The sequence below is a fragment of the bacterium genome, assembly GCA_040757115.1.
In the GTDB taxonomy this organism is placed as follows: domain Bacteria; phylum UBA9089; class CG2-30-40-21; order CG2-30-40-21; family SBAY01; genus JBFLXS01.
This window is the reverse complement of the sequence record JBFLYA010000002.1, coordinates 1-57,671: the sequence shown is the minus strand read 5'-3', so window position 1 is coordinate 57,671 and position 57,671 is coordinate 1. Positions and strand designations below refer to the sequence as shown.

The window sequence follows — 57,671 nt, the reverse complement described above, 5'->3', positions numbered from 1 at the left end:
TTTAATCTTACTAATTACATAATATATCGCATCTTCTTTAGTAAACGGGATTTCCTCTGGGGTGTCTATATCAATTTTAAGTAATATTGTTTTGCGGTCTTGGGTTGTATCAATTGCTACACTTGATGTCCCACCTGCAATCGCTTTAAAATGTAAAAAGCAGAGTATTCCTGAGCCAGTAGCAGAGCCAGAGAATAATCCAAAGGAGTAATCTATCTTACCAGCAGTAATTTTACTTACTGCATTACAATTGGGTGGAAATGTGCCGCTACCTACTCCTGTTACTTCAAGGATATTAGAGTCATAGCTAATATACAAATCACCTGCCACTAAATTACTTACATCCTCTATCTCGACCTGGCAGGTAAATGTTGAATTAACAGCAATATTCTGTATGGCAGGGGTAATCTTCAATATTGTTGGTGGCAAGATATAAAAAATTTCTATTGCAAAACATTCTGAGAGCATACCTTTTCCTATAATAGTTGTTGTGCCTAATGGTTGACTATTTACGGTAAATATAGTAGTAAAGTTTCCACTGTGGGTAGAGAAAGTAACTATAATAGTTTTGGTAGTGCCAAAATCAATACAAATAGATTCTGTTGCCCCAAATCCATTACCCCTTACCGTGATAAAGGTTCCTACTGTTCCTATCGTAGGACTAACCATAAATATTTTTGGCAGGATGCAAAATACCATTTCAGAGGACCTGTTCGAATCTACCCCAACCGCCCTTACTGTAGTAGTGCCGTAAGGTTGGGTATTAACCGTAAAAATAGTAGTGAATGTACCTAAAATATTAGTACTACCCGTGGTAATAGTGCCAGTTGTTCCAAATTCTATGCTAATTAATTCATTTTCTCCAAATCCTTGACCTGAGACGGTAACGATAGTCCCTACCGTCCCCGCTACAGGAGAAATCATAATTTGTGTAGTATAAGTACCCCTAAGCCATGGGTCATAATCGATATTACCCGAGAACTTAGATATCTCAGGTGGATCAGAACCCCACCAGTTATATTCGGCTATCTGGGGACCGGGAGATATGTCTGTTTGGAGGTTGTAAGTTTGGTTGTTATAAATATGATTGTAAATAAGTGGAGAGATTTGTGAAGATTTACAATAAATACCTACTCCATTCCCATCTGGATTACCGGCACCACCAATGTTATTAGTAATAGTATTGTTCTGGGCAATGGTATTACTGGAAGATGAATCTAAATAGATTCCTACACCACTTCCCCCTCTCCCTCTTGAACCAATTTCGTAGCCTGCTCCTCCTTCACCACCACTATTATTATAGATGGTATTACCTTTAATGGTATTATTAGTAGATAATAATAAATATATCCCAACGCCAATACCTCCTAACCCTCCTGAGCCATGAGGTCCAGCTGCTCCTCCCTGACCACCCCTGTTACCAGAGATGGTATTGCCTGTAATAGTATTATTAGTGGATGATGATAAGTATATTCCTGCACCAATACTTCCTGTACCTCCGGGGTAATCATATCCACCTCCTGTTTGACCATTTTCCCCTATTCCACCAGTAATATAATTGTTCCTAATAGTAAAATTTGAGCAATTAATTAACACAATCCTCCCCAGATTGGTTGAACCAGAACCTGTAAGTGTCAAAGTTCGATTTTCAACTGTAGTTGGTAGAGTAATTCCATAGTAATAATGGATAGGTTCACCATTGTAAGTATTATTAGAATCAATGATATTATTATAACTATTGGAATCAATATAGATACCATAACCATTCCCATGACTACCATTTGGCCCCCCTCCTTTACCACCACTATTATTGGAAATAGTGTTACTTGTAATAGTATTGTGAGTCGATGAGAATAAATGTATTCCTCCACCAGTACCTCCTGTTCCTCCTGGACTTTTAAAACCACCTGATCCTCCATCTCCTCCTCTATTATTAGAGACGGTATTACCTGTAATAGTATTATTAGTGGATGATGATAAATACATTCCTACACCTTTACCTCCACCACCTCCTAAATTCTCACTACCACTACCTCCTCCTTGTCCTCCTCTATTATCAGATATTGTATTATTTGTAATAGTATTATTAGTCGATTGTTGCCAATATATTCCTACACCAATACCGCCTGCACCACCTGCACCGTGGTCACCGCCTGGTCCTCCTTGACCACCTTGATTATAGGAAATAGTGTTAGTTGATATGGTAACATTTGTTGATGAGATTAAATATATTCCTACACCAATACCGCCTGCACCACCTGCACCCAAACCATTACCACTACCACCACCACCACCACTATTATTAGAGATGGTATTACCTGTAATAATATTAGTATTTGATGATAAATATATCCCTGCACCAATACCTCCTCCACCTGCTGAAGAGAATAGAAATCCCTCTCTCCCTCCTTGCCCACCATTATTATTAGAGATGGTGTTATCTGTAATAGTATTATTAGTGGATGATTCTAAGTAAATCCCTACACCACTACCTCCGTGGCCACCTGCCGCGCGATCAGCACCTTGACCGCCTTCTCCACCATTATTATTGGAGATGATATTATCTATGATAGTAGTATTGGTCGAAGATAATAAGTATATTCCTGCACCTATACCTCCTTCACCACCTGAGATTCCATAATCAGCTGGTCCACCTTGCCCCCCTTGATTATTTGAAATAATATTTCCGGCAAGAGTATTATTGGTGGATGAAAAGAGACAAATTCCTGCTCCTATTTCACCATCTGCACATATAGAACCGTCATCACCTTTATTATTTCTAATTGTATTATGAGTAACAGTAATTTTGGAAACATTTTCTAAATAAATCGCTTGTTTACCATATTCTATAAGAGAATAACTAATTGTTCCTTTACTCTGGACACCACTAAATTTAATACTATTCCAATTACCTGGAGTAGGTGTACCTGCATTAGATGTAAAAGTAATCGTTCCATCAAGTGTACCAATAGCTGATAATGTTCCACAAACCACCAACGAAGTATTAGTAGCAAATCTCACTTCTACCTTGGGCTCAATGACAAGTGTTTCCCCAGAAAGGACAGTAACAGTACCTGTCACTACATAAGGGCTATTACTTAAACTCCATATACCACTTTGATTACCATTTACTTCCACTGCTTCTCCTATTTCTATGTTAAAGAAACTTCCTATTATTAATAAATAAACTACCACTTTTATCTTTTTCCACATTTTTTATTTACCTTCTGTTTAAAATTTATTTGATATTATCTGTAACATTTTGTTAGCATCGGAATTATGCGGGTCAAGTTTTAAGACATTATTAAATAATTCCCTTGCTTTATGAGATAATCCTTTTTTATAATAAAGTAAACCTAAGTTGTTATAAACTTTGATATTTTTAGGATCAATCTTTATAATTTTTTGTGCTATAATGATAGTTTTATCGATCATTCCCTTATGATGATAAATTCTAGCTAACCTGTTATACATTTCTATATCCTCATATTTAGGATTTAATTCTACAATTAATTCAAATATACTCATACATTTCTCTAATTCTTTTTTCTCATAATGGAAATTTCCAAGTTCATGAAGATATTTGATAGTAAGATTTAGGTCAATTTCTGAGGAGGATTTAAACATTTCTTTTGCCTCACTCCATTTACCTAATAAAGAATAAACCACACCTATTACATAAAATCTTTCCCATCTTTTAGGTTTTTTTTCTAATGCTTTTTCATATCTTAAAAGGATATTTTCATTCCAATTCTCTTTTTTACAAAATAAATAAAATCCATCTCCATAAAATAGGAGTTGATAATTAACATCATTTAAAAGTGCTGATAAGTTATTTTTATAAGTTTCCCAAAAACTTCCTGTCCTTATAAAATTAGTTGAAACATCTAAAAAAAAGTATTCAATTTCTGGACTACAAGAAGGGTATTGATATACATTTTCTCGATTACATAACTCTGGAGCTAAACTATCCTGAACTGACAAACTGGCTTTATCCGAAATAATCTTTTTAATCTCAAAGTATAACCTGCGGTGAATAGAAGTAGAATAATCTTTGGGAGATAATGATAAAGAGAGAAATCTCTTATAATTATTAAATTCCCATCCTTCCCATGTTGTTAATTTTAAAAATGGAGGATGAGAAAAAAAATAACTTCCTATAACAGAAGTAGATAGGATAAAACTTGCACCTATAAAAGTAATTCTTTTTTCTCCTAATAGTGATATAATATTTTTTTTATTATCTTTTGCTTTAATTTGTCTTTTGGATGTTAAATAAGATGTTTTTTCCCCTATTCCAATAATTATATTCCTTAATCCATATATTCCAGCAATTATAAGGAAGGGAATAATAGAAGCAGAATATTGCCATTGAAGTGCCTGTTGTAATTCAAATGTAGATAGGAAATGAAGAAGTATTAAAGGAAAAGCTAAACATAAAACCTTTGGTGCAAATAAAGGTAAAAGCCCAAGAGGTACTAACAATAAGCATAAAGTTACTATTTGAATATTTCCAAAGGCATTTTTTAAAGTTAATAATGGATGCTTAAGATAATATTGAATTATTTGGAGAAATCCTCCACCACCTTCGGTAACATATCTTTGGATATGAGAATATTCTTCCCCTCCTCTAAAAAATGGTATAAGAACCTTTATTGCTAAAAGAGCCCAGATTATAGATATAACTATAGTAATTAACCCCAATTTTTTTTCTCTCATTACTAAAAATGCATATAACCCTATCATAAAAATAGCGATACTTATCTCTTCTTTTACAGATAATGATAATATCATAAAAAGATAATATAATTTATAATTTCTTCTTTGTAGAAAATAAAAACAAAATAAAAGAAATGGGATAACAAAACATACCTCATGAAATTCAAATAGATTAACCCTCCCAGTAAATGGATAAAATAGATAGGCAACTACAAAACATAAACCTGCAAATCTATCTTTTAATACACTTATAGCAATTAAGTATACAGGTATAGCACCAAATGAAATAAGCACTGTTTGGATAAACAACAATGTTTTCGGGTCTGGATAAACCCAGTAAAAAGGAACAAGTAATAATAAGATAGGAGACATGTGCTCTCCTAAAAAATTAATACCTTTACCAAAAACTTGGAAGTATAATATTTTGCCATTAATAGTATTCCACATCACATGAGTAAACATCCCTAAATCACATAATCCATATAAAAATTTATCTAATTTAGTAAAACTTATAAGTGTAAAAATGGCTATATAAGATATTATAAGAAAACTAATTACTATTAGTGAAAATCGAGAAGAAATAGATATTTTAAAATTAGGGAAAAGAAACAACTTAACAGGTAGAATACTTCCTCCTATAAGAACAAAAATAAAAGATTGGTAGAGAGTAAAGTTGGGTAATTGAGGGAAAAAAGTTTGTAAGAAGGCAGCTGGAATTAAAACTAAACATGGAAGGTAACTCAACCCATCTCTTATCAACACATCTTTTAAATTATCTTTAGTAACCTTATTAATAAAAAATGAGATGATAACCCAGATTATAATAAAATAAATTCCAGAGGTCATTAAAAATCTTAAAAGTGACTGAGTATGAATTTCTTTAAGAGAAAATATAAATATAGATAAAAAGGAAGATAGATTACCAGGATAACAAAGATTCCATATAAATAATCCTACTGAAAAAGATGATATAAGAACTATTAACAAACTAATAAATATTTTGATGTTATCTGATAGATAAAAAATTGATCTTTTCTTTTTTGACATTAATATATTTTCTCCTCAAATTTGAATTCATACTTTCAAATTATTTAGTAACTATTCACTACGAAGAGCACGAAGGGCAGGGAGATGTTACAGAACAAATCTCTTTATGCCTTCTTTCAATCTTTCCACATTGAAATTTATCAATAGACCAACCTTGATATTTGCCAATTTCATATATGGTAATGGGTCAGTGAAATGGGGGATTCTCCTGAAAGTAGGAAGTAGGAGAGTAGGAAAGGGGGAGACATTGCCCCCAAAAGAGGAATACCGTGCACATCCTTTATCCCTTTCCTACTTCCCTACTACCTACTTGCCTACTATTTTCATTTATGTTAATATTTGAGCTTCATGAATTCGATAATTCATCAAATTTCACTTCGTGCTCTCCGTGTCCTTCGTGGTGAATAGTTACCTTTTAACTTCATCAAAACCTTCATATAAACTATACCATAATTTATTTATTTTGTCAATCTAAAAAGTAGATAGTTTTATTTAGTATTGAAAAATTTCTTTACTGATTACTACTCTCCGATGTTAATTCAAAATTAACAAAGACACTTTCATCCGCAGGCACATTAACTTTTTTTATAGCAGAAAAAAATCCTTCTTTGTTGACTTTGAGTATATGATTCCCAGCCCTGACTGTCCATTCCCGCACGGGTGTCTTACCAATTAATTCATCGTCTAAATATACCATAGCCCCTGAAGGAAGAGATGTTATATAAATAAAACCTTTAGGTTTGGGTTTTAATGTTACTTCCATCTTTGCCTCTTCTCCTGGTTCAACAAATATATTAGCTGACCAATCATTATATTTAGATAACCTAAGTTGTAGTTGGTAAGGTTGCCAGGGAGTTAGGGGAGAAATCGTTAAAGGAGTTATCCCTTTTTTTTCATTATTGACAAAAACAGTTGCCCCTTGAGGAGTTGAGTTAATAAATACACTTGCCGAAGATAATTCTAATTTAGCATTTATGCAGGTTGTTAATCCTTGTTTTATTATTATTTCTGATTGATATGGTTGATAACCATTTTTAACTAATTTTATCTGATGTGCCCCTGTTTTAATTTTAGAAACCATTGGTGTAATTTTAGTTTGCAGGATAGTGTCAAGATATATCTTTGCTCCGGCTGGAGAGCTTAAGATACTAACGGTTCCAAATCTATTCGGTTTAGATGGTTGAGCAGGAATTGGTTTTTGGTAAACAGGTTTAATTTTAGTCGGAAGTGGTTGGAGTTGCTTTTCGAGTCTTATTTTTTCCTTAACCGTAACCTCTCTTTTTTTTACAGGGAACTGGGATAATCGAAGGAGGTTAAATATCCCGCCTATTACGCCGGCTAAAAGTAAGATAAAAAATATCCAGGTAATCTTATCGTTTTTCATATCTTTCCTTCCTTGACTAATTTAATGAACACCTCAACTATTTTAGGGTCATACAATTTTTCACTTCCTCTTTCTAATTCAAGGATGGCATCTTCTTTACTAAATGCCTTTCGATAAGGTCTATCAGATGTCATTGCCTCATAAGAATCTACGATACCAATAATGGAGGCGGCTAAAGGCAAAGAAGGTTCTCCATCTTTGGTTAAGGAGTTTGGGTAGCCATTTCCACTAATTCGTTCATGGTGGTACTTAACGGCATCGATAATATCTCCTGGGAGATTAATCGCTTCCAATATTTTCACGCCAATCTCCGGGTGTTTTTTAATTTGTTCGAATTCATCCCCTGTAAGTTGTCCTGGTTTAAGTAGAATTTTGTCATCAATACCAATTTTACCAATATCATGGAGATAGCCACCAATTTTAATATTTTCTACTTCTGTGGGAGAGAGTCCAAGTGCCTGTGCCACGATTGCCGCATATCGCCCTACATTTTCACAATGCCCTTTAGTATATTTATCTTTTGCCTCTATCGTGAATAATAAAGTCAAAATGGTATTTAAAAAATATTTCATCTTCTCTTCATACAAAAATGTATTTTCAAGGGCAACCGTAGTTTCGTCACAAAATGTATTCAGGAAGGCTATATCCTCATCATTATATCCCTGCAAATTTTCTTTCTCACCTAAACAAACTATCCCCCTTAACCCTTCTTTCCCAACCAGCGGTATGGCTAAGATACTCTCTACCTTTTCAAGATCATTTTCTATATCTTGAAAGACATTTTCAAATCTGGGGTCTAATCGTAGATTCTCTTTCAGAAGTGTTTTTTTATTCTCGCTAAACCATTTAATCATCCCCTTTGTTTTTGAGAATATCGCCTTACGCCTCTTTGTCTCACTTAATCCCATATCAAAATCTACTTTACATTCTTCCTCATCCGGGGAATAAAGTATTATCAAGGCTGTTTTAATCTCCATAATATTTACCAGGACATCAAGTATTGATGGAAGAAGCAAATTTTTATCAAATGTAGAGGTAATATTTTGAGAAAATCTTTTCAGGAACTCTTTTTTATCGAATGTTTCTTTAAAAAATCGCCTTTCTATAAATTGGCTAATTGTTCTACTGACTAAATGAAAACTTAAGCCGAAACCAATAGCCAGTATCATGCTTAATAGAAAAAAATTAGATGGAAATAATCTCTGTCCAACTAAAATAATAAAAGCAATTAGTCCGACTAAAATAGTTGATGTCAGGTAATGGAGATGTTCTCGCCTTATAAATATATTTAATTCTATTAATTTATACTTGATACAGACATAATTTATGAACAAGTTAAAAATAACAATGGTCAAATATTCTACTAAATATAGCATTTTAAAAAAATCAATGCCCATATTGGAAAGACTGCTTAATATTCCACAACAACTTCCTATGAGTAAATATTTTAACCTTTCCTTTTCTATAACACTTTTAGTCTTGTTATATCTTTGATATAACAACCAATTTCCATACAAGATAAAAAGGATAAAATATATTCCATAATAGTAATAGAACACCCCAATATCTGGATAATAAAAGCCGTCTTTAAAGATTACTCCTTGAATAAGTCCACCTAAGAGATTTAAAATACCAAATATTAGACTGAGGGAATATCCCGCTTGCTTTAATATAGTAGGGAATTTAGAATGGTTCATAGTTAACGATAGGACAAAATGGAAGAAGATGACAGGAAAGAATATAAGTCCTGTATAAGAACATCTTAGCCAGATAAGAACATTGGTTTCATCTAAAAAAAGTGATGATGTCCCAAAACCCAAAATCCAGAGGGTTAAGGTAGATAGAAGAGATGAGTAAGTTGTTCTGAGACTACTTCTTTTTTCTAAAAGTGTAAATGCTAATAAGAAAAGATTAGTTAGGATTATAAAAAATGATAAAAAGATAACAATCATTTTATTGATATTTCCCGGAAGATAAGTTTGAGACAAAATCGCCTACGAGATTGACCAGATTGAGGTCTTTTTCATGTTTAGCTATAAGATTAACGATTGCACTGCCGACAATAGCGGCATCTGCTATCGAGGTAACCTTATGCACATGCTCTTTTGTTGATATGCCAAATCCCACGGCAATAGGTTTATTCGTTATTAGTCGAATTTGCCTTAAAACATCTTCTAATGTTCCTTCTAATTTTTCACGCATACCTGTTATTCCTGTTAAGGAAACATAATAGATAAATCCGCTGGATGTTCGACTAATCAATTTTATTCTCTTTGATGTGCTTGTCGGTGCTAACAAAAATATAGTGGCTAAGTTTTTTGATTGAGCTTCATCTCTCAATTCTTCTGCCTCTTCTGGTGGTAAATCAGGGATAATCACACCATCTACACCAACAAAACTTGCATCTTTGACAAATTGAGATACCCCGTATTTATAAATAGGGTTATAATAACTAAGTAACACGATGGGAATCTGAGAAATGTTGCGAAGGACTTTGACTAAATCCAGTACCTTTGTCAGAGATGTTTTGTTCTTCAATGCCCGTTCTGATGAGGCTTGAATTACCGGTCCATCCGCTAATGGGTCGGAGAAAGGCACGCCAAGTTCAATTATATCTGCCCCACTTTTTTCTAATTTGAGCACTAATTCATAAGTAAGTTCAAAACTGGGGTCACCTGCCGTAATGAATGTAATTAATGCCTTCTGTTTTTTTGCCTTAAGTTCTTGAAATTTTAAGTCAATCCTATTGCTCAATCTTTTCTCTCCTTATATCTGGTAAATGGTAACTGGTGAATGGTAATTAGTTACCATTCACCAATCACCAGTTACCATTTAACCAATTACTTGCTTTTAATTTCCTGAAACCCTATAAAACCTTAACCTGACATATACTTTCAGGTGGCCATCTTTCTTTCCATCCTGTCCAAAATTCTTGTGTGTTCAAGAAGCATTTGAACTATATCTCTTTGTGTTTCTTCAATTTTCACCGCACCTTCTTCAATCTTCTCCGATGCTTGCATCATCTCTTTCTGGAGTTTACTATTAGCTCTCCAGATATAAGTAAAAATTAACCCTAACATTCCTAATATTAACCCTAATACCTCCATTTTAATCTACCTCTTCATTTAATATTTTTGATACTGTTTCTACATCTTTATCTCCCCGACCAGAGAGATTAATTACAATAATCTCATCCTTATTTAGTCTTTGGGCTAATTTTTTTGCATAGGCAATGGCGTGAGCAGATTCTAATGCTGGAATTATTCCTTCTGTTTGGGCTAAAATCTGGAATGACTCCAGTGCCTCATCATCTGTCACTCCAACATATTCTGCTCTACCAGTCTCTTTGTAGTAGCTATGTTCTGGTCCTACCCCTGGATAATCTAATCCTGCAGAGACAGAGTGAGTTGGAGTAATCTGACCATTTTTATCCTGAAGCACATAAGAGAGGCTACCATGTAAAACCCCAGGGCTACCTGCTTGCAATGATGCGGCATGAAATTCTGTATTAAGTCCTTTACCGGCGGCTTCAATGCCTATAAATTTCACCTTTTTATCTTTAAAAAATGGGTAAAATAGACCTATCGAATTACTTCCACCACCAACGCAGGCTAATAGATAATCTGGCAGACGACCTTCTAATTTAAGGATTTGTTCTCTGGTTTCCTGACCAATTATTGCTTGAAAATCCCGCACCATCATTGGGTATGGATGCGGTCCAACGACCGAGCCTATGACATAATGGGTTGTTCTAACATTTGTGACCCAATCACGGATAGCCTCATTGATGGCATCTTTTAAAGTTTTACTTCCTGATTCTACTGGATGAACTTTAGCCCCTAAGAGTTTCATCCGAAAGACATTTAACGCCTGGCGGTGGACATCCTCGGTCCCCATATAAACTTCACATTGTAATCCAAACATAGCGGCTGCCGTTGCTGTGGCTACACCATGTTGTCCTGCCCCAGTTTCCGCAATGACGCGTGGCTTCCCCATATATTTAGCCAGAAGCACCTGTCCTAAGGTATTATTTATCTTATGAGCGCCAGTGTGACATAAATCCTCTCGCTTTAAATAAATTTTTGCAGAGTTAAGTTTTTCTGTTAGCCTTTGAGCAAAATATAATGGTGTTGGTCTGCCTGCATAAACCTTCAGGTAGTAGTCAAGTTGAGTCTGGAATTCAGTGTCATTTTTAGTCTTAAGATAATTTGACTCTAATTCTTCTAATGCAGACATCAAGGTTTCAGGAACAAACTTTCCCCCGAAAAAATTATCCTTAGCTTTGAAATGTCCATATTTGTCTGGTAACATTACTTTATTCCTCTTTTACCCGAATAAGTTCGGACTTCCGTATCCTTGTTACTTTTTCTTCCAAAACAGAAATCCACCTTTTTTCTCTCTTACTTCTTCCCCTTCCCATTCAAATAGTTTTTTTGCCTTATCAGCGATAATAATATCACTATCAGCATTTTGAACCTGTCTAATGAATTCGGTTAATTTTATTTTATTTTTCTTCCCTGGTGTATCTTTTTCCTCTACGCCCGTGCTTACATCAACGGCATAAGGACGAACGATGGATATAGCCCGATTGACATTTTCAGGAGTAAGTCCACCTGCCAGGATAATCGGTCCAAATTTAGTTGCCTCCTGGGCTAAACTCCATTCAAATGTTCTACCAGTTCCACCAGCACGCTCTTCTTCATAGCTATCCAGTAAATATCCCGAAACCTTATACCCGGGGATAACAGTGAGGTCATCACTACTTCTAATTCTAAATGCCTTGATTATCTTACGATTAAAAGAAGCACAATATTGAGGAGATTCTTCCCCATGAAGTTGTAATCTATCTAATTTACATAACTCGGCAATTTTGACAACTTCATTTTCTGGTCTATTCACAAATATACCCACCGTGATAACAAAAGATGGTATGTCATTTATAATACGCTGAGCCTCTTCAGGTGCAATTTTTCTTGGAGACTCCCCTACAAAAACAAATCCTAAAATATCTACGCCCGCATCAATACACATAAAGGCATCTGTTTTACTTGTTATCCCACATACTTTAATCCTGGTCATTTTAAAAGCCCTCCTTCTTATTTTGGTAATTGGTAACTGGTAATTGGTAACTGGTAATTGGTAATTAGTTACCACTTACTACACCTCTAGTCACTGATTACTATCTATTGTTCACTGTCCACTATTTCATACTATCTTTCTCTGTTTCAATTCACAGACTAATTCTTTGACTATATCTTTAACCTCACCCTGGAGGATTTTTCTATCTTTTCGAGGTGGCGGGGTAAATGTGCGAATTACTCGAGTGGGAGAACCCGTCAGCCCAACATCATCCGGGTTAACATCAAGTTCTTGTGCACCCCACTTAATAATTTCTTTCTTTTTAGAGGTTAATTTGCCTCGTAATGAAGGGAGTCTTGGTTCATTAATCTCTTTGACGACTGTGAGTAAAGCAGATAGTTGAGTTTCCACGACTTCATAGCCATCTTCTAATACTCGTTCAACGATAAGTGTGTGGTTTTTTATTTCTACTATCTTACGAACAAAGCATATCTGGGGAATATTTAACATCTGGGCTAATTCAGGACCTACCTGGGCAGTATCGCCATCTATTGCCTGTTTGCCACAGATTATCAGGTCAAATTCGCCTATTTTTTTAATTCCCATAGATAATGTATAAGAAGTGGCTAATGTATCTGCGCCCGCAAATGCCTTATCACTCAATAACACCGCCTCATCTACTCCAAGTGATATAGCCTCGCGCAAGGCTTCTTCTGCCTGTGGTGGTCCCATAGAAATAGCTACTACCTCTCCGGAATACTTTTCCTTTAGTTGCAAAGCCGTTTCTATCGCATTCATATCAAAGGGATTGATGATAGATTTTACCCCTTCGCGAATTAAAGTATGCGTGTTTGGGTCTATCCTTACCGCAGAGGTTTCAGGCACCTGTTTTATACAAACTATTATCTTCATTTTTAAATATTATAGATTACATTGTTATTTTTGTCAAGTGGAGATTTTTGATTAATAAGTATTCTTTTTCAAGAACATTATTCCAATCAAATTGGGGACTATATTTTTTTGCATTTGAGGAGAGATAGTCGTATTTATCTTTATCCGTAAGTAATGAACAGATAGATTCCACAAATGCCTCTTTGGTGAATTCAATCGCCTGACCACATTTATACTCATTAATAATCTCCTCAGTTTCCGTGTCTTTTGTTCCTATAACTGGTAGTCCAGCGGACATATATTCTACAACTTTAAGTGGGAAGGCATATTGCCGCAAAGGCACTGGTTGAAAAAAGGCTAAACCTATGTCTGCCTCCTTTAAAAATACTGGTAATTCTGCATATCCCTTTACGCCAACAAAGACAACATTTTCCTCAAGATTAAGTCTGGGACTAATTTCTTTTAATCCTTCACCATAGGTAGCCGGAAAGGAAGCGCCCACAATGAGAAGCCTGATATTTTGGATTTCCTTCTTAATCTCGGCTAAACTATGAATAACCAAATCTAATCCACTCCAATGTGTTACATTACCTGTATAGATTAATGTCGGAGGATGTAGAATTTTGTTTTGTGCTGGTTTAAATAAGGTGTGGTTAACTCCATTAGGGACAATATATACCTCTTTTTTCGTCTGTAATTTCCGCAATTGGTATAATTTTTTACTGACACAAATAATTAAATCTGTCTTATTTAAAAGATATTTATCTACCCATTTAGTGTAAAATGTGCGAAATTTTGTCAACACAGGCAAATAATCTATATTATCATAAACTATAAATTTAACCCTGCCTAATCTTTTCAATAAAAGACTAATTGTCCCTTCCCAGGGATTTTGATAAATACAGACATCAAATTTATCTTTAATCTTAAAAGGAATACTCACAATCAGGGATAAAACAAGAAAAATATCTTTTATAAAAGAAAAAAAACAGAAAACTTTTATAAAAGCGGATTTAATAGAAGACCGATTTGTTAAATTATAACCAGTAAAACTACCCACAAGTCCCAGGCTATAATTTAATAAAGGGTCTATCTCGATAAATCTGATATTTTTTTCTTGAAATGTAGTTATTTGTAAAAGGAAAAGGGCTTTAAGGGAATTGGTCGCATTTCTTTTGCGATAAACTACGGTTACCTCTTCAAATTTATGCGAGAGATATTCAATCAGGTGTTGAACTCTATCATTAGGTGCTTTTTTATAATCTATTTCCGTGATTATCAATGCTTTTTTCATAATTTATCCATTAAATTCAAGTAATCTTTAACGGGTAGATATAAAAACGCCTCGCTATAACTCCTGCCTCGTAAATTGGTCACCGAGCGATATTTATTCAAGGCTAAAATCGTGCTAAGATAATCTACCTGTCTAATTTGAGTCTGGTAGGATTTTAGTGCCTCCTGTTTTTTGGGAATGACATCTCCAATATCGACTACAATATTGGGGATTAAAGGAGTCCAGCATTCATAAGCACAGATATTGAAGTCCAATTGAATCTCTTTAGATAGGTCTAAAAATATCCTGTTTAACTCAAAGTGGTCAATATGGTTATCCAGAAACCAGGGTAAATAGACTAAATTTGGTTTTATCTGGTTAAATATCTCAGATAATCTATTAATTAAGGGTTTGGTTGATTTTAATCTTGTTTCCGGCTCATCTAAAAATATCAAATTTTCAATCACTAAAGTCTTTGTGGCATTCATTGCCTCTTGTTTTCTTGTCTTTTCCAATAACTCTTTATCCTCAAAGGATGGGTCTCCTTCTCGACCATCAGTAAAATAGATAATCGCTACTTTATCCTGAGCAAGAATATGTTTATGCAAAGTTCCCCCACAGCCAATGACATCATCATCAAAGTGCGGAGATAAAACTATGATATTATTCCCTTCAGGTTTATCAACCACTTCGGGACAAAATATCAGATTTTTGGGTCTTAAAAATGTTTTCAGGTAATTTTTTATTTGCCGAGAAAGTATTCTATTTAACATCTTGTAACTGTTTACCGCATCTGCGGTGAATTATTACCACCTGAACGATTACCGTACTCCAGAGAAGACGGTTAACTATCCCTCTATAACTACCACTCAAAGCTTTGGATGACGATTATGCCTCTTCCTTCTGCCTCTTTTATAAACCCCGGGGTAGCAAAATGGGCAATTAACAACTTCTCTATCCTTTTCCCTTGATATTCCTTACTTACTACCTCTGCTTTTTCTTTTAAGTCCTTAAATATACCTTCTTTGTCTTTCTTCCGTGTCTCATCCAGTCTTAGTTGTGTCTCGCCTACGAGCACTACCTCCTCCCCATTTATTTCAGCTTTACCGAATATGTTTATCTCTTTCTTCCCAAGTTTTGTCCTGATAAGCTTTTCTTTTAGCTGAATGCCATATTTTTCCTTCAATACGCCAGGAATCATTCGAAATGCTTCATTTTCTAAGGCGTAGCTCATACTTTTACCTAATCCACTTAAGTTTATTCTGGTATCCTTAATATCATCCTTAAGTTCTTTTCTGGTAATCTTTACTTCTGATGCCAGTAATCTAAGTTCCTCCTCTGTCCTTTTCTGTGCCTCTGCAAGCTCTTCAACCCTTACTTCTGTCTTTTTCTGTGCAAGTGCAAGTTCCTTTACAATATCCTTAAGTTCAGAGAAGTCATCCCTTTTAATAAAGGTTTCTCCTAAGATGGTATAGAGAGAACCCTTGAATTGTTCATCCCTTTTTAACAAGGTAGGTAAGACTCTAAGAATATGTTCCTCTTCTGTTTTTAGTAATGAAACAGCCATACTTTTCCTCCTTTTATTAATTGTCCATTAGAGTTCTGCAAAATTAGGAAACTGTAGTTTTTAAGCAGGTATTTAAAACCTTTATTTTTATCAATTTCCTCCAAAGAGCAAAATGCAAAACTCGTTTATAGTTTATGGTTTATAGTTTATAGTCTATAGTCCTTCAACTATCAACTATCTACTATCTGATAAGTATCAACTATAAACTATAAACTATCTTTGCCAAAGTTCAGTAAAATTATCTCTTTCCTTTCAGCGTTAAAATACTTGAAGTCCTTTTTGAAATTTGATTTGTAATTTTGCATTTTAATATTTAATTTTTGATTTTGTATTACACAACCTGCTGTGTTTGAAGTGGTTTCGCACTAAGTCAGTACCATTCATTTGTACTCTCTGACCACGCTAAACAGGTACGGGATTGGTAAGCGTTCAGCCACAGAGGTATAGAGTTCACAGAGAATTAGGAAAATTAGCCACAAATATAGCACTTATTAATCGAAATTTGACATAGATATGGCTCTGAAATTCCAAATCACAAATTCCAAATTCCATTTAGTGAATTAGTGAATTAAGCGAATTAGCGAATTAGTAAAATCTAATCTCTAATTCACTAATCTCTAATTCGCTTTTTGGTATGTGGAATTTGGTGCTTATTTGGGATTTGGTGCTTGGGATTTGGGATTTTTTATTTATCCACCCTGAGTAAAATTTTGACTAATAACTGCTATAGACACGAATTAACCTGTGACATTCGATAAGTGTAGTGGGAACCTTTAGGTTCGCTTTCCTGCTTTTTATTATTCGTATTCATTCGTGGTTATATATTCTCTCTGTGTTCTCTGTGGCTCTGTGGCTATATCCCTAAACGGTTACCGGGATTGCAATCCCCCAGTTCCCCTTTATACTGTCTGTCATAGAAGCTTATTTGGTTATTCTACACTTCTACACTATTGATTGTTTCACTCCCCATTTCTCATCACTCTACTACTTATAGATATTTCTAACGGGGTTTGCCCATTATGGGAATATTTTACCAAAATCTTTCCCTATTGTCAACAAAGAATTTTAACTGATTACCAAAAAGATCAAAAGAGTTAGGCTCAAAAATAACTTTGATGGTAACTATAGCGGTTATTAACTGAAAGTTTACATAGGATAATACCCATAAATAAGGCATGAGAATAATCGTTCCGTTAGGAACATAATATCGGTAGCAATAGATAGACAAATCAATCAGTTCCGTAGGAACGATATATTGGTAGAAAATTTATGGAAAGCCATTTACCGATATAGCAGTTATTAGTCAAAATTTTACTCAGGGTGGATAAGTAAAAAATCCCAAATCCCAAGCACCAAATCCCAAATAAGCACCAAATTCCACATACCAAAAAGCGAATTAGAGATTAGTGAATTAGAGATTAGATTTTACTAATTCGCTAATTCGCTTAATTCACTAATTCACTAAATGGAATTTGGAATTTGTGATTTGGAATTTCATAGCCATATCTGGTCAAATTTCGATTAATAAGTGCTATATATTGTCCCTATGGGACATTAAATGAAGGATGAGGTAGAATTTTCACATTCTATTTTTCCCCATTTTATCATAAGAAATGGGGGAAGGCAAGCCAAATGGACATAATTGTCTAAAAATATAGAGAGTTATAGCACTAATTTGACATAGTGTAGCAATGGTTTACGCATAACTTGTTAATTCACTACGAGTAGTCACGAGTATTTAATTCTAAGTAAAGTTTTGAATAATAACTGCTATAACCACAAAGTACACAAAGAATACACAAAGAAATAAAGGGAAAAATTTATTCTCTCAAAAATCTTTGACTCTTTTGTGAAACTCTTTGTGATCTTTGTGGTTAAAAAAATTGTAATCGTTCAGGCAAGAGGAATAATATTGAATATCGAATGTAGAATACTGAATGTAGAATGATGAAGTTTCTGGATTTTTCTGTTTAGCCGTTTTTATACTTTGAACATTCTACATTCGATATTCTACATTCTACATTCAATATTTTGTAAGTGTTCCGAAATCTCAATCAATATTAGTAACTCAAAACCTGAACGGTTACAAAAAATTGTAGTTATTGTCAGACACTACCGAAAATTACAAGACATTAAATTCCATTTCGTGTTCTTCGTGCTCTTCGTGGTGAATAGTTACCCTCCTTTTTAATTTACGGTAGAGTAGTAATAGTAAGGTCACCTGACCCTACTACTACACCCAGGACGCCTCTACGAGGCTGAATGAGGAGGGGAAAATATAAAGGGCAACCCTTCACATTTTCCCCCTCCTCACCTGTTTTCTCCCTGAAAAGGGAAAAATTACTTGACTCCTGCGGATGTAAGGTCTCCTTTAGTTTCAGCCGGCATCCATGGTACGGGTGCTGTGAATGTCCAGGTTGAGCTACCTGCAGCGCTACTGTCAAACCAACGCCAATAACCTGTTCCACTAAGTGTATTTGGATTAAGAGTTGCCTGGTGCATTACAGCATAAGCATTGCCTGCCTGGAGTAATTCAACACTGACTGATATAGACGAACCATCTACAGGAAGAAGGGCTGTCCCTTCACAGGGACCGGCAGGCCCTTTTCCATGCAAAGACCATATCTGATTTCCTAAATAACTTCCCTCATAGTTAGCCGTCACCTTTATATACCAGCCGTTTATGTTCCAGCAGAGATCGTTAATTGCCCACGCAGACATAGGTGTAGCTATCACCGAAAGAACAAACGCTGTTACTAACAACTTTCTTATTTTTTTCATTTTTTTCACCCCCTTTCGTTTATAATTTTTCTTGTAGCCTTTCCTATTTATGCTTTTTTAAATCACAAACACAGATATCTCGACCTTCGCTACATATTTTTCAAAAAACCATAGTATGCGTCTCTGTGGCATCTTGCGGTGAACGGTTATGATTTTTCATTAACCAACTCATTAAATATTTTAAGATATTCTTGTAGGAATTTTTGTTGACCGAATTGTGATTCGACCTTTTTCCTGCCAGCCATACCCATTTTAGTTGCCTTATCTTTATCCGTCAAGGTTTGCAATATCTTTTCACTCAATTCTTGTGTATCACCAGGGGTAAATAAAAGCCCGGTTTCTTCTTCAATGATTAATTCTGGAATGCCACCGATTCTGCTTCCGATGATGGGTCTTGCCGCTGCCATCGCCTCATAGATAATCAATGGGCTATTTTCAAGGACAATAGAGGGTAACACAACAACATTAGTTTTAGAATAAAACTTTAGCGTCTCATCATCAGGCATACGACCATAAAAGGTAACATTATTCTGGAGATTTAGCCTTTGGCATTCATTTTTCAATTCTTCTTTTATCGGACCATCGCCGACTATATCTAATCTTGCCCTAGGGATAATCTTGCTGACCCGGCAAAATGCCTTTAATAGTATGTCCACTCCTTTACTGCGATATAGGTCGCCGATAAAAAGCACTCTGTATTGTTGGCCAGCCGGAGAAATCCCCTCGTATTTTGAATAATCTATGCCAAAAGGGATAAATAACGCCTCTAATCCATAATCCTTCAGGGCATTCTTCATAAACATAGAGGGAGCAATAAATAAAGTTACGACCTTCTTTAATAGATACTTATTAATTTTCTTCAGTATAAATTGGCGGATGAAATCTCTTAAAGAAATACATCCTTCAAGATAACACAAAATTCCAAACCCTTGATAATGAGAACAAATCTCTTTTTTTACCTTCTTCACGCCGGTGCCAATGGGGCAGATAAATCTATAATCGTGCACTGTCTGGATAATAGGGACCTTATTTCGACACGCCAGGAGGATGGTGTTGGTAAAAATGTAATTATGATGAATGTGGATAATATCCGGCTTTATCTTATTTATCCATTTTCTTAAACTGATAAATAGATTAAGGTATTTATGGATATATCGAATAAATTTTATTCCACCAGGGGGATGATAACAATAATAGGTCTCTTTATCCTCTTCTTGACTGGCATAAGTAAAGACAAATGTCTTCACCCCTTCTTTTTCTAACAACTCAGATAGTTTTTTTCGATATATATTGGCTCCACCACCAATACTACAATTATCATGTATGACCAGAACCTTCATCATAATTATTATAATTCACAATTCCAGCTATGTCAACAAAAAATAGTTGCATTTTCTTCTAAATTATGCTATCCTATAAAGGAAAAAGTTTATGAAGGTAATTATATGTTAACTACTCGCTTTGATAAAACTAAGATTTTTATAATAATTATTTTAATGATAGGATTTTTTTTACGAATTTACCACCTGGGAAGTCAAAGTCTATGGCTTGATGAAGTAGTCCAAATAAATATCTCAGAAAAACCTGCGGCTACAATAATTGAAAATATTAAAGCAAGTGCTGATAATCTTCCTCCTTTCTTTCATATTTTACTTCACTACTGGTTGTATTTTGGTAAAAGTGAATTTGCTATGAGATTACTACCATCTATATTGGGAACAGCAAGTATTTATCTGTTCTTTCTATTAGGAAGATTGCTATTTAATAAAGAAATTGGGTTAATTAGTGCCTTACTTATATCTATCTCTTCCTTTCATATTTGGTATTCCCAGGAAGTCAGGATGTATTCTTTAGTCATATTATTATCAATAACTTCAGTAATATTTTTCTTAAAATCTATTAGAGAAAATTATTATCTTGCCTGGTCAGGATATGTGTTAACAACTACCTTAGGGCTTTATACCCATCCATATATAATCTTTCTCATAATTTTTGAAAATTCATTTATGGTTTTAATGTGGAAAAAATATCAATGTGTCTTCAAGAAATTGGTACTATCTCAAGTCGTAATTGGTTTATTTTATTTACCGTGGATGTTTATCTATATAAACCTGATAAACAATTCGGCAGGGTTTGCCCAAAATATAGGTATTATGGTATTTCCATATACTTTTTTTGCTTTTAGTGTGGGATTTTCAGTAGGTCCATCGATAGCTGAATTACATCTGTATCATTCTATCTCTTTGTGTTTACCATATTTGTTTGAACTTATTCCTGTGACAATTATATTTGGAGTAATCTTTATCGTAGGTCTTCAAGCATTAGTAAAGGATAAAGAAAAAGCAATTTTTTTACTCCTACATCTGGGAATACCAATGTTAGGGTCGTTTTTAATCGTTCAACACACTAATATTACCTATAATGTAAGATATGTCTGTATGTCTTTACCTGCATATTATCTTATTTTAGCTAGTGGAATATCTCATGTTAAAAGGAAGGGATATCGGGCTTGCTTTATATTATTGCTCATTTTATGTAGTTCGTTCTCATTAAATAATTATTATTTTAATGAAAAATATGCGAAGGAAGATTATCGAGAGGTAACTAAATATATTGGGACAAATGCTATTTTAAATGATGTAATTTTAATCACTGCTCCTTCCCTGCTGGTGCCATTTAACTACTATTATTCAGGATGGTTACAGAGATATTCATTTATGGCCAATCAAATATTCATCAATTCTAAAATTTCTAACAAAGCTAAACAGGAACTTCAGAAATATAGGAGAGTATGGTTAATATTAGGGCGTTTATGGGAAAGTGACCCTGAAAATTTGACTAAAAGTTATTTTGACAAAAACTATCGGAGAATTGATAGTAAAAAGTTTTCAGGGCTTGAGGTAATTTGTTATGAAAAAAATATTGACCTGGAATGATTTATCATACTTTAAAGAGGTAAAGTTATGGTAGAAAAAGGGAAAGAAAAATTTGATGGAATCGAATGGCTAAAGAGAAAAGGAGTTTATGTAGGTTGGAAAGATTGGAAAGAGAGAAAAATAGACTTAACGGCAGTTAAAAATATGGTTGTCCTGAATGCTGGATGCGGTTCTGGAACAGAAAGCTATCATTTTCACCCATTTGTTAAAAAAATCTATACCATAGACATAAATGAAAAAGATATTAGAGAAGGAAAAGAAAAATACAAAGCTGAGAATCTCTTTTTTGAAGTAGGAGATATCGAACAGATGCCATTTAAAGATTCTACCTTTGATATCATATACACCCGTTGGGTTGTCGAACATCTCAAGTCCCCCCGTAGATTTATTGATGAATCTTATAGAATATTAAAAGAGGGAGGTATTTTGATGATATGTACTTCAAATATAAAGAGTAGTTTGGGATTCTCAATGATAATTCCTCATTCGCTGAAACTAAAAATTTTAAAGATATTACATAAATGTGATGATGTTGAACATTATAAATGTTATTATCGAGCAAATTCAATACACAAATTAGATAAGTTATGTAAAGATAAATTTAAAAGAATATATTTAGAGCGATTTGATGGGGAAATAACATATTGCAGAAATTTTAAAATTTTAACTTATTTGTGGTTTCTAAAACATAAACTGACAAACAATAAATTATTAAATTGGACCCATGCGCATTTTTTTGTGGAATATGAGAAAACATAGAGACTTTTTATCTTATTACTAAGTATCCAACTCGAAAATTTCTGATGGCGTAAAGTAATCTGTTATCAAAAAATAATTAATGAAAGGATTTTTATTCTCTGAGATTAAATGGGAGAGATAGTATAATGAGAGATAATTTCAATAAAAAGGGGTTAATACCAAAAATTCTTATGATATTGGGTATAATTTTATTAATTTTATCAACAGTCTTATTCTTTTTCAAAGAAGATATGTTTTTATATTTCAAAACAATAATTATCCACTTTGTAAAGGGATTTGACCCAAGTGCAGAAAGGGAAATATATCCTATCCTCATTTTTTTAATCTTTCAAATGATATCCTTAGGAGTTATATGCCTGTATCTTGGAGTTCTCTTAAGAAAATTTACCTTTAAAAATCTCTTTGAAATCCAACTTCCAGAGGATAAAAAGTTTTTAGAGATAGGTAGGGAAAGATTTTTTAAAAAGTACTTAAAGTGGTTTTATCCACTATTCTTATCAGTAGTTGTAATCATTATAGCTATTTTTTTACCAGTTGGATTAGAAAAAGATGACCCTTACATTATATTTCGGTATGTGAATAATATCCTTTCAGGACAAGGCTGGGTATATAATTTAGGTGAACATATTAATGGTACCACATCCACTTTAAATACTATTCTCTATGTGATAGGTAGTTTCTTTTATAAAGATATTCCACTTGCTGCCAGAGTAATAAATACCATTTCACTATTTTTTGCATCATATTTTTTATTTTTAATATTCTACAATAAAAAGAGAATTTTAGGAGGAATAATTAGCTCTGTTTTCATCACAATAAATCCATATCTAATTCAATCTTATGGATTAGAATCAATGCTTTATTTAATGTTAATGATACTTTCATTATATTTTTATGAGAAAAATAAATTAATGCCAATGGGTATCTGTTTGGCTTTACTTTACTTAACACGAGGAGATGGTATTATTTTAGCCATAGTTTTATATGGTATATATTCAATAAATTCAAAGAAGATTCCTTTCAAATCATTAGTCTTATTTGGATTAATATTATTACCATTTTTACTCTTCCTTTATCTATATTTTGGTTCAATTACACCCAATACCCTATATGCAAAAATTTGTCAAGGTAAAGCAGGCTATTGGAAACTAAACTTCTGTGGAGGGATTTTTTATGAGATAGATTATTATTTAAGAAAGGATATTCTTGTTCTTCTTCTAACCGTTCCATTCTTTTTTGGAATATTACATCTTTATCAAAAAAGACTTCTGGATATCTCAATTTTTATGTGGATGATTTTATATTATACCGCATATTCTTTATTAAATGTTCCTCCTTACCATCAATATTATATACCTTTGTTTTTACCCACGGGTTATTTCCTTGGGCTGGGTTGTGAATGGTTAATCTTCAATCCATATCTCAGAACTAAATTACTTAGAATAATAACATTTTTTCTCATATTATTGATAGTAATCTTTCCACTTATTAAAATAGACTATAAAGAGTATAAAAGTTTACCTTCGGAATATTATCTCCAATATCGAGAAGTTGGATTATGGTTGAAGAGAAATACTCCTCAAAATGTCTCAGTGGCAGCTGTTGAAATAGGTATTGTTGGATATTATAGTCAACGAAGAATGGTTGATATCTGTGGATTAGTTATGCCTAGAGAGATAGCTTATCACCTCATGAAGCAGGATATGACCTATTGGTTTTATAAATATAAGCCTAACTATATAATATTTCATGATAAGGAATCTGTTCTCTTTAAAAAATTCGAAAAACCAATAACTAATTTAAAAACATTTAAAGATTCTTATGTTAAAATAAAAGAATTTGATTCTCCAGGAGATGGAAAGATATTTATTTATCAGAAGACATCATAAGTATTGGAGAAAATTTGAGAAAATAGTTTATGAGAATTAATATTTCCCCAGTTATCTATATTTTCATTGGGATTGGTTTGGGAACCATATCAGTAATTAACATACCACCTTCTTATGCTATTGGTATTCCTATCATAACATTGTTTTTTTTAATATTTTTTATAAATCCACGATTTGCTATTTTATCTCTAATTTTTGTAATGCCTCCTCTAAACAGTACTATTGAAATAACGCGGATATCTCTTGAAGGTTTAACTACTATAAATCTTGTGGGGGGACTTAACTTATTTATTTTAATAGGTGGAGTTTTTTATATTATAACGAATAAAATTAAAGTATTTAAACTACCAATTGGAAAGTCTTCTCTCATATTTTTAATTATTTGTCTAATTAGTGTATTTATTAGTTATGATATAATGACAGGGATAAAAAGATGGTTTACCATAACATCTCCATTTATAATATATGTTTTGATAACGGATCTTTTTAAAAATAGAAAGTATGTTGGTCGCTTGATTAATATTACTATACTTTCTATGATTATCTCGTGTATAGTCGGATATTATCAGTTTTTGACAAACATAAATATGTTTGATATGACCGGTAATTACCGGATTGCAGGTACCTTTAAACATCCAAATCTTTTTGGGTTTTATCTGACATTAGTCTTACCTATAACTATGACTTTATCTTTTTATTATCCTAAATTTAGTTTAGAAAAACTTGGATTTGGAATTTTCTCCTTAATGATGATTCTGGCTTTATTTTTAACATTCTCGAGAGGAAGTTGGATAGGTTTTGGGATAGTTATGTTAGTTATATCTACTTTGAAATATAGGAAGATATTGATAATTACATCTATATTGTTAATAGCTTTATCTTCCGTAATACTTTTACGATTTCAAGATATGAGTGCCTTTATGATACGTATTTTACTTTGGGAAAAGGGATTAAATCAGTTTCTTCATCATCCAATTTTAGGTATAGGATTGGGAAGTTTTGAGGTTGAGGCTATACAGGTAGTAGGTATGATTTCACATCCTCATAATGAATATATTAGATTTGCTACGGAAACAGGGATACTCGGATTAAGTGGTTTTTTATGGATGTTGATTAATTTAATAAGGGATACAGTTAATACTTATAGAAAAACTTTAGAGCCTTATTTCAAAACTGTTCTTCTCGCTATTGTTGCTATTTTAATTAGCTATTTAATAATGATTATGAACGAAAGTTTATATCAGTATGTTGGATTTATGATAAATTTTTATGCACTGGCTGCTATTCCGTATGTCATATCAAATCTCGAAACAGAGGAAAAAAATCATAGACTTCTGCAAAATTAAGCCAGAGGTTCACTCCATCATTTCGAGCGCAACGACAAATCTTTTAATCGCAATAAGTTATAGTTCCCTCATTTCGCTCGGAATAATATTTTCGTTGATTTTGGAGAATTATAGAGAAAAATCAAGTAAAGGGAGTATAATTCGAATGTTTTCTTTAGGTTGGATGCTTTCTTTATTTTTTATTATATTAATTCCTTCCACAGGTAATTATAAATCAGAGGCTACAAACAAATTTTTAAATTCTAATGATTTTAAATTTCTATGGTTTGAGGCAGAGGATACTATTGACCATTCGTTTTATTATAGTCTATCAGAACATGGGGTAGAACCAGGATTATTAGCGTCACCAGAGTCCAAAAAGAGACTGAAAAGTATAGTCAGTAATGGGTTTTATTTCAATATAAATACAGATGAAAATCCATGGCATAAGGATGGGCATTATCTAAAATATGAGGTAAATATCCTTGAGGAAAGAGATTATGTGCTATATGTCCGTGAACGAATTGTTTCCCAAACTTCTCCTATCAAATGGAGATTTGATGAAGGTAAATGGCATTCAATAAAAGATTTCAAAGAATTACCTAATTCACAGAGTCATGAAGAGGAACGAAAACTTGGAATAAGGTGGGTGAAGTATGGAAATATATTTTTATCCAGAGGTAGGCACATACTCCAATTGGTAATTGAAAAAAATCATACTTCAACATATTTTAAACAAATAGATGCATTTGTCTTAGCTAAAAATAACTTTACTCCAAATGGAATCCAAAAACCCCAAGGAACGATTGAGCAAATTGAGTTACCATCAACTATTACTTTAGCTCAAGATAAGATAATTAATGAAAGATTCCATGATTTTCAGAAAGGTGTAGTTTTTATTGTATCTGCGTTTGTTTGGCTTGGAAAAAGATACAAAGGACTCTCCAAGGAAATATTTATCCTAATGAAGGACTTGGGACTTACCTTTACAAGATTTTCTTTAGATACTCATTTTATGTATTCAGTTCCCAACATATTTACTTCTATTCATAAAGATAAAATAAAGAATTGGTTCTGGAAAAATTACAAGGTAAATATCCAAAATCAAGAAGATTTGGAAGACTTCATTAATTCACTGAACCAAAAGGAGAAAGAAATTCTTATTAAGAAATTTTATAGATTTGTGAAAAAGGAGGATATTATTATTCGTGAGCCAATAGGTTATGATAAGGAATATATGCAGAGACTTGATGAAATCCTTGATTTTTATAATACTCATAACATCAAAGCAATACTTTGTTTAGCTAATGTTCCTCGTTGGTTATCATCTAATCCATTATCTCCTGAAGAGACAAAAAAAGAATATAATTACTCCAAACATTACTGGGAGTATGCTCCAAAGGATCTTGTATCTTATACCAATTTATGGAAAATAATCATAGAGTATTTTACTCATAAATTTCCTAATGTTGTTCAGTATTGGGAAGTTCTAAATGAACCAGAGATTCCTGTGGGATTCTTTATAGAGAGTAAACATTCCATACATTCTGATTCTTATCAACGAGAGAAACTTGAGATTTATCTTAAGATGTATAATTCTGCTGTAGAATCTGCTTTAAGGATTATGTCTCCTATAAAGATTGGTGGTCCGGCATCTATAAAAGTAGGCGAAGATAAATATAAAATGCTTAAATATGTCGAAATGTTAATCAAACACTGTGCCAAGAATAACAAAAAATTGGATTTTATCTCATGGCATAAGTATAGTTATGAACCTATCGCGTATAAAAATGATATTCAAATGGTAAGACAAATGTTATCTCATTATGGATTGGCAAATGTAGAACTAATTATTGACGAATGGGCTTTATCCTTAGTTCCATACATAAATATCACAGATGGAGTTACAAAAAACGAAGAGATGATACTTCAAATTGCAGATAATAATGTCAATGCCGCTTATGCGGCTGCTGTCTTACAGACAATGATTGATAATGAATTAGATCACTCAGTTTATCATTGTCTTATAGAATCAGGAACTCGTGAAATTGGGGATTTTTATCCTGTTTGGGGGTTGTTGGTAGAATCTCATGAGCCTAAAAATCCAACTCTCCCCCCTCGTTATATTAAGAAAGCTATCTATTACACCTTTAAAATGTTTAATATGTTGGATAACAACCGGATATCTGTGGATATAGATAACGCTCTAAATATGGGAGCAATTGCTACTAAATCAGATAATGGGAAACAGATAAGTCTTCTTATTTGGAACTATGATATAACGGAAAGAAAGATAAATAGAAAGGTAAAAATAAAACTATCCGGGGATAAAAAGATAAAATACGACCGCTATCTCATTGATAGTCAGCATACGCTATTTGGGGCAAAAGAATTAGCCCGGGTTGAAAATGATGTCCTCTGTAATGATATGATAGACCTTGACCTGGAAACAAATAGTGTTACCCTCATTAGAATCAATATAGGAGGCTAAGATGAAGATTGGTATAGATGCTCATACAATTGGTCATAAAGTAACCGGCAATGAGACATACATCTCAAATATTATCAAAGCATTGGCAAAGATTGATAAAGAAAATTCTTATAAACTCTATTATACTAATCCAGAGATAGTAAAAAATGGGTTTATTAATCAACCGAACTTTCAAGAGATATTAATTAAACCACATTCCCCTTTGATACGAATACCTTTTAGTTTTCCATTAGAAATTCTAAAAAGACCGATTGACCTCTTCCATGTGCAGTATATTGCCCCACCTTTGTGTCCGTGTCCGATAATTGTTACCATTCACGACTTATCATTTATACATTATCCTCAATATTTTACTAAACGGGAACAACTTCGGATGTCTATGTTAATTCCAATTACCGCTCGTCAGGCAACAAAGATATTAGCGGTATCTGAATATTCTAAAAAAGATATTATCAATTCTTACCGCATCCCGGAGGATAAAATAGTCGTTACCTATGATGGCGTTAATGAAAGTTTTCATCCTATTGATAATAAAGAATTATTAGATGAGATTATGGCAAAATATGGTATAATTAATAAATTTATCCTCTATGTGGGCAATATCCACCCCAGAAAGAATTTAGGTCGTCTGATTGAGGCTTACTGCTTACTAAAGAAAAACCATAATATCAAGCATAAATTAGTTATTGTTGGGAAGAAGGCGTGGTTATATGCGGATGTGTTTAAAAGAGTTAGAGAAATGGGATTGGAAAATGAGATTGTCTTTACCGAATATGTTCCTCAAGAAGATTTGCCTTTATTATATAATGCCGCGGAGGTTTTTGTTTATCCATCTATATTTGAAGGATTTGGAATTCCACCTTTAGAATCTATGGCTTGTGGAACTCCAGTCATAACCTCAAATACCTCATCTTTTCCTGAAGTAGTAGGAGATGCAGGCGTAACGGTATCTCCCCATAGTGTTGATGATATCGCCAAAGCAATTTATGATGTCCTGTCTAATCCCCAGATACAAAAAAGGTTGTCAGAGAAAGGGATTGAACGGGCAAAATTATTTACCTGGGAAAATACGGCAAAACGAACTCTCTCAGTTTATAAAGAATGTCTCTCAAAGGAATAGTTACCATTATTTTTTTGTATTAAAAAGTGTCAAAGTCATTAAAAATATCAGGATGATTAAAGTTAAAATGGAAAAAAAACATCCAATTCTAAAGGATAAAGGCGAATATCGAAATTCTACCAGATGTTTCCCTGCAGTAAGATATACTGCCCGAAGGATATAATTTGCACAAAATAGCCTTTCTTCCCTCCCATCTACAAATACCTGCCAGCCTGGATAATAGGCATCAGATAACACAAGAAAGCCACTTTTGTTAAGTGTTGCTTTGATAACTACTCTCTCCGGTTGATAATCGAGGATTTGGCATTTTGGACTTTGCCCTGAACTTGATTTAAGGTTGGATTTTGGATTTTGGATTTTTTTATATTCTTCTTCAAGAATAACCGTTTCCCTTGGGTCAAAGTCTGGATGGCGTAATTCTTTAAATATTTTCTCTTTTGTTTTGAGGAGTTTGGCTTCTGAAACTATCCATACCCTTGGTAAAGCAGACAGGTCTTCGTAGATTTTTATTTCTTTGTCAAAGATAAGTTTTAGATTATCTGCTTTTATTTTTTTAGAGGTAAGGAGATATTTAGTATTCAGCAGGCAGAGTAGATTACGGTTAGCCGAATAATCCAATTCTTTTGCATTTTCCCAGCCACAACCTTCTGGAGCAACTAAATTTATAAATTCATCGTATCTTTTAGTAAACATTCCATCATAGCCTTCAGCCGTCTCAAATCCATAGATTATATTTATACTTACCGGCAATATGTGCTCAAAGCCTAATATTCTACTTTTTTCCTCATCTGTTATCTTATCGGCTAAAAATCTTAATGATGGTGTCGTCGTATATAATACATTTCTGTGGACAAAGGGATTATACCTCATCCCAAATCCAAAAATATCAAAGATGATTATTCCAAAAATAAGTATTTTAATATATAAATTTCTCACTCTATTAATACTTAAAAGGATTACTCCACTAATTATTAATAATAAAATTGGGCAAAGAAAATCTATATTTGATAAGGTGAAATGTTGAAGTAATGTTGCATTAATATAAAATCTGGCGACAAATTTGCCCAGATAAAGACTGATTATAATTATTAAGCCAAATAATAAAATAATACTTATCGAATATACCTTTATGAGTGTATTAAAGATATAATTACTTCCTAACCCGGCTAATACAGCTACCCCAAATGTGTAGAGGAAGATAAACCGGCTAATAATCAATTTATCACATCCAGGGATACCCACATAAAGTAAATAATATAAGGGCGTTCCAAGAGTGAGGAGTAAGGAAATTAAAGTAAAGGAAGAAAAATAGAGTGTATTTTTATTTCTTTTTAGAAATATAGATAAAAGTGCCAATATTAAAGGTAAAATGCCCATATAAGCACAATGCTCGTTATAATTATCCTCCATTCTACCTCTTTTGGGATGGAGTGGGGGGAGATTTAGTCCATATTTTTTAAATATCTCACGGAAATGTGGTCTGATAATGTTATAGTTATAATCCACAGGATTACCATAATAATTTGGCACTAAAAGGGTAATTAAATTCTGCCAGGGCAAGGGAGATAACATTCGATAATCCTTGACCGGCTCCCGATGCGAATTTCTTATCAATTCATAAGAAGGAACTAACTGGATAGCCGATAGACTAAATCCAATGATAAAAACAAGTCCGACAAAGGGTATAAATTTAAAGGCTCGAAGGGAAAAGATTCTAAATAATGAGTAAGGTATTATTGCCAGTAAGACAAATAGACTTATTTGTAAAAATGTGGATAGAAATTGCATCCCTAATGCCGTCCCGGCTAACATAACATAGAATATACTTCTTTTAATAATGGCTTTATCAATTAAAAAAAGTATTAATGGCAATAAGAACCCACTTAATATGCCCATTTCTAACCAGACAATAGCAAAACCAGAAAATTCATAAATTATACCACCAATCAATGCCCCAAACCGGGCTAAGTTAAGTGAGCCCCGGAGAAATATATACATAAATATCCCCGATAGTAACATCTGGCAAATGAGGATTAAACTCCATCCGGTTAATGGCTCAAAGAATAAGAAGAAGATATTAAGAGGTGAAAAAGATACCGAGTTGGTGCTAAAATGTGGATTACCACAAAAAATATATGGATTCCAGAGGGTAATTTTACCCTCCTTTAATCTTTCTACAGCTAATTTTCGTAAAGGGTAATGAAGGAAAACAGGGTCTGATAAAAGAGGATTTTGACTTTTATCCTGTGCCTGATAACAATAATACCATGGTGGGTAAGTATAGGTAGTAATATCTCCTCCCATAGGCAATAAGCCTAAGAAGAAAAATTTCCAGAAATAGACTACGGTTAATATGGTCAATATTCCAATGGCTAAATAATCCTTTATCTTCATTTCTTATCCCAAAGTATAGCAAATCAAGTAATTAATGTCAAATTTTTTATTGACTTAAATCTCAAATTCTGATAATATCATAAAGGTATGAAAAGAGAGGATTTATTACCAATAGGCATATTCATCGGCTTAATTGCTATATTCTTCATAGATATAATTACTATGTCCAGGATTTTTCTTCAAGAGGACATAACATACATATTCTATCCGATGAAATCATTTTATGCAGAAAATCTAAAGAAATTTGATTTCCCCTTATGGTTGCCGTATATCCAGTGTGGATATCCTATTTTTGCCATTGGTAATCTTGGTTTTTTATATCCGATAAATCTTTTACTATTTTTTAATCTTCCTGTCCCTATTGCCCAAAATCTCCATTATATTATCCATTTTATTCTTGCCGGAATATTTACTTATTTTTATGCACAGGTAATTGGGTTGCCTCGGGTTTCTGCTTTAATCTCAGGGATAATCTTTATGTTTAGTGGATTTTTCGTCGCCCATCTTACCCATATAGATATATTAAGTTCCAGTATATGGTTACCTTTAATCTTAATCTTTATGGAAAAGATTCTCAAAAGGGAAAAAACTCATATTTATGTAGTCTTAGCCGGCATATTTATCGGCATTCAAATCCTTGCTGGACATCAACAGATAACATTTTATTCATTATTATGTGTCAGTTTATACTTTTTCTCTGGAGTTTTATTTGAAGGTCGATGCCGGATATTGAATTTTTTGGTCAGCTTTGGATTAGTGATGATAATAGCTATTGGTCTGGCCGCTATTCAAATAATCCCAACTTATGAAGTATTATCCCTTTCTAATCGAGGGGAAGGGATAAGTCTGAAATTTGCTAATATTGCTAATTTCCCACCTATAAATTTCATCACCTTCATTTTACCTTATTTTTTAGGAGATAATGCAAATTATTTTGGGAAATGGAATTTTAGTGAAGGATATGGTTATGTAGGTATTTTTCCGCTAATATTAGGATTATTTGGCATCTTAAGAGACAAAAATAGACATATTTATTTTTTCTTATCCTTATTAATCCTATCAGCCATATTGATGATGGGTAATGTGACACCTTTATATACTATGTTATGGCACCTACCTATATTTAATAGCATTAGGGCACCGGCACGATTTTGTTACCTTTTGACCTTTTCTATTTCTATCTTAGCCGGTTTTGGCTTTTCATATCTAATCACTCAAAAAATAAATAGAAAAGTTATCCTGCGAATATTATACTTATCCTTAATATTAATCTTAGGTGGGATTATTTTTACAATGGATATTGAAAAATTTTTACCCCGGGATTTTCCTTTAAATAAAATTAAATACATCAAACAAGATGCCTACATATTTCTAATCTTTTTATGTATGAGTTTTATCATCTTATATTTTTGGGTTAAACAAAAATTACAACTAATGATTTTTAAATTCCTTGTTGTCCTTTTTATTATAATTGACCTATTCTTATTTAATATGAGGGGGGGGCCAACTACGGTTAAAATATCACATTTACCGGAGATATTTACTCCAAATACCGGTAAGTTTCTGTTACAAGATGAAGACATATATAGATATATGTCAATCTACCCAGGTATTATACTGATAGAAAGTAATGAAGAAATAGAAGAGTTCTTGAATAGAGTATTATCACCCAATATGAATATTTGCACCCATCTCTCTGAGATGAATATGAAAACGGGTTTGATTTGTGTAAGGCATTGGTTAGAGGTTATAAAACTTTTCCGAAAAGACACGCCTATACATATTACCGAACAAGAAGTAATTCCCCTTATGATTAAAAATAGACAGTTACTTAATTTATTTAATGTTAAATATATTTTATTGACCCGGGATATTCCTGATGACAAATTTAGGATGGTATTTGAAGATAAGAGCGTTAAGATTATCGAAAATAAAGATGTTCTTCCACGGGCATTTATCGTGCATAACTCTAAATTAATTAAAGAAAAAGAGGCTGTTCTTCAGGAATTAAGCAGTAAAGAATTTAATCCAGAACAATATGTTATTCTGGAAGAAGAGGTTAGAAGTCAGAAGTCAGAGGTCAGAGGTCAGACGAAAGCAAAGGACACTCCAAAATCCAAAATTATAGACTATCAACCAGAGAAAGTAACGGTCAAAGTTGCTCTTAATAAAAGTGGTTTTCTTGTATTATCGGACACATATTATCCTGGCTGGCAGGCTTATGTAGATGGAAAAAAGGAAAAGATATATCGTGCTTATCATACCTTTAGAGCAGTTCCTCTTGAAAAAGGTAATCATCTTGTAGAATTTAGATATGAACCTTTATCAGTCAAAATAGGGATGTTTATTACTGGTTTGACCATTTTATGTCTAATATTTTTCGTAATTATATATCCCCGTGTCTGTGTGGTATAATCAGCTGATTGAACAGGTTGAAATACTTAGATACTCCTTCTGAAATTTGCCAATCCTAACAAACCAGGCAATAAAAGTAACATAGTTGAAGGTTCTGGAACAACAGGTGCCGGGGGTGGTGAATTTACTTCAGCATCATGAGAGAAAGGCGCCCTTCTATAGTATTTTTTCCCATATTTGTTCACAACAATACCCGCTAGATCAAAATGAATACGGCTATAACCACCCCAGTTTATCGAGAGATAATGAATATCCCCCAAATCTGTTCCACTCCCACCAGGATTATAATTATGGACAATCTCCCCGGCTGTACTAACCATTAAATTAGGTAGCCAATAAGCACGATAATAGGTTGGATAGATACCATGAGGAGGCATCAAGAATGGGTTGCCATAGTAGTTAAAATCTATTGGAGAACCGTTGATATTTACATAGGCTCCTGGCAATCCCTTTTCGTTCTCATTTATAGCAATATAAAGAGTGACATTCTTTATATAATCAGCATTATGTGGAGATGAGGCTCCCAGAACTTGCAGTTCAAAATCAGAAGCAGTAGTGGTCCAGGACTCAGTGATAGGGTCGTAAGTAGAGCCTGGAATATACAATTGAAGGCTGGGGATAGCATAAGCTGAAGAAACAATAAAGATTATCCCCCATAAAAAAAGAATTAGTTGATTAACCCCTTTAAAAAATATTTTTCTCATTGTTTTTTATCCTCCTTGATATTTTTTTATTTATTTTATCAACTTGGTTATATTATAACATATATTTTTTAATTTGTCAAGACTTTTTTTATTTATTGTTATGTATTTTTAGGAATGAGAATTGCTGCGTGCCTGTAATGGGTTAGTTATTTGGGGGAACGAACATTAACCTGTGGAGGACAAAGCAATGGAAATAGTAGGTAAGTAGGTAGTAGGTAAGTAGGAAAGGGATAAAGGATGTGCACGGTATTCCTCAGAAGTGTAAACAAGGAGAAATGGGGAAAAGGGAGAATTGGAGAAATGGCTCAAACTTTTTCTTACTCCACCCTTCGGACATCAATCCTGGTGTGGTGTTGAGTAAGTTTTGCACGGCGTATCATCAGATTTCATAACCTGCAAACGGATAATTGGTAACTGGTAACTGGTTAAATAGTTTCGTCCTGAGCTCAGCCAAACGGTATTTAATTACCAGTTACCAATCACCAGTTACCAGAATCGAATTCCGTGCGTTATTTGTTCAACACGACACTAACTTTTTATGGACATTAATACAGGCATTAATAATCCTATCAGTTAACTCTTCTTTTCTCCACTTCTCCATCTTCTCCCTTTCTCCTTATTTTTATCCTACCTAAACCCTTACAGAGATTTGTTCTGTAACATCGTCGTGTCCTTCGTGCTCTTCGTGGTGAATAGTTACGATGTGACAAGAAGATTTCCACCCCCTTAATCCCCCGCCAGCGGGGGAGATTTCAGATTCCATCAGCGGGGGGAACTCAAATTGGCAGTCTATAACCTAACCGCACAGGTTAAAAAATTGCTCGTCACAATCATATTCCCTCTTAATAACTTATCTTTACCCACATCATAATTAAAAAATAATCAAAAAAATTCTTGACAAAATAATATATTGTGATATATTAGAGTAAGGAGTAAAATGTCTCTAATTTTGGCTTGTAATTTATCAGCAACAAGCCGAAATACAAAATTAATAGATTTGCGATTTTTGATTGAAAACTGACTTTAAAACAGATCGGTTCAATCTAAAATCTAAAATAAAATTAAGGAGGTAGGTTAAAATGAAAAGGTTTGTAAGTTTAATGGTAGGGGTAGCAGTTTTGCTGGCAGGTAGTTATGTCCTGGCGGGTTCGCCTGGAAGTAAAGGAGCGGTGTTTTTAAAATTAGGCCAGGGGGCAAGGGCTAATGGTATGGGTGAATCATTTTGTGCGGTAGCAGATGATATTAACGCCCTCTATTGGAATCCAGCCGGGATTGCTCAGATTGAACAAAGACAATGTACCTTTATGTACTCAGATTGGCTGGCAGAGATAAAATACAATTACTTAGCCTATGTCCATCCTGCTCAAATAATGGGTGGAATTATGGGTGGAGCGATTACCCTATTAGATTCGGGAAGTATAGACAAATATGGTGCGGCTGCCAATCCAGAAGGTAACTATGATGGTAAAGATATGGCATTAGCAGTTTCCTATGCCAGAGAGATAAAGGGGAACTGCTCATTAGGGGCAACAGTAAAATACATCCAGATGAAGATCGATACCGAAAAATCTACCGGCTTTGGTTTAGATGTTGGTTGTTTATATAAACCTCAAGTTGAAAATCTCACTTTAGGAATGGTAGTGCAGAATTTTGGCCCTAAATTAAAGGCATTTGTGAGTGAAAAAGATGCATTACCATTAAATTTCAAGGTAGGTGGTGCCTATAAATTATTAGATAAGGCATTGACCTTAAGTCTGGATGTTAATTTCCCTTCAGATAATGATACGAATTTTAACCTTGGAGCAGAATACTGGTTCAAAGAAATAGTAGCACTTCGAGCTGGATACAAAACACTAACTAAAGATGAATTAAAATCCTCAGATTTAACCTTTGGAGCAGGATTTAGATTACCAGGCACAGGCATAGGACTTGATTATGCCTATTGTGATTATGGTGATCTGGATGATACGCACCGAGTGTCATTAGTGACAAAGTTTTAATTGGACGCAGATAAACGCAGATTTTTAAGATTTTTAGTAATTATTCAGCCACTGATGAACACGGATTTAGCACGGATAAATATCAGAGGACAGAAGTCAGAAAACAGAGGTCAGAGCACAGAAGGTGTTAGGGGCTATACCCTTATATTTTTAGGTTTTAAATTATAATCTGTGTCCTCTGCGAAATCTGTGGATATTATCCTGATAATCTGCGTCCATCTGTGTCCTAATATTTTGCTCTTTGATAATTTAAGATGGTTTTTTTGTGTTGACAGAGGAAAGAGAGTAGTGGTATAATGGATAAGTGATGAGGTGAGGAGATGAGAAAGAAAAGTGGAGGGCAGAAAAAGAGGAAATGGAAGGTTCATCTTAAAATTCCAAAGTTTCTTATCCCAAGGGATGAGCCAATCGTTCCAAAAGTATTTAATCTGATAGATTACGCAGGTGGGATAGTGGTATTTTTTATCTGCTGGGCAGTGTATCTACACACACTTACTCCTACGATTGGATTTCATGATTCAGGGGATATGGTCACAGCGGCTTATGTTTTGGGCATTCCACATCCAACAGGTTATCCGTTGTATTGTCTACTTGGCAAACTATGGATGACTATTCTACCGATAGGAAACATTGCCTATCGGATGAATTTAGCCTCTGCCTTATGTGCCTCTTTGGCATGTATGATGGTGTATTTTATCATCTTAAAGGTAGGAAGTATGAAGTGTGAAGTAAGAAGTGAGGAAAATAAACTCATCCTTCATCTTTCATTCCTCATCCCTGCGATAGTTGGAGCATTGATGCTTGCCTTTGCTACCACTTTCTGGGAACAAGCAGTAATTGCAGAGAAGTACACATTAAACGCTCTGTTTGCCACGCTCTTAATCTTCATCCTCCTAAAGTGGGCAGAAGTAGGAAGTACGGAGCAAAAAAATCAAAAATCAAAAATCAAAAATCAAAAATATCTTTACCTCTTCGCTTTCACCCTTGGCTTATCTTTTACCCATCACATGCAAACAATTTACTTAGTCCCAGCAAGCATATTCTTTGTCATAGTCGTGTCCTGGAAGAAATGGAGGCAAGAAAATCCAACTCGAAAACCTTACCTCTGGGTGCTCTCGATTGACTACTCACTACTTATCAAACTATTTTGCTTATTCATCTTGCCAGTGTTTCTATACCTATATCTACCAATTCGAGCATCTACCCACCCAGTGTATAATTGGGGTGATCCAAGTACTTTTGAAAGATTAATCGCTCATTTAACCGCAGAAGAATATAGAGAAAGATATTTTGCTTCTACTCAACTTCTTCAACGATTAGTAAAACATACAATTACATTTTTTCCACTTCAGTTTAGTAGTTATTTTGTAATAATTAGTTTGATGGGATTAACATTTTGTCTTTCAAGACAACGCTTATTCTTTATATTTTTATCCTTAATATGTAGTGCTAATGCTTTTTATTCCATTCATTATACCATTCTTAATATTAAAGATTATTATATTCCATCATATATGATTATGAGTATATGGATTGGTTATGGCTTTATAGAGATAAGTAAATTAGTTGTTAAACTTTTACCTAACTATATTTATTCATTATATGTTGTTATCATAATTTTATGTCCAGTTTTTCTATTTAAATCTCATTATTTCCAGAATGATAAACATAAGTATTATTTTGCTTATGATTGTGGAATGAATATTATGGCTCCATTAGAATCAAAGAGTATTATCTTTTTAAAGGGGGATGCTGTCCTTTTCCCATATTGTTACCTTCAATATATTGAGAGAAAAAGGCAAGACTTAATTTCTATCTTTAGTTATCTTGATAAAGATTGGTACATAGAAGAGATTAAAAGGAAATATCCTAAATTGAGCGTTTCTGAAATAAAATCACCTTCTACTAACGAACAATTATATCAGATAAAGGCTAGTGAAATCATTACTCAAAATATTGATACTTATCCAATTTATGCATTAATGGATGAATTTATACCCCAAGGATTCTCCAAGATTCCAGCGGGTATATTTTATCGAGTAATAAGAAGTAAAGATGAACAAACATTTATTTCGCATATTAATGAAGTAAGATTTAATCTTAGAGGTATTCACGATAAAGAAATATATCAACAAGATTGGAGTGCAAAGGATGATGTAATATTAAATTATGCCAATAGTTATAATAACTTGGGGCTATTATATCTTCAAAAGGGGGAATTTTTACTCGCAATCCGTGAATTTAAGAAAGCAATTAAGGTAAATCCAAACGATGCATTAATTCATACTAATTTAGCCAAAGCTTATCTTCAGATAAATAATATTGAAAGGGGTGTCATTGAATTTCAAAAAGCATCAAAATTGAATCCTAATAATATCACATTACATAATTATTTAGGAAGTCTTTATGCTCAAAAAGGAAGATACAAGGAAGCTATAAGAGAACTTAAACAAGTAATTAAGATGGATATAAATAACATTAAAGCACACCAAAATTTAGCCTGTGTGTATTACAGCCAAGGCAAATATTCTGAGGCAGAAAAAGAATGTAATTTAATTTTAAAAATTAATCCTGAAAATACATATATTAAACAAATGTTTCAGACAATATCAATTAAAATTGAAGGAGGAGATAAAAATGGATAAAAAGATGAAATGGGTGGTTTATTTATTATTAGTAATAGGAGTCTCGTTTAAATTAGAAACTGTGGAAGCTATGGAGGTGAGTGGCACTCAAAGTGGTATTTGGAATCTTGGAGGTAGTCCCTACATAATTACGGCTACTGTTACTGTGCCTTCTGGTGAAACACTTGTTATCGAGCCAAGAGTAGAAGTAAAGTTTGCAACTAATACAGCGTTGATAGTGTATGGTACCTTAAATGCTTCTGGGGCAGAGAGAGGAACTATTACCTTTACTAGTTTTTCCTCTCCTACACCTGGATATTGGCAAGGAGTTGAATTTAATGGAACAAATGCGAAAGGGACAATTAGTCATTGTGAAATTAGCTATGCTAAGCAAGCAGTGTATTTAAAAAATGTATGGGAAATTGTAATTACTTATAATTCTATTCATGGAAATAAAGGAAATGATGGAATTACTGGTTCGTCAGGTAGTATAGGTTGTGGAATATACCTTTTAGGATCAAAAAATAATCTCATTGGTACAAATACTATCTCCAACAACGTAGGTGGTCAAGGAGGTGCAGGCTTTGACTTTTACTCTGGAGGGGCAGGTGGTATAGGCTGCGGGATATACCTCTCATCATCAACAAATAACACCATCTTAGGAAATGTAATCTCACAAAATACAGGCGGCCAAGGAGGAGGAGGCGGTTTTAATGGTGATGGTGGTATAGGTGGTATAGGTGCGGGAACATATCTTTTATCTTCTACAGGAAATATCATCTCAGGTAATACTATATCAGATAATACAGGTGGTCAAGGGGGATCTGGAAATGGTTTAGGTATGGGTGGTATAGGTGGTGTAGGTACAGGAATATATCTTTCATCTTCTACAGGAAATACCATTTCAGGTAATACCACATCAGATAATATAGGGGGACAAGGAGGGTCAGGTGGTGCTAGTAGTTCTGGTGGTATAGGTGGTGTAGGTGCGGGAATATATCTTTTATCCTCTACAGGGAATACTATCTTAGATAATATCATATCAGATAATATAGGGGGGCAAGGAGGACCAGGAGGCGGATACTGGGGTAGTGGTGGTACAGGTGGTATAGGTGTGGGAATATATCTTTCATCTTCTACAGGAAATACCATTTCAGGTAATACCACATCAGATAATATAGGGGGACAAGGAGGACCAGGTGCTGAAGCTGGTTACGAAGGGATATCTGGTCAAGGATATGGTCTCTACATTGACTCAAATAGCTACAATAATACCATCTTTCCTTCCAATACCTATAATGGTGAACTAATTCATTATTATTATGGAATTACTACTTCAACTACTATTGAGTATCAAACTTTGACTCTTGCTGGTTCTGGTTCAACAAATCTCGGTCGAATTGTATTAATTAATTGTTCAAATTTTACTATCCGATATAATTATATCGTTGGAGGAATCGGAGAAAATGGAAAAGTAGGCCGCCCTGGTGTTCCAGGTGGAATAGGTGCTGCCATATATCTTTTATTCTCTACAGGAAATACTATATCAAATAATACTATATTACATAACATAGGTGGTCAAGGAGGAGCAGGTGCGCTGGGCTATCAAGGTTCTACTGGTGCAGGTGGTATAGGTACTGGTATATATCTTTTATTCTCTACAGGAAATACTATATCAAATAATACTATATCACATAATATAGGTGGTCAAGGAGGAAGAGCTGGAGGAGCGTATGGTAGTTCTGGTGGTATAGGTGGTGTAGGTACAGGAATATATCTTTCATCATCTACAGGAAATACCATTTCAGGTAATACCACATCAGATAATATAGGCGGGCAAGGAGGAGCAGCAGGAGTCCCATGTGGTGATGGTGGTACAGGAGAAGTAGGTAGTGGAATTTACTTAATTTCGTCGGATGATAATAACATTACCTATAATACTCTCAGATATAACCGAGGTGGCGATCCAGCTGGTAATGGAGTAGGTATTTATTGTAAATCTTCAGAAATTTCTCCACTTATCTATAATAATATCTATAATAACCAAACATATAATCTACAAACAGATGGGACTCAGACAGCAGAATATAATTGGTGGGGACAACATCCACCTGCTACTTCGACATTTTCTGGTAATATTGATTATGAGCCTTGGTTATCAGAAGGACCTCCAGCAAATATTACTTTGATTTTGCCTATTTCTGGCTCTGTAGGAACAATAGTAACGATAAGTGGAATAGATTATAAAGTGACTGAAGTGATAAGGATAGATTTTGGCACTACCCAAACCATTGTTTTGACTTCTACTGATAGTTTAGGGCAATTTAATACCACTTTTACCGTTGGCACCCAACCTTATGGCACTAAAACGGTGAAGGCGACAGGTTTGAGTTCAGGTAAGAGTGCTGAAACTATATTTTTTGTCATTCCACGAATATTTATGATTACGCCATCACTGGGAACAGTAGGAACTCTTATCACTGTAGAAGGTGCTGGATTTGACGCAACAGAGGGTATCTGTATTAACTTTGGCACTACGCCTACAATTGCCTACACCACTACTAATTTCTACGGAGCATTTTCTGCCGTATTTACTATAGATACCCAACCTTATGGCATTACGACTATTACAGGTAGAGGGATGGTAAGTGGTAATATGGATAGATGTCCCTTTATCATCCTGCCAAATATTGGCTTTATTAACCCTACTTCTGGGACTATCGGTTCTATTGTCACCGTAATGGGTAATGGCTTTGGGGCAACTGAATTAATCAGGATTGAGTTTGGGACTACTCCGACTATTACTTTAGCTACTACTAATGCCTTCGGTGGATTTGAGGTAATATTTACCGTCGATAGCCAGCCAATTGGAACGACAACTATTACGGCTTATGGTTTGATGACCGATATTTATGCTCAGACAACCTTTTATATCCTCCCAACCACTCTTTTGAAAATTACACCTGCCATACAGAATATTGCGGTTAATTCAACATTTACCGCTTATGTGGAAATAGAGGATGTAACAGAATTAAGAGTAGCAGAATTACATCTTAGTTTTAACCCCAATATCCTTCAGGTAATTGAAATAGGCACAGGAACATTTCCACCAGAGGGTTGGGTACTCCAGAATAAATATGATAATACTAAAGGTGAGATAGATTATAGCGTTGGGCTAATTTCTGGCTCTGCTACTGGTTCGGGAATACTTTGTCAGATAAAATTTAAAGCTATCCTGGGTGGAACCTCAAGTGTTATCTTTGATTTTGATTCGCAACACAATCGGATGACAAGATTAAGAAAGCCAGGAAGTATAGATATTCCATTTAATACTCACTCTGCCCTCTATTATGTTATTACCTCTATCTCTGTTTTCCCAAAGGATAAAGTGGTCAAGGCAGATGAGGTAATTAATTATAACTGCGTGGCATATTGTAGTGGTTTAGAACTTGATGTTACTGGCTCTACTACTTTTACTACATCGGGTGGTGGTTCATTTACCCTTAATACCTTTTCTGCCTATTACATCGGCACATATACCATCAAAGGGGAATATCTTGGGTTTATTGGCACTACCTCTATCATTATCACCCCTGGCACTCCAACTACCCTCCATTATATCTCTGGAAATAACCAGGTTAATACCTGCACCTTTACTTTAAAAGACCCATTTATAGTTAAGGTAGTGGATAAATATAATAATCCTTGCTCTGGGGTAGATGTAGAATGGAAAATTATCTCTTCGCCGCCCGGGTCAATAGATTATTCTATCTCTCCAACTAAAACGACTACCAACATTCAAGGCACAACATCTTCCTTTCTTACCTTAGGCACAGAACCACCAGGCACATATACCATCCAGGCTATTTCGGTAGGATTAACTGGCTCTCCCTGCACTTTTACTGCCTATTCATTGAGAAGATTTGGTAATATAGCAGGGTTTTGCTTGCTTAATTTAGGGACTTCGACATTGGGTACCTGCTCAGATATTCAAGTTAGGATTGTAGAAATTGGGACGACTACAATGACTAATAATAATTCTTACTTCTTTTTTGGGAAGATTCCTGTAGGAACCTACACCCTTACCTTTGATACCTGGGGGGCATCTCCTGCGAGTAAAACTAATATTTATATCAGTCCAACCCAATTTGAGGATACCAGTTACATCGGCACAATGACCTTATTGGCAGGGGATATAACTAATGATGGTAAGGTAAATATTGACGATTGGCCTGGGTTTGTTGATGCCTACGGAGATTATAAAGGTAACCCTGAAGGTAATTGGGAAAGAAATAAAGAGGGTGATTTTAATCATGATGAGCAGGTTAATTCATTAGATTTTGAAATCTTTGGAGATAATTTTGGGAAACAGCAAATAAAGGCTAAAATAGCAAAATTAACTCCGATGCCGGCTAAAACTAAAAAGACTGAAGGCAGAATAGAATTGTCATTTAATCTTGAGACACTTGAAGGAGTAGATATTGATGAACTGCGGGTGGGGAATATTATCTATCTGAAAATATATGTTCGCGATGCCAAAGACTATCTTGGTGGTGAGATTCACTTATCTTTTAATCCAAAGGTATTACAGGTAATAGATGCGGATAACAGCAAAGATGGTATCCAGATTCAACCGGGGGATTTCCCACGGGGTTCAGTGAAACATCAGGCTGATATTCTGAAGAATGAAGTAGATAATTCATCAGGTAAGATTGATTATGCGGTCGTAGTCTGGGAGCCAGAGATAGATGATGAAGGATTATTAGCTACCGTGCCATTCAGGGTCATTTCTTGTGATGTCTATTCTAAAGTTAATTTTGAGTTTGATGATGAAGAAAACCGGGAAACAAAGTTTATCGAAAGAATTGGTCAGGAACAATCTATTGACCAGCGACCTGCGGTATTAGATGATGAAATAACTATCAAAGTGCCAGCGGTATTTAATAATTTAGAGGGTGCTTTGGTCTATCCTAATCCTGCTTATAAAGGGCAAGAGGTAACCTTTACTCAGATTACCACGGATAAACAGGTGACCTTAAGAATATATAACATAGCCGGTGAATTAGTCATTGAGAAACAAAAAGATAACATCAATGATAGCCAGATTAAATGGAATTTAAAGAATAAAGATAACGAAGATGTTGCTTCGGGTATTTACATCTATTTCTTAAAGGATGAACTCGGCTCGGTTAAGAAAGGTAAGATTGGGGTGATAAAGTAAAGAGCACAGGCTACAGACTACAGACCGAAGACCAAAGACTAAAGGCACCAAAGACACAAAGTTAAAAAATTGCTCGTCACAATCATATTCCCTCTTAATAACTTATCTTTATACATATCATAATTAAAAAAATAATCAAAAAAAATTCTTGACAAAAATAATATATTGTGATATATTAGAGTAAGGAGTAAAATGTCTCTAATTTTGGCTTGTAATTTATCAGCAACAAGCCGAAATACAAAATTAATAGATTTGCGATTTTTGATTGAAAACTGACTTTAAAACAGATCGGTTCAATCTAAAATCTAAAATAAAATTAAGGAGGTAGGTTAAAATGAAAAGGTTTGTAAGTTTAATGGTAGGGGTAGCAGTTTTGCTGGCAGGTAGTTATGTCCTGGCGGGTTCGCCTGGAAGTAAAGGAGCGGTGTTTTTAAAATTAGGCCAGGGGGCAAGGGCTAATGGTATGGGTGAATCATTTTGTGCGGTAGCAGATGATATTAACGCCCTCTATTGGAATCCAGCCGGGATTGCTCAGATTGAACAAAGACAATGTACCTTTATGTACTCAGATTGGCTGGCAGAGATAAAATACAATTACTTAGCCTATGTCCATCCTGCTCAAATAATGGGTGGAATTATGGGTGGAGCGATTACCCTATTAGATTCGGGAAGCATAGACAAATATCTTGATGGTAATGATAATGTTCCGGATGGGACATACGAAGGTAAAGATATTGCCGTAGCGGTATCCTATGCCAGACAGCTGATGGAAAAGTGTTCTGTGGGGGCAACAGTAAAATACATCCAGATGAAGATCGATACCGAAAAATCTACCGGCTTTGGTTTAGATGTTGGTTGTTTATATAAACCTCAAGTTGAAAATCTCACTTTAGGGATGGTAGTGCAGAATTTTGGCCCTAAATTAAAGGCATTTGTGAGTGAAAAAGACGCATTACCATTAAATTTCAAGGTAGGTGGTGCCTATAAATTATTAGATAAGGCATTGACCTTAAGTCTGGATGTTAATTTCCCTTCAGACAATGATACAAACTTTAATCTTGGGACAGAATATTGGTTCAAGGAAATAATGGCCATTCGTGCCGGATATAAAACACTGACGAAAGATGCTTTAAAATCATCAGACCTGACTTTTGGTGCGGGATTTAAATTCCCAGGGACGGGTATTGGTTTAGATTATGCCTATTGTGATTATGATGATTTGGATGATACCCATCGAATTTCTTTGATGACAAAATTCTAAGAGTTACCGAATTGAGCAGATGGTAGGGTTAAAATAGGAAAAAAGAGGAAAGGTAACTATTCACCACGAAGGGTACGGAGAGCACGAAGTGAAATTTGATGAATTATCGAATAGAGTCATTGGATGCGCTATAGCGGTGCATCGAACTCTTGGGCCAGGTTTGCTTGACACCGTGAAGAGTGATAATTCACAATTCACAATTGACAATTCACCATTCACCATTATGAAGGAAATTTAGTAAAGAAATTGTGAATGGTGAATAGTTACGAGGAAAGAAACCACAGAGGATACAGAGAGAGGGAAGAGGTTAAGAAGATAAGAGGTGGAGAAGTTAAGATTTAAAAGTCTCTTTTTCTTAACTTCTTATTCTTTTAACTTCTTAACCTCTTTTATTCTCTGTGGTTAGTTTTTGAGATTACCGCAGTAATTAATATTGAAGAGGAAAAGATGGAAATAGCAGAGACAATAAAAAAACTTATACAAGAACTTATAGTGCCTGATTTGCAAGCCATTAAGTCAGAAAATGAACAGATTAAAACTGCTCTGGCAATGATGAATAAACGACTGGATGATATGAATACCCATCTGGTGGACCAGAGCAGAAGAATTGATGAAACGAACAAACGGATTGATGCTCTGAGAGTAGAATTGAAAGAAGAAATAGCTAAAAATACGATGCGGATTGATGAAACAAATAAACGGATTGATGAAACAAATAAACGGATTGATGAATTAAGAGTAGAATTGAAAGAGGAAATATTTAAAAATACGATACGAATAGATGACACAAATAAACGGATTGACCGACTATATGAGGTAATTGTCAGACGAGATGAGTATGAGAAGTTGGAAATAAAGATTCTAAGACTTGAAAATGAGGTAACAGGGATAAGGAGAGAATTGAAATTAGCCGCATAATTAAAAAGGAACTGAAGGAAATGATGTGTCCATAATCTAACCACGGAGAAGACGAATTAGAGATAAAGAGTTGTAATTGAAGGGAAGGAAATTCGTTTTTTGAAGAGTGCCGTGGTTTTATTTTTGTATGGTTACTGAACTTTTGCAACCTAACTTTTGCAGAAAAATAAATTTATCGTAATCTGTGGATTATTTTAGCATTTCGTATATCAACTTATTTTTACCGTTTCACTATAGATTTAGGAGGAATAAAGTATGTCTGAGGAGACAATTGAACAAAATAAACAACTCCAGAGATTATCCAGCCTCTATATAATTGGTAAAGCAATGGGTTCAACCATTATTCTGGATGAACTGCTTGATTTGATTATGGATGCCTGCATATCTCAGTTAGAAGCTGATACAGGCTCAATAATGTTACTTAATGAAGAAAAAGGAGAATTAACAATAAGTATCGCCAGAGGGCTTTCACCTGAGGTAATTTCAAATACCAGGATAAAATTAGGTGATGGGATTGCCGGGACAGTGGCAAAAGAAGGAGAACCTCTACTCCTTATTGGTAAAGTAACTGACCTGCGTTTTAGAAAGATACGGGAAGAAGAAAGAATAAAATCCGCTATGTGTGTTCCTCTTTCGGTTCGTGATAAAGTCATTGGTGTCATATCTGTTAATCGGCTAATTAAACCAATAGATTATACCAGTGAAGATTTAGGGCTTTTATCTTTATTCGCCAGTCAAGCCGCTTCCGCCATAGCCAATGCAGAACTTTATAGTAAAGCCGAATCAAGAATTAATGAACTGACTAAAATAAATGAGATTACTCAAACACTTAATTCTATCCGCAGTGAGGAGGAAATATTTAGATTAGTTGGAGATACCCTGCATGAGATAGTCAAATTTGATTTTTGTGCACTACTACTCTATGAAAATGACGAAAATAACTGGTTGTGGATAAAAACCAATACTCAACTCTCTCAAAAATATATTAGTGAGATTAAAGATAAATTAGTCTCTATGTTTAGTAACCTCTCAGATATTAAAATTACCCCGGAACACCTTATCACCACGATAGATAAAATAGGAGAATCAATGGATAAATCTATCATTGGGAAAAAGTTTGAATCATTCCTTGCATTTCCATTAGTCGTTCGAGGGAATGTAATTGGTATCTTTAATATCTGCCGTGTTGAAGAGCAAGCATTTAATCAAGATAATTTAAGGGTGTTATCTACTTTAGCCAATACAGTGGCTATTTCCTTAGAAAATGCTCGATTATACCGCGGAATGAAACAAAAGGTAAGTGAATTATCCACATTATTTGAGGTAGGTAAGACGATTTCTTCTACTTTAGATTTAGAGAAGGTTTTAACCTTAATTTTAGAGGTAGCCGCAAGACTTATGGAAGCATCCATTTGCTCTTTAAGACTGATTGGAGAAGAAAGGGAAATAGTATTAAATGCCTCTTATGGTTTAATGCAAGAGTATTTTAATGAAAAAGGAACAACCATTGGTCAACGCAAAACCATAAGTGAGGAGGCACTTCAAGAACGAAAACCAGTGATTATCACTGATGTCCCTAATGATAAAAAATACTACCATCCTGAATATGTGGCTAAAGAAGGTGTAAATTCATTATTATGTATTCCATTAGTGGTGAAGGAAGAATCAATTGGAGTCCTGACGGTATATTCTACACGGCGCCAAAGATATACACAAGACCAGGTAAATTTACTTTCGGCTATTGCCGACCAGGCGGCTATAGCGGTTTCAAATGCCAAATTACATGAAGAAATACATAATAGTTTCCTGCGCACCGTTAAGGCATTGGCCGCGGCCGTAGATGCTAAAGACCCCTATACTAAAGGACATTCTGAATCAGTAGTTAAATATACATTAGATATAGCCAGAGAATTAGAACTCACGGAAGAAGATATAGAATCGCTTGAAATTGCCGCACTTCTCCATGACATAGGTAAAATTGGGATAAAAGAAGATGTGCTTCTCAAACCTGGTAAATTAGATGAAGATGAATGGCGTGTCATCAAGGAACATCCAATGATTAGTGCTAAAATTCTGGGACCTGTAGAATTTCCGGAAATAATAATGTTAGCCGTCAGACTTCACCATGAACAAATAGATGGCAAGGGTTACCCTGATGGATTAAGCCATGACAAAATACCTTTACATGCAAGTATTATTAAGGTTGCGGATGCCTTTGATGCGATGACATCAGATAGACCTTACCGTAAAGCATTGCCGCTGGATGTGGCTATAAATGAATTAAAGAAAGGCTCAGGAAGTCAGTTTCATCCGGGAGTCGTCCAGGCATTTCTCAGAATACTTGAACGAGAACAACATAATCTTCAACAAATCGCAGGATAAAGGAGAAAAGGTTAAGAAGAAAATAAGTTACCACTGCTTTGTCTGCTCAATTGATATATCCCAATTTATACCCCGAGCCGAGAAACAAAAATGAATATCAACGCCTTAACAAAGATAGTTGGATTAATTGGTTATCCCATAGATTATACCTTATCCCCCCTGATGCATAATGCCGCATTTAAAGAATTAAACCTGAACTTTGTCTATCTACCATTTAAAGTCAAACCAGAAAACCTGAATTTAGCCATTAATGGTTTGTTAGGCTTAAATATTTCTGGAGCAAATGTAACCATACCTTACAAAGAAGTGGTAATGAAGTATTTAGATAAGTTTTCCTATGAGGCAGGTTTAATTGGAGCAGTAAATACTATTTGTGTGGATGACGGAAAACTAATTGGAGATAATACGGATGGGAAGGGATTTGTTGCCTCACTTATCGAAGAGATGAATGTTGACCCTGCGGATAAAAAGGTTTTTATTTTAGGTGCCGGCGGAGCGGCACGGGCAATCGGCTTCTCATTGGCTAAATCAGGAATCAAAAGAATAACTTTTATGGATAAAGATGTGGTTAAGGCAGAAACACTCACGACACAGATTAAACATTATTTTCCCAAATTATGTATTGAGACCGTGAGATTAGAAGATAAAGAATTTGAAGATAATATTAAAGATAGCGATATACTCATCAATGCGACACCCTGTGGTATGTCGAGAAATGACCCCTTATTAATTAATCCAGATTGGCTTTCTTCCCGGCAGGTAGTTTATGACATCATCTACAAACCAGTTCAAACCCTGCTTCTTAAAGTAGCCCGCGAAAAAGGATGCAAAACACAAAATGGGCTCGGAATGTTGGTTCATCAAGGAGCACTCGCATTTGAGATGTGGACAGGTAAAAAAGCACCAGTTGAGATAATGCGAAAGGCAGTAATCAAAGATTTATCAACCACTGATTAACACGGATTAGCACGGATAAATACAGAGGGCAGAGGGCAGAAGGCAGAGGGCAGAAGGCAGAGGATAATAGGAGGAAAAGCCTTCAGCCTAATTACGAACACGGATTACGAATTTTCAGTGTTTCATCCGTGTCCATCTGTGGCTGAATAGTTACTTTCTAACTTCTATTCACTATCTTTAATTCCATCCCAACAGAAAGGATGCTATTTCCTTTTAACTTATTTAATTTACAAATAGTTCCTGGAGAAACATTATATTTATTTGAAATCTTGTATAAGGTATCCCCTGGTTTAACAATATGAGTTATGAAAGTTTTTTTCTCCTGCTGAAGGATAGGATTAGTTTTTTGAGGGGAGTTTACGGAATTTGATTTTTCAGATTGATTCTTTACTGGAGTTATTTGCCACTGATGAGTTTTGACAGTAGAAGTAAGGAGTAAGTCGTCACATTTTAAGTTAATGGGTCTATTATTGGCCGCTTTAGCCGGATTAAGTAATATATCCAGAATAGGATAATTTAAGGTAACGCAAAGATAAAAGATTGCGCCGCAAATAAAAATAAAGCCACTTTCTCGCATAATATATATAATCGGCATAATCACCAGTTTTCTTTAATAAAAAATAAAGTAATTATTTTGCCCAAATGAAGTGTAGGAAGGGGAAGATTGGATTTTTTGAAAGTATAAAGTTAGTGAGGAAGATAATATTGGTAGAAAACCATAGACAATCAACCAATTCCGTAGAAACCACATATTGATAGGAACCTTTAAAATATTATACATACCGTATTTAGAAAGGATGGTGGTTTAGTTGGTTTCTCATAAAAAGATGGGACTGATTACTGGCAGAGGTAATTTACCTGTGATTTTAGCTCAACAAATAAAAAAACAAAATATTGAACTTGTTATCATTAGCCTGGTTAAAGATGAACAAAATGAACTGCAGGCAATTGCCAATAAATTCTATTCCTTTGAAATTGGTCAGATGCAGACAATAATTGAGACATTAATTCAAGAAGGCATAAAAGAGATTTTTATGATTGGTAAGGTTGATAAAGAAATAATCTTTGATAAATCAAAGTTAGACAATAGAGCAATTGGTCTATTGTCTAAATTAAAAGCCAGAGATGATAACGCCATTATGAAAGCAATAATAGATGAACTTGCAAATGATGGTCTTTTGGTTTTGGACCAAAGGCAATATCTGTCAGATTTATTAGCTCAAAAAGGCATATTAACCCGGATGCAGCCAACACAAGAGCAATGGCTCGATATTGAATATGGTCTTTTGATGGCGAAAAGTATTGCCTCTCTAAACATTGGCCAGTCAGTTGTTGTCAAAGATAGAGTGGTTTTAGCTGTAGAGGCAATAGAAGGCACGGATGAGACAATTTTAAGGGCTGGTAGTTTTGGTCAAGAGGGATTAGTTGTGGCTAAAACATCTAAATCTGACCATGATATTCGATTTGATATTCCCACAGTTGGTATTTCAACGATTAAAACAATGATTAAGGCAAAAGCAACGGTTTTAGCCCTAGAGTCAGAAAAGGTATTAATTGTAAATAAAGATGCGGTGATAAAAGAGGCAGATAAGGTTAAAATTGTCATTGCGGTCTTATAAAAAAATTCGTAACCGTTCACCGCAGAGACACAGAGACGCAGAGAAAAAATTAAAAACTATTTACCATACGCTTCATTCCATTCCTGATTTTCATCAGAGCAAGCTTTTGAGGCCCGACATCTCATGATTGATTAATAATTTGGTTTTGATGTCCTATGTATGACAATGATTACCTCAATAATCTTTTCTGGTAAGCGTTCAGGTGGTGTAACAAAAGGAGATGTGGAGATTAAGGAGATAGGGAGATATTATTAAAAAAATTGAAATTAATAGAAACTAATAGAAATTTATGGAAATTTGTTGTTTTCCACAATCAATTTCTACCTATTTCTATAAATTTCAATCTATTTCTATTATCTTATCTCCATATCACTCTTATCTCCTTATCCCCTTTCTTACACTTTTGATATATAGCCTGAACGGTTACAAAAAATCAAATATTAAATATTAAAAATCAAAAATAAGAATAAAAGAATTCCTTAATTTTGATATTTGCTCTTTGATTTTTGATATGATATTTGATATGTCATTTTGCATTTTAATATTTAATTTTTAATTTTGTATTACAAAACTTATTGTATTTCAAATAGTTTTGTAATAACTCAATACTTTCCCTTTTGTTCTCTGACCACGCTAAACAGGTTGCGGCTTTATCTTACATAGTTCCTATTTCAACCTGCTTTACTACCCCAATTTTTTCACCTAATAATCTTTTACCTATTTCGACAAATTTTGAAGAGGCGTCGCTGACATAAAATTTATAGACAGGGGTAGGATTTTGGTTACAAAGTAAGTTATTTTCCTCTAATACCTTTTTTGTCTGGAAGGCAACTTCAATTGCGGAATCAACCAATACGACTTCATTCCCCATAATTTCTTGTAAGATGTTTTTTAAGAATGGATAATGTGTGCAGCCTAAAATTAGTGTGTCTATTTGATTGTTTTTTAATGGGGTAAAATAGTCTTGTGCCACTAATTTAGTTACTTTATGTTCAAACCAACCTTCTTCTACTAATGGCACAAATAAAGGGCAGGGTTGATTTGTGACCTGAATGGTGGGGTCTATGGCTTTAATTGCCTCAAGGTAGGCATTGCTGGAAATGGTAGCTTGAGTGCCAATCACACCTATTCTTTTAGACCGACTTATCTTTATTGCCTTCAAAACACCAGCCTGGATGACACCGATAATTGGCAGGCTAAATCTTTCTTTTAATACACCTAAGGCTAAAGATGATGCAGTATTACAGGCAACGACAATCATTTTCACCTGCTGTTCGATAAGAAAGTTAGCAATCTCAAGGGAAAATCTGCGGACAGTTTCTTGAGATTTTGAGCCATAAGGGGTTCGGGCTAAATCACCAAAATAGATTATATCTTCTGAAGGTAAGGTTTTCATTATTTCAGCCGCTACCGTCAACCCACCAACTCCAGAGTCAAAGATACCAATAGGTAAATTTTTATTCGCCATTAGCATTATTCCTTATGAATATCCATCTTGATAAAATAAGGTGTTTTTTATATCCTTTTCCATATTCCGCTTTTACCGCCTGCTTTTTTAATCAATTGTATCTCTGAAATAGTCATTTCGCGGTCAACGGACTTACACATATCATAGATAGTCAAGGCGGCAATAGAAACTGCGGTTAAAACCTCCATTTCTACGCCTGTTTTAGCCCAGACAGTAACCTGTGCCTCTATTTCTATGTCAGTCTCATTTAGATTAAACCTAATATCAGCAGATTCTATCATTAATGGATGACACATAGGGATTAATTCGGATGTTTTTTTAGCGGCTAAAATCCCGGCAGTTGCGGCAACACTTAATACATCGCCTTTTTGTATCTTTTTATTACAAATGAGCTCAATAGTTTCTTTTTTCATCAAAACCTTTGCTCTGGCGATGGCTATTCGTGAAGTTACATCCTTCTGACTGACATCAACCATCCTGGGTTGTCCCTGTTTGTCAAAATGGGTTAATTTAGACATATTCTCTCCTTTATGTCCTATTTATAACTCTGTTTTCCGTAATAATTTTATGCACCGGGATATCTCGGTCTTCTGCAGGCACATCATTCACAATTTGCAATTCATATGCTAAACCAATAAAAGGAATACCGCACATCTTGCTTAATAAATTATCGTAATAGCCTCCTCCATAACCAATGCGATTGCCGTTTTTATCAAAAACTACCCCCGGAACAATCACTAACTTTACTTTTGATAAATCTACCGGTCTTCGATATTCAAGTTTTGACTCTAAAATTCCAAATTTACCGACTTCCAGCTCTTTATCAAAATCCTTTAATTCACAAAGAGATAAACTTTTGTTTCGTTCGACGATTGGCACCGCAACTTTTTTATTCAGCATTAATGTCTCTTTAATCATCTGATGTGTCTGGACTTCACTTTTAAAAGAGACATAAAAACAGACAAAGGCTGACTCTTTAAATTCTGCTAAATCAAAAAGCCTTCCTTTTATCTTAAAACTTTTTGCGGTTATCTCCTGGATAGTTAACAAATCTCTTCTGGCTAAGATTGCCTTTCTTAAATCAGTTTTCATTTTCCCTTATTTACACGGACATTTAAACAGTTGCCTTTTCCGTAACCGTTCACCGCAGAGACGCAGAGACGCAGAGAAAAAAATTAAAAACTATTTGTCATACGTTTCATTCCATCTCTGATTTTCATCAGAGCAAACTTTTTAGGACTGACATATCATGATTGATTAACAAATTTGGTTTTGATGTCCTATGTATTACAAAGATTACCTCAATAATCTTTTCTGTGATCTGATTTATTTCCATGTCTTCTCTGTTTCTCTGCGTCTCTACGGTAAATTACCACCTGAACGGTTACCCTTTTCCAGACAGCATTTTTTGTATTTCTTGCCACTGCCACAAGGACAGGGGTCATTTCTGCCCAGTTTATGTTTTTCTTCTATTATTGGTATTTCTTTTTGCTTTTGGGGATGTTTTGTCGGGATGGTTTCTCTTCTTTCTACCATTTGAACAGGTCTTTGCTGGAGGACAGGGTTTGCCACTATTTGAACTTTAAAGAGGTATCCGACTGCCTCCTCTTTAACCTTGACAATTAATGCGTCAAACATTCGATAGCTTTCATGCCGATATTCAACTAATGGGTCTTTTTGTCCATAGGCGCGTAAATTAATTCCTTCGCGAAGATAGTCCATATTATGGAGATGGTCTTTCCAATGGGCATCAAGCACATGAAGCATAATGCTTCGTTGAAGTTGGTCCATCTGTTCTTTTCCAATTAAATCCTCTCTTTCTTTATAGACCTCTTTAATTGTGGAAGTTACCATTTCTTTCAGGTCATCAAAGTTTTGCACATTACTTAAGTCCATTATTATCCCAAAAACTTGATATAATCCATTCATTAAACCCTCTTTATTCCAATCACTGGGATGGTCTTTTTCATTAGCGTAAGAATAAATGGTGTCATCCATAACTTCATCAATTATTTCCTGGATATGTTCTGAGATACTTTCTTCGTTTAAAATTCTATCCCTTTCTTGATAAATAATGGTTCTTTGCTGATTCATGACATCATCGAATTCTAATAATCTTTTCCGGATGTCAAAATTATGGCCTTCCACCTGTTTTTGGGCTCGTTCAATTGCGGTAGTAATCCAGGGATGTTCAATCACATCGTCTTCTCCTAACCCCAGAGTTTCCATAATCCCTTGAATTTTCTCAGAACCAAATATTCGCATCAAATCATCTTCTAATGAAAGATAAAATTTAGATGAGCCTGGGTCTCCCTGTCTTCCAGCCCGACCCCGAAGTTGGTTATCAATTCTTCTTGATTCATGCCGCTCAGTACCGAGAATATGTAACCCGCCTGATTTGACGACTTCATCGTGTTCTTTTGGATCTGGTGGATTACCGCCAAGGACAATATCTGTTCCTCTACCAGCCATATTTGTGGCAATAGTTACTGCTTTTTTATGTCCAGCCTGGGCAACTATGTGTGCCTCCATTTCATGATATTTAGCATTAAGCACCTGATGAGGGATAGCCTCTTTTTTTAGCAGGGCACTGAGCCGTTCTGACTTTTCTACAGAGATAGTTCCGACCAACACCGGTCTGCCGGCTTTATATAACTCTACGATTTCCTGAATAACGGCTTTGAATTTCGCTTTTTCTGTTTTATAAATAACATCCGGATACTCGGTGCGAATCAGGGATTTATTAGTTGGAATAACGACTACTTCTAATTTATAAATCTTATCAAATTCTTCTGCCTCTGTATCTGCTGTTCCGGTCATTCCGGCTAATTTTTCATACATTCGGAAGTAATTCTGGAAGGTAATCGTAGCCAGGGTTTGATTTTCCTGTCTGACGCGGAGAGCCTCTTTTGCCTCAAGGGCTTGATGAAGTCCTTCTGAGTATCTGCGACCGGGCATCAACCGACCAGTAAATTCGTCTATAATTACCACTTCACCATCTTTAACCATATACTCGACATCTCGCTGGAATAATGTATGGGCTTTTAGTGCCTGAACAACATGATGGGATAAATCTATATTACTCGGTTCATAAAGATTTTTTACCTTAAGTAATTTTTCTACCTTTGTTACCCCTTCTTCAGTTAAATTAGCCGTGCGAAGTTTTTCATCAACCTGATAATCAGTTTCCTTACGAAGGTAAGGGATAATTTTATCAACTTTATAGTATTTATCCGTAGATTCTTCGGCTGGGCCTGAGATAATAAGTGGTGTTCTTGCCTCATCGATTAATATAGAATCTACCTCGTCCACAATGGCAAAATAATGGCCTCGTTGCACCTTCAGGTCTTTATGTCCAACCATATTATCTCGGAGGTAATCAAAACCAAACTCATTATTTGTGCCGTAGGTAATATCACAGCTATAAGCCTGTTGTCGCTCTCGAAAATTCAAATCATGCTGAATGACCCCTACGCTAAGACCTAAAAATTCGTAGATTGGTCCCATCCATTCGCGGTCTCTTTTGGCTAAATAATCATTAACCGTAACGATATGGACGCCTTTGCCTGTCAATGCGTTCAGGTATGCGGGTAGAGTGGCGACTAAAGTTTTCCCTTCACCTGTTTTCATCTCGGCAATTTTACCTTCGTGTAAGACTATCCCACCAATTAATTGCACATCAAAATGTCGCATATTAATGGTGCGTTTCCCAACTTCACGCACCACGGCAAATGCCTCGAATAAAATATCTTCCAATGTTTCGCCCTCGGCTAATCTTTTTTTAAATTCATCTGTTTTTGCCTGTAACTGGGCATCAGATAATTGAGTAATTGCTGGTTCTAATGCAGTAATTTCTTCAGCTAAAGGCATTAGCCGACGAAAATCCCGCTCTTTTTTAGTCCCAAAAATCTTTTTTAATAAACTCCCAAACATCTTTCCCTTCCTCCTCTGTTTATTATATCATAATGAATATTTATTGTCAATGAGTTTTATTGTAACCGTTCAGGTAATCCTTTACCGCAGAGACGCAGAGAAACAGAGAGAAAAATATCTTTTTTTCGTGTTTTTCGCGTTTTTCGGTGTTTAAAAAGGCTTAAAAACAATTACAGCGGTTATTAACTGGAAGTCTACATAGGATAATACCCATAAATAAGGCATGAGAATAATCGTTCCGTTAGGAACATAATATCGGTAGGAATAGATAGACAAATCAATCAGTTCCGTAGGAACGATATATTGGTAGAAAATTTGTGGAAAAATTCTACCAATATATTGTCCCTATGGGACATTATTTGTATGATATTTATTTCTACCAATATGTTGTCCCTATGGGACATTATTTGTATGATATTTATTTCTACCAATATGTTGTCCCTATGGGACATTATTTGTATGATATTTATTTCTACCAATATGTTGTCCCTATGGGACATTAAATGAAGCAAAG

The 57,671-nt window shown here is 34.6% G+C and carries 38 protein-coding genes and 1 pseudogene (1 of these 39 running past the window's edge); 17 read left to right on the top strand and 22 right to left on the bottom strand.

Translation table 11 applies throughout. The annotated features are described in order from the left end of the window. The 15 genes and pseudogenes from AB1422_00200 to AB1422_00130 form a co-directional block, all read right to left on the bottom strand. Window positions 1–3,213: part of a right-handed parallel beta-helix repeat-containing protein coding region (locus tag AB1422_00200; protein MEW6617771.1), annotated on the bottom strand (this coding region is incomplete at its 3' end). 1,808 nt of the annotated region lie to the left of the window's left edge; the window shows 3,213 of its 5,021 annotated nt. Window positions 3,214–3,231: 18 nt separating this feature from the next. Then, entirely contained in the window at window positions 3,232–5,766 is a 2,535-nt protein-coding gene (locus AB1422_00195; protein ID MEW6617770.1) for a DUF2079 domain-containing protein, read from the bottom strand. An 87-nt stretch (window positions 5,767–5,853) separates the two neighbouring features. Beyond that, window positions 5,854–5,949 (bottom strand): annotated as a pseudogene (locus AB1422_00190) (GxxExxY protein). A gap of 328 nt (window positions 5,950–6,277) precedes the next feature. After that, entirely contained in the window at window positions 6,278–7,150 is an 873-nt protein-coding gene (locus tag AB1422_00185; protein MEW6617769.1) for a PEGA domain-containing protein, read from the bottom strand. Further along, complete coding sequence (locus AB1422_00180) at window positions 7,147–9,102, bottom strand: HD domain-containing phosphohydrolase (GenBank protein MEW6617768.1); 1,956 nt, start codon at window positions 9,100–9,102, stop codon at window positions 7,147–7,149. Before AB1422_00180 ends, AB1422_00185 begins: the two co-directional genes overlap by 4 nt. A gap of 1 nt (window position 9,103) precedes the next feature. After that, complete coding sequence (gene trpA / locus AB1422_00175) at window positions 9,104–9,904, bottom strand: tryptophan synthase subunit alpha (GenBank protein ID MEW6617767.1); 801 nt, start codon at window positions 9,902–9,904, stop codon at window positions 9,104–9,106. 140 nt (window positions 9,905–10,044) lie between these two features. Continuing rightward, window positions 10,045–10,257, bottom strand: a complete 213-nt coding sequence (locus tag AB1422_00170; protein MEW6617766.1) for a hypothetical protein — start codon at window positions 10,255–10,257, stop codon at window positions 10,045–10,047. A gap of 1 nt (window position 10,258) precedes the next feature. After that, window positions 10,259–11,461, bottom strand: a complete 1,203-nt coding sequence (gene trpB / locus AB1422_00165; protein ID MEW6617765.1) for a tryptophan synthase subunit beta — start codon at window positions 11,459–11,461, stop codon at window positions 10,259–10,261. 48 nt (window positions 11,462–11,509) lie between these two features. Then, a complete protein-coding gene (locus tag AB1422_00160; protein MEW6617764.1) occupies window positions 11,510–12,229 on the bottom strand; it encodes a phosphoribosylanthranilate isomerase in 720 nt (239 codons plus the stop codon). A 126-nt stretch (window positions 12,230–12,355) separates the two neighbouring features. Then, on the bottom strand, window positions 12,356–13,141 hold the full coding sequence (locus AB1422_00155; protein MEW6617763.1) for an electron transfer flavoprotein subunit beta/FixA family protein: 786 nt from the start codon (window positions 13,139–13,141) through the stop codon (window positions 12,356–12,358). 16 nt (window positions 13,142–13,157) lie between these two features. Continuing rightward, window positions 13,158–14,414 (bottom strand): glycosyltransferase family 4 protein, encoded by a 1,257-nt coding sequence (locus AB1422_00150; GenBank protein MEW6617762.1) that lies wholly within the window; start codon window positions 14,412–14,414, stop codon window positions 13,158–13,160. Further along, window positions 14,411–15,166 (bottom strand): PIG-L family deacetylase, encoded by a 756-nt coding sequence (locus tag AB1422_00145; GenBank protein MEW6617761.1) that lies wholly within the window; start codon window positions 15,164–15,166, stop codon window positions 14,411–14,413. Before AB1422_00145 ends, AB1422_00150 begins: the two co-directional genes overlap by 4 nt. 89 nt (window positions 15,167–15,255) lie before the next feature. Beyond that, window positions 15,256–15,960, bottom strand: coding sequence for a hypothetical protein (locus AB1422_00140; protein MEW6617760.1), 705 nt, complete (start codon window positions 15,958–15,960; stop codon window positions 15,256–15,258). A 2,340-nt stretch (window positions 15,961–18,300) separates the two neighbouring features. Beyond that, entirely contained in the window at window positions 18,301–18,741 is a 441-nt protein-coding gene (locus tag AB1422_00135; GenBank protein MEW6617759.1) for a hypothetical protein, read from the bottom strand. A gap of 146 nt (window positions 18,742–18,887) precedes the next feature. Next, window positions 18,888–20,084 (bottom strand): glycosyltransferase family 4 protein, encoded by a 1,197-nt coding sequence (locus AB1422_00130; protein MEW6617758.1) that lies wholly within the window; start codon window positions 20,082–20,084, stop codon window positions 18,888–18,890. Window positions 20,085–20,237: 153 nt separating this feature from the next. Between AB1422_00130 and AB1422_00125 the strand changes: the two genes are divergently transcribed. The 6 genes from AB1422_00125 to AB1422_00100 all read left to right on the top strand — a co-directional run bounded on the left by AB1422_00125 (window position 20,238) and on the right by AB1422_00100 (window position 29,261). Next, window positions 20,238–21,677: a glycosyltransferase family 39 protein gene (locus AB1422_00125; protein ID MEW6617757.1), complete on the top strand. Its 1,440-nt coding sequence runs from the start codon at window positions 20,238–20,240 to the stop codon at window positions 21,675–21,677. A gap of 27 nt (window positions 21,678–21,704) precedes the next feature. Continuing rightward, window positions 21,705–22,436, top strand: coding sequence for a class I SAM-dependent methyltransferase (locus tag AB1422_00120; protein ID MEW6617756.1), 732 nt, complete (start codon window positions 21,705–21,707; stop codon window positions 22,434–22,436). Between the two features lie 125 nt (window positions 22,437–22,561). Further along, window positions 22,562–24,325 (top strand): hypothetical protein, encoded by a 1,764-nt coding sequence (locus tag AB1422_00115; protein MEW6617755.1) that lies wholly within the window; start codon window positions 22,562–22,564, stop codon window positions 24,323–24,325. 29 nt (window positions 24,326–24,354) lie between these two features. Next, window positions 24,355–25,671, top strand: a complete 1,317-nt coding sequence (locus AB1422_00110) for an O-antigen ligase family protein (protein ID MEW6617754.1) — start codon at window positions 24,355–24,357, stop codon at window positions 25,669–25,671. A gap of 145 nt (window positions 25,672–25,816) precedes the next feature. Continuing rightward, window positions 25,817–28,141, top strand: a complete 2,325-nt coding sequence (locus AB1422_00105; GenBank protein ID MEW6617753.1) for a hypothetical protein — start codon at window positions 25,817–25,819, stop codon at window positions 28,139–28,141. Window position 28,142: 1 nt separating this feature from the next. Beyond that, the gene (locus AB1422_00100) at window positions 28,143–29,261 is read left to right on the top strand and encodes a glycosyltransferase family 1 protein (GenBank protein MEW6617752.1); all 1,119 of its coding nucleotides are present in this window, start codon (window positions 28,143–28,145) and stop codon (window positions 29,259–29,261) included. A gap of 6 nt (window positions 29,262–29,267) precedes the next feature. On the opposite strand, the gene AB1422_00095 is transcribed toward AB1422_00100, so the two are convergent. Then, complete coding sequence (locus tag AB1422_00095; protein MEW6617751.1) at window positions 29,268–31,655, bottom strand: YfhO family protein; 2,388 nt, start codon at window positions 31,653–31,655, stop codon at window positions 29,268–29,270. An 87-nt stretch (window positions 31,656–31,742) separates the two neighbouring features. On the opposite strand from AB1422_00095, the gene AB1422_00090 reads away from it, so the two are divergent. After that, window positions 31,743–34,070: a YfhO family protein gene (locus AB1422_00090; GenBank protein ID MEW6617750.1), complete on the top strand. Its 2,328-nt coding sequence runs from the start codon at window positions 31,743–31,745 to the stop codon at window positions 34,068–34,070. 26 nt (window positions 34,071–34,096) lie between these two features. Here AB1422_00090 and AB1422_00085 read toward each other — a convergent pair whose 3' ends face one another. After that, window positions 34,097–34,774, bottom strand: a complete 678-nt coding sequence (locus tag AB1422_00085) for a choice-of-anchor N protein (protein MEW6617749.1) — start codon at window positions 34,772–34,774, stop codon at window positions 34,097–34,099. Window positions 34,775–35,853: 1,079 nt separating this feature from the next. Between AB1422_00085 and AB1422_00080 the strand changes: the two genes are divergently transcribed. The 7 genes from AB1422_00080 to AB1422_00050 all read left to right on the top strand — a co-directional run bounded on the left by AB1422_00080 (window position 35,854) and on the right by AB1422_00050 (window position 50,137). Then, window positions 35,854–36,774, top strand: coding sequence for a PorV/PorQ family protein (locus AB1422_00080; protein ID MEW6617748.1), 921 nt, complete (start codon window positions 35,854–35,856; stop codon window positions 36,772–36,774). 320 nt (window positions 36,775–37,094) lie between these two features. After that, window positions 37,095–39,419, top strand: coding sequence for a DUF2723 domain-containing protein (locus AB1422_00075; protein ID MEW6617747.1), 2,325 nt, complete (start codon window positions 37,095–37,097; stop codon window positions 39,417–39,419). Next, window positions 39,412–44,619 (top strand): right-handed parallel beta-helix repeat-containing protein, encoded by a 5,208-nt coding sequence (locus AB1422_00070; protein ID MEW6617746.1) that lies wholly within the window; start codon window positions 39,412–39,414, stop codon window positions 44,617–44,619. Before AB1422_00075 ends, AB1422_00070 begins: the two co-directional genes overlap by 8 nt. A gap of 334 nt (window positions 44,620–44,953) precedes the next feature. Then, window positions 44,954–45,880, top strand: coding sequence for a PorV/PorQ family protein (locus tag AB1422_00065; protein ID MEW6617745.1), 927 nt, complete (start codon window positions 44,954–44,956; stop codon window positions 45,878–45,880). Between the two features lie 447 nt (window positions 45,881–46,327). Beyond that, entirely contained in the window at window positions 46,328–46,798 is a 471-nt protein-coding gene (locus tag AB1422_00060; protein ID MEW6617744.1) for a hypothetical protein, read from the top strand. 255 nt (window positions 46,799–47,053) lie between these two features. After that, window positions 47,054–49,180 carry a GAF domain-containing protein gene (locus tag AB1422_00055; GenBank protein ID MEW6617743.1) on the top strand — a complete coding sequence of 709 codons (2,127 nt, stop codon included), beginning with the start codon at window positions 47,054–47,056 and terminating at the stop codon, window positions 49,178–49,180. A gap of 90 nt (window positions 49,181–49,270) precedes the next feature. Beyond that, window positions 49,271–50,137: a shikimate dehydrogenase gene (locus AB1422_00050; protein MEW6617742.1), complete on the top strand. Its 867-nt coding sequence runs from the start codon at window positions 49,271–49,273 to the stop codon at window positions 50,135–50,137. A 157-nt stretch (window positions 50,138–50,294) separates the two neighbouring features. Here the strand turns inward: AB1422_00050 and AB1422_00045 are convergent, their stop codons facing one another. Beyond that, window positions 50,295–50,732 carry a LysM peptidoglycan-binding domain-containing protein gene (locus tag AB1422_00045; protein MEW6617741.1) on the bottom strand — a complete coding sequence of 146 codons (438 nt, stop codon included), beginning with the start codon at window positions 50,730–50,732 and terminating at the stop codon, window positions 50,295–50,297. 214 nt (window positions 50,733–50,946) lie between these two features. Between AB1422_00045 and lpxI the strand changes: the two genes are divergently transcribed. Both lpxI and AB1422_00035 read left to right on the top strand, forming a co-directional pair. Continuing rightward, window positions 50,947–51,756: a UDP-2,3-diacylglucosamine diphosphatase LpxI gene (lpxI, locus tag AB1422_00040; GenBank protein MEW6617740.1), complete on the top strand. Its 810-nt coding sequence runs from the start codon at window positions 50,947–50,949 to the stop codon at window positions 51,754–51,756. Between the two features lie 289 nt (window positions 51,757–52,045). Next, complete coding sequence (locus tag AB1422_00035; protein ID MEW6617739.1) at window positions 52,046–52,207, top strand: hypothetical protein; 162 nt, start codon at window positions 52,046–52,048, stop codon at window positions 52,205–52,207. Between the two features lie 204 nt (window positions 52,208–52,411). Here the strand turns inward: AB1422_00035 and murI are convergent, their stop codons facing one another. The 4 genes from murI to secA all read right to left on the bottom strand — a co-directional run bounded on the left by murI (window position 52,412) and on the right by secA (window position 57,157). Beyond that, window positions 52,412–53,224, bottom strand: coding sequence for a glutamate racemase (gene murI, locus AB1422_00030; protein MEW6617738.1), 813 nt, complete (start codon window positions 53,222–53,224; stop codon window positions 52,412–52,414). A 47-nt stretch (window positions 53,225–53,271) separates the two neighbouring features. Further along, window positions 53,272–53,742 (bottom strand): cyclic pyranopterin monophosphate synthase MoaC, encoded by a 471-nt coding sequence (moaC, locus tag AB1422_00025; GenBank protein ID MEW6617737.1) that lies wholly within the window; start codon window positions 53,740–53,742, stop codon window positions 53,272–53,274. A gap of 10 nt (window positions 53,743–53,752) precedes the next feature. Next, window positions 53,753–54,316, bottom strand: a complete 564-nt coding sequence (locus tag AB1422_00020; GenBank protein ID MEW6617736.1) for a 5-formyltetrahydrofolate cyclo-ligase — start codon at window positions 54,314–54,316, stop codon at window positions 53,753–53,755. Between the two features lie 267 nt (window positions 54,317–54,583). Beyond that, a complete protein-coding gene (gene secA, locus AB1422_00015; GenBank protein MEW6617735.1) occupies window positions 54,584–57,157 on the bottom strand; it encodes a preprotein translocase subunit SecA in 2,574 nt (857 codons plus the stop codon). A gap of 317 nt (window positions 57,158–57,474) precedes the next feature. Here secA and AB1422_00010 point away from each other — a divergent pair, with 317 nt between their 5' ends. Beyond that, complete coding sequence (locus AB1422_00010; protein MEW6617734.1) at window positions 57,475–57,660, top strand: hypothetical protein; 186 nt, start codon at window positions 57,475–57,477, stop codon at window positions 57,658–57,660. The last annotated feature ends 11 nt before the right edge of the window (window positions 57,661–57,671 follow it).

Excerpts from the sequence above, each read along its gene's own strand:
- AB1422_00195 (MEW6617770.1), bottom strand. The coding sequence starts at position 5,766 with ATGTCAAAAAAGAAAAGATCAATTTTTTATCTATCAGATAACATCAAA.
- AB1422_00185 (MEW6617769.1), bottom strand. The coding sequence starts at position 7,150 with ATGAAAAACGATAAGATTACCTGGATATTTTTTATCTTACTTTTAGCC.
- AB1422_00180 (MEW6617768.1), bottom strand. The coding sequence starts at position 9,102 with ATGATTGTTATCTTTTTATCATTTTTTATAATCCTAACTAATCTTTTC.
- AB1422_00170 (MEW6617766.1), bottom strand. The coding sequence starts at position 10,257 with ATGGAGGTATTAGGGTTAATATTAGGAATGTTAGGGTTAATTTTTACT.
- trpB (MEW6617765.1), bottom strand. The coding sequence starts at position 11,461 with ATGTTACCAGACAAATATGGACATTTCAAAGCTAAGGATAATTTTTTC.
- AB1422_00160 (MEW6617764.1), bottom strand. The coding sequence starts at position 12,229 with ATGACCAGGATTAAAGTATGTGGGATAACAAGTAAAACAGATGCCTTT.
- AB1422_00155 (MEW6617763.1), bottom strand. The coding sequence starts at position 13,141 with ATGAAGATAATAGTTTGTATAAAACAGGTGCCTGAAACCTCTGCGGTA.
- AB1422_00150 (MEW6617762.1), bottom strand. The coding sequence starts at position 14,414 with ATGAAAAAAGCATTGATAATCACGGAAATAGATTATAAAAAAGCACCT.
- AB1422_00145 (MEW6617761.1), bottom strand. The coding sequence starts at position 15,166 with ATGTTAAATAGAATACTTTCTCGGCAAATAAAAAATTACCTGAAAACA.
- AB1422_00140 (MEW6617760.1), bottom strand. The coding sequence starts at position 15,960 with ATGGCTGTTTCATTACTAAAAACAGAAGAGGAACATATTCTTAGAGTC.
- AB1422_00135 (MEW6617759.1), bottom strand. The coding sequence starts at position 18,741 with ATGAAAAAAATAAGAAAGTTGTTAGTAACAGCGTTTGTTCTTTCGGTG.
- AB1422_00130 (MEW6617758.1), bottom strand. The coding sequence starts at position 20,084 with ATGATGAAGGTTCTGGTCATACATGATAATTGTAGTATTGGTGGTGGA.
- AB1422_00125 (MEW6617757.1), top strand. The coding sequence starts at position 20,238 with ATGATAGGATTTTTTTTACGAATTTACCACCTGGGAAGTCAAAGTCTA.
- AB1422_00120 (MEW6617756.1), top strand. The coding sequence starts at position 21,705 with ATGGTAGAAAAAGGGAAAGAAAAATTTGATGGAATCGAATGGCTAAAG.
- AB1422_00115 (MEW6617755.1), top strand. The coding sequence starts at position 22,562 with ATGAGAGATAATTTCAATAAAAAGGGGTTAATACCAAAAATTCTTATG.
- AB1422_00110 (MEW6617754.1), top strand. The coding sequence starts at position 24,355 with ATGAGAATTAATATTTCCCCAGTTATCTATATTTTCATTGGGATTGGT.
- AB1422_00105 (MEW6617753.1), top strand. The coding sequence starts at position 25,817 with ATGTTTTCTTTAGGTTGGATGCTTTCTTTATTTTTTATTATATTAATT.
- AB1422_00100 (MEW6617752.1), top strand. The coding sequence starts at position 28,143 with ATGAAGATTGGTATAGATGCTCATACAATTGGTCATAAAGTAACCGGC.
- AB1422_00095 (MEW6617751.1), bottom strand. The coding sequence starts at position 31,655 with ATGAAGATAAAGGATTATTTAGCCATTGGAATATTGACCATATTAACC.
- AB1422_00090 (MEW6617750.1), top strand. The coding sequence starts at position 31,743 with ATGAAAAGAGAGGATTTATTACCAATAGGCATATTCATCGGCTTAATT.
- AB1422_00085 (MEW6617749.1), bottom strand. The coding sequence starts at position 34,774 with ATGAGAAAAATATTTTTTAAAGGGGTTAATCAACTAATTCTTTTTTTA.
- AB1422_00080 (MEW6617748.1), top strand. The coding sequence starts at position 35,854 with ATGAAAAGGTTTGTAAGTTTAATGGTAGGGGTAGCAGTTTTGCTGGCA.
- AB1422_00075 (MEW6617747.1), top strand. The coding sequence starts at position 37,095 with ATGAGAAAGAAAAGTGGAGGGCAGAAAAAGAGGAAATGGAAGGTTCAT.
- AB1422_00070 (MEW6617746.1), top strand. The coding sequence starts at position 39,412 with ATGGATAAAAAGATGAAATGGGTGGTTTATTTATTATTAGTAATAGGA.
- AB1422_00065 (MEW6617745.1), top strand. The coding sequence starts at position 44,954 with ATGAAAAGGTTTGTAAGTTTAATGGTAGGGGTAGCAGTTTTGCTGGCA.
- AB1422_00060 (MEW6617744.1), top strand. The coding sequence starts at position 46,328 with ATGGAAATAGCAGAGACAATAAAAAAACTTATACAAGAACTTATAGTG.
- AB1422_00055 (MEW6617743.1), top strand. The coding sequence starts at position 47,054 with ATGTCTGAGGAGACAATTGAACAAAATAAACAACTCCAGAGATTATCC.
- AB1422_00050 (MEW6617742.1), top strand. The coding sequence starts at position 49,271 with ATGAATATCAACGCCTTAACAAAGATAGTTGGATTAATTGGTTATCCC.
- AB1422_00045 (MEW6617741.1), bottom strand. The coding sequence starts at position 50,732 with ATGCCGATTATATATATTATGCGAGAAAGTGGCTTTATTTTTATTTGC.
- AB1422_00035 (MEW6617739.1), top strand. The coding sequence starts at position 52,046 with ATGGAAATTTGTTGTTTTCCACAATCAATTTCTACCTATTTCTATAAA.
- murI (MEW6617738.1), bottom strand. The coding sequence starts at position 53,224 with ATGGCGAATAAAAATTTACCTATTGGTATCTTTGACTCTGGAGTTGGT.
- moaC (MEW6617737.1), bottom strand. The coding sequence starts at position 53,742 with ATGTCTAAATTAACCCATTTTGACAAACAGGGACAACCCAGGATGGTT.
- AB1422_00020 (MEW6617736.1), bottom strand. The coding sequence starts at position 54,316 with ATGAAAACTGATTTAAGAAAGGCAATCTTAGCCAGAAGAGATTTGTTA.
- secA (MEW6617735.1), bottom strand. The coding sequence starts at position 57,157 with ATGTTTGGGAGTTTATTAAAAAAGATTTTTGGGACTAAAAAAGAGCGG.